The organism is Streptomyces eurythermus (assembly GCF_014649115.1).
Taxonomy (GTDB): domain Bacteria; phylum Actinomycetota; class Actinomycetes; order Streptomycetales; family Streptomycetaceae; genus Streptomyces; species Streptomyces eurythermus.
Genome location: NZ_BMSK01000003.1, coordinates 335241 through 392099, shown reverse-complemented (window position 1 = coordinate 392099; position 56859 = coordinate 335241). Strand labels below are relative to the sequence as shown.

Here is a 56859-nt window from a genome sequence, read left to right as displayed (position 1 = left end):
GGGAGACCGCCGCGACCGCCTGGTGCGGCAGGGCGAACGGCATGACGAAGCCGTCGTTGTAGTCGGTGTGCTCGCCGATCAGGTTGACCCGGCCCGGCGCCGCCCAGACGCCCTCCGGGCCCGCCCCGTACAGCTCCGCGAAGCGGTCCGCGACCTGCTGTGCCCCCACTAGTGCTCCCTCGTGATGCTCTGCGCGAACTCCCACGCGTCCGCGACGATGCCCGCGAGATCCGCGCGGGTCGGGTTCCAGCCCAGCTTCTCGCGGGCGGTGTCCGCGGCGGCGACCAGGACCGCCGGGTCGCCTCCGCGGCGCCCCGCGGTCACCTCGGGGACCGGGTGGCCGGTGACCTCGCGGACGGTCTCGATGACCTCGCGCACGGAGAAGCCGTTGCCGTTGCCGAGGTTGCAGATCAGGTGCTCGCCGGGGGCGGCGGCGCCCAGGGCCAGCAGGTGGGCCTCGGCCAGGTCCGCCACGTGGATGTAGTCGCGCACGCAGGTGCCGTCGGGGGTCGGGTAGTCGTCGCCGTAGACCGAGATGGCCTCGCGGCGGCCCTGGGCGACCTGGAGGACCAGCGGGATCAGGTGCGACTCGGGGTCGTGGCGCTCGCCGTACGCGCCGTAGGCGCCGGCCACGTTGAAGTAGCGCAGGGAGACCGCGGCCAGGCCGTGGGCGTGCGCCTCGCCGGTGATCATGTGGTCGACGGCGAGCTTGGAGGCGCCGTAGGGGCTGGTGGGCCGCGTCGGGGCGGTCTCCCGGATGGGGGTCTGCTCGGGCTCGCCGTAGGTCGCCGCGGTGGAGGAGAACACCAGCTTGCGCACGCCGGCCTCGCGCATCGCGGCGAGCAGCGCCATGCTGCCGCCGACGTTGTTGTCCCAGTACTTCTCCGGCTTCAGCACCGACTCTCCGACCTGCGAGAACGCCGCGAAGTGCAGCACGCCGTCGAAGGAGGCATCGAGCCACTTGGCGGCGTCGCGGATGTCGCCCTCGACGAAGGCGGCCCCGGCGGGCACCCCGGCGCGGAAGCCGGTGGAGAGGTTGTCGAGGACGGTGACCTCGTGCCCGGCCTCCAGCAGGTGCTGGGCCACGACACTGCCGACATATCCGGCGCCACCCGTCACCAGGTACTTCATGAACTCGCTACCTCTCGCAGTCGCTCGGCCGCGCGCTCCGGCGGCACGTCGTTGATGAACACGCTCATGCCGGACTCGGAACCCGCGAGAAACTTCAGTTTGCCGGAAGTGCGGCGGATGGTGAAAAGCTCGAGGTGGAGCGCGAAGTCGTCGCGCGTCACACCGTCGAACTCCTCCAGCGTGCCGAACGGCGCCTGGTGCCAGGCGGCGATGTACGGCGTCGGGGGCTCACCCTCGCCGAAGATCCGGTCGAACCGCCTCAAGAGTTCCAGATACACCTGGGGGAACTCTGTGCGGGCCGCCTCGTCCAGCGCGAGCAGGTCGGGCACCCGGCGCCTGGGGTACAGGTGGACCTCGTACGGCCAGTGGGCCGCGTACGGCACGAACGCCACCCAGTGTTCACCCTCCAGGACGACCCGCTCGTCGGCCAGTTCGCGTTCCAGGACCGCGTCGAACAGGTTCTCCCCGCCGGTGGCCTCCTTGTGCGCGGCGAGCGAGCGGAGCATCAGCGCCGTGCGCGGGGTGGTGAAGGGGTAGGCGTAGATCTGCCCGTGCGGGTGGCCCAGGGTCACGCCGATCTCGGCGCCGCGGTTCTCGAAGCAGAACACCTGCTCCACGGAGGGCAGATGGGACAGCTCGGCGGTGCGGTCCGTCCACGCGTCCAGCACCAGGCGGGCCTGCTCCGGGGTGAGGTCGGCGAAGGAGGCGTCGTGGTCGGGGGTGAAGCAGACGACCTCGCAGCGGCCGGAGTCGCCGGCGAGGGAGGGGAAGCGGTTCTCGAAGACCACCACGTCGTACGAGGAGTCCGGGATCTCACTGAGCCGGTCGCCGCGCGTGGGGCACAGGGGGCACTCGTCGGCCGGCGGGTGGTAGGTGCGGCCCTGGCGGTGCGAGGCGACGGCGACGGCGTCGCCGAGCAACGGGTCGCGGCGGATCTCGGACGTGGTGACCGTACGGTCCAGGGGACGCCGGTCGGCCGCGTCGCGCACGGTGTCGTCCCGAAGGTCGTAGTAGATCAGCTCACGACCGTCGGCAAGCCGGGTCGGGGTCTTCTTCACGCCGGACTCCTCCACACCCTCACTCCATCACTCAACACAATCAAACATAACAGACCACAACTCGACACCCTCGCGCTCGATCACAATCAAACAAAGAACACCAGTCAAAGTGTTCAAATAACGAACACGGCGGCGTAGGTTCCGCTTGGATCAGTTCGCGCAACGAAGCGAGTGCTCATGCAAACCCCCACATACGCCCCCACCTCCCTGGCGGCGGAGCTACGGCTCCCCACCAACTGGCTGGACTACACGATCCTGGCGATCTACTTCGTCGTCGTCCTCGGCATCGGTCTCGCCGCCCGCCGCTCCGTCAGGACCAGCCTCGACTTCTTCCTCTCCGGACGCTCGCTGCCCGCCTGGATCACCGGCCTCGCCTTCATCTCGGCGAACCTGGCGGCCACCGAGATCCTGGGCATGGCGGCCAACAGCGCCCAGTACGGCGCCTACACCGTCCACTGGTACTGGATCGGCGCCATCCCCGCCATGGTCTTCCTCGGCCTGGTGATGATGCCCTTCTACTACGGCAGCAAGGTCCGCTCGGTCCCCGAGTTCCTGCTGCTGCGCTTCGACAAGGCCGCCCACCTGCTCAGCTCCGCCCTCTTCGCGTTCGCCGCGGTGCTGATCGCCGGCGTCAACCTCTACGCCCTCGCGCTCGTCGTCGAGGCCCTGCTCGGCTGGCCGCAGTGGGTCGCCATCGTCGTCGCCGGCGCCCTGGTGCTCGGTTACATCACCCTGGGCGGCCTGTCCTCGGCGATCTACAACGAGGTGCTCCAGTTCTTCGTGATCCTCGCCGCGCTCATCCCCATCACCGTGCTCGGCCTGAAGAAGGTCGGCGGCTGGGACGGACTGACCGACAAGCTCACCGCGCGGCACGGCGCCGACTTCACCACGGCCTGGGGCGGCACCGGCATCGGCGAGGCCAACCCGCTCGGCGCCAACTGGCTCACCATCGTCCTCGGCCTCGGCTTCGTGCTCTCCTTCGGCTACTGGACGACCAACTTCGCGGAGGTGCAGCGCGCCCTGTCCGCGAAGAACCTCTCCGCCGGGCAGCGCACCCCGCTCATCGCCGCCTTCCCGAAGATCTTCATCGTCTTCCTGGTGATGATCCCCGGCCTGGTAGCCGCCGCGCTCGTGCCGAACATCGGCAGCAAGCAGTCCGGGCTCGAGTACAACGACGCCATCCCCTACCTGATGCAGGAGCTGCTGCCCAACGGCGTGCTCGGCATCGCCGTCACCGGTCTGCTGGCGGCCTTCATGGCGGGCATGGCGGCGAACGTGTCGTCGTTCAACACGGTGTTCACCAACGACATCTGGGCCAAGTACGTGGTGCGCGGCCGCGAGGACGAGTACTACGTGCGGTTCGGCCGGCTGATCACCGTGATCGGCGTCTGCGCCTCCGTCGGCACGGCGTTCCTGGCGTCCTCGTTCTCGAACATCATGAGCTACCTGCAGACGCTGTTCTCCTTCTTCAACGTGCCGATGTTCGTCGTCTTCATCGTCGGCATGTTCTGGAAGCGCGCGTCCGCCAAGTCCGGCTTCTGGGGCCTGCTCGCCGGCACCACCGCGGCGATGATCAACTACTTCGTCTTCTACAAGAAGGGCGTCATCTCCATCCCCTCCGACCAGGGCGCCAACTTCGTCTCCGCGATCGCGGGGTTCGTCGCCGGCGCGGTCGTGATGATCGCGGTGTCCCTGTTCACCAAGCCGAAGCCGGCGGAGGAGCTCCAGGGCCTGGTCTACGGCACCCGCTCCCCCGGCATGTCCGAGCCGCCCGCCGAGGGCGACGACGCGTGGTACCGCAAGCCGGCCCTGCTGGGCTGGGGCGCGGTCGTCCTGGCCGCCGCCTGCTACATCCCGTTCTCGTTCTGACGCGGGAGGATCGAGGAAACCATGACCGAGCGTCCTGAGCACCGACCGGAGCACTACACCGAGCACGACGTCCAGCGGGAGGTCTCCGAGCTGGAGACCAAGTCCGCGACGGCGGCCCGCATCTTCGATCTGCGCCGCATCATCGGCGGACTGTTCGTGGTCTACGGCGTCATCGTCACCCTCACCGGGATCACCGACTCCCAGGCCGCGATCGACAAGGCCGAGGGCGTCAACATCAACCTGTGGACCGGGATCGGCATGCTGCTGCTGGGGATCTTCTTCCTGGCGTGGCTGAAACTCCGGCCCACGGTGCTGCCGCCGGAGGACGACCGGACGGAGTAGCGCGCCCCTCCGGGACGCCTAGGCCGGGCCCGTGTATCGACGTGGCCCGGCCCGTTCCAGCAGGCCCGTGCGGGCGGCCAGGGCCGCCGCCTCCAGGCGGGAGCCGACACCCAGTTTCATCAGGACCCGCTGGACATGGGTGCGGGCCGTGCTGGGGGCGATGCCCATGCCCGCGGCGATCAGCCGGGTGTCCTCGCCGTCGGCCACCCGGATCAGCACCTCCACCTCGCGCGGCGTCAGCATCTCCAGCAGCCGCTGGGCCTCGTCATCGGGCTGCGCGGCCGGGTTCAGCAGCTCCCCGAACGCGCCCTGGAGCAGCTGCGGGGCGACGGCCGCCTCCCCGGCGCGGGCCTTCGTCATGGCCCGCTCGACGCCCTCGATCCGCTCGTCGTGCCGTACGTACCCCGACGCGCCCGCCGCGAAGGCCGCCGCGATGCCGCGCGGCGACGGCACCGGGCCGAGCACCACCACCGCCACCTGCGGACGCTCCCGCTTGATCTTGACCACCGGGTCGAAGGCGCCCGGCTCGGCCGGTGCCGCCGTACCCAGCAGGCACACCTCGGGCGCCCGCGCGATCACCAGGTCCGCCGCGCCCGCGGCCGGCGCCGCCGCGGCGACCACCCGGTGCCCGCGCAGCTTGAGCGCCGACGCCAGCGCCTCCGCGAGCAGGCGATGGTCGTCGACGACCACGAGCCGCACTCCCATTGAGCAACCCCCCAGTCCCCCCGGCACCCCCCGCGCTTCATGCCCCCGGAAGCTACACGCTTGTTCGACGTCGCGCTGCCCCTCCAGAAGAGAAGTGCCCCGGATCGATGAAATCCGGGGCACCACTGGGCAGTTCACTCGTTCGGGCGAGTCCGGCGACGGGGCCGGCGGCCGGTCAGCCGTCCGTGCCGAACGCCATCACCAGGTACTCCTGGTCGTACGTCCGGTCGCGCTTGTGGGCGAACTGGGCCGACATGTACAGGCGGCCCTTGCCGAAGAGCACCTCGGCGTACTCGGGCAGCAGGCTGGTCTCCGCCGTGTGCACGCTGCGCTCGGCGGGGTTCTCCAGCAGCTTGGTCACCTTGAAGGTGCCGCCGTCGATGCTGACGACCTGGCCGCCCTTGTTGTACGGCGGCGCGTTGTAGGCCAGCAGGTTGCCGCCGTCCATGCGCAGCGGGGAGAGCGTGTAGCCGTCGCCGGCCTCGGCGCGCTGCCCGGTCGGCTTGCCGGTGCGCAGGTCGAAGGCGACGATCTCGTTCGTCCTGCTGTACTGGGCCTGGCCGTCGTGCGGCTCGGTCATCAGGTACAGCCTGCCGTTGCCGGCGACGACCTGGTTGCAGCCCTCGACGCGGGTGATGCCGTCGCAGCGGCCGCCGTAGGTGTCGCTGGGCGCGGCGATCCGGGCGAGCAGCGCGCCGGTCCTGCCGTCGATGGAGAAGTAGTCCGAGACACCGCTGCCGTCGCCCGCGGCGTCGCCGACGTCGGCGGCGACCACGAGGGGGTCGGTGGAGACGACGGACGCGTACTCGACGCCGTCGGGCATCGTGTACTCGGAGATCACCTTGCCGGTCTTCGGGTCGATGTTCTGGATGTGCAGCTTCCGGCTGCTGGACACGCCGCACTTGCGCACCGCGACCAGCCGGGCGCCGCCGCCGTATCCGTCGTCGGCGCAGGAGTCGCCCGCCTTGGGCTGCCACAGCGCCTTGCCGGAGTCGATGTCGAACGCGGCACCGCCGTCGGTGCTGCCGACCGCGACCGTGTGCTGGGCGACCGTCACATTCTCGAAGGTGACCGGGTAGTCACCGGATTTGGCCGACTTCGTCCACAGCCGCTTGCCCGCGGCGAGGTCGATCGCGGCGACCTGGCTGCACCCCTCGGAGGAGCCCTTCGCGGGCATCTTCGGCTGGAAGGTGACCGCCGTCCGGCCGTCGTCGTTCACATGGTCGCTGGCCGCGCAGATCGGGCCGGGCAGCTTGACCGTCCACAGCCGGGTGCCCCGGACCGGGTCGTAGCCGGTGATCTCCGCGATGCCGCTCTTGGCGTACACCGTGTCGGTCAGCCAGGAGCCGGAGGTGACGACCGTGTCGTCCGTCGTGGGGAGCGGCACCTTGAACAGCACCTTGGCGGCCGGGTCGGCCGGCGCCTTCTCCTTGCCGCCGCCCCCGCTCACCGGGCCGCCGGAGCCGCCGCCCGCGGAGCCGGTCTGGCCGGCGGAGGAGACGGGGTCGTGGGAGTGGCTGTCGTCCCCGGCGGACCCGGCGTACCAGATGCCGCCGCCGACGATCAGCGCGATGGCGGCGACCGCCGCCACCACGATGAACAGGGTGGTGTTCCGCCGGCCGCCGCCCGGCACCGGCCGGGGCGTCATCGGCGCGGTCGGCGGCTGCCCCGGGCCCGGATAGCCGTAGCCCGGCTGGGTGCCCGGCACGGGTGGGGCGGGCTGGGCGTAGGGGTTGTGCGGCTGGGGGGCGTAGCCGGCGGGCGGCTGAACCCCGTACGCCGGGGGCTGGGCCGGCGGGGCCGGCGGCTGCTGGGCGTACGGGTTCGGCTGCGCGCCGGGCGGGCCGTAACCGGGCCCCGACGGGGGCGGCGGATAGCCGTACCCCGGCTGCGGGGGCGGCGGCGGATAGCCGTAGCCCGGCTGCGGGGGCTGGTGGGGCGGTGGCGGCTGGGTCATGGCGACGGGTACCTCGGTGACGCTCTGCGGACGGACGGCGAGAAAGGGACGCGGGAAGGCGGGAGCCGGCGCCCGGCTCAGTCGCCGAAGGCCATGATCAGCTTCTCCTTGGAGTCGTCGTCGCCGGACAGCCGACCCGAGGAGATGAACAGCCGCCCGCCGGACCAGTCCAGGACCCCGTCGTAGAAGGTGTTCTCGACACCGGCGGCGCCCCGCGGGTTGCGCAGCAGCGCGGTCGTGCCGTGGGAGGACCCGGCCGTCGGCACCGACACCACCTGGCCGCCGCTGTCGTACGACGGCTGCACATACGCGATGAGCTTGCCGCCCTCGGTCTTCACCGGGTACATCGGCCGGTCGCCCGGGGACTTCACCCGCCACTTCTCCTTGCCGTCGGCGAGGCCCACGGCCACGATCTCGTTGGCGCTGACGGTGGCGTCGGTGGGCAGGTAGAGCGTGTCGCCGTCGACCGCGACGCCCTGGCAGCCCTGCAGCTCTCGCTCCAGGATCGCCCAGCCGCAGCGGGGGGCGAACTTTTCGTCCACCGCGACCTGCGAACGGACCTTGCCGTCGTCGGCGATGACGGAGATGTTCCAGGTCTTCTTCTCGCGGTTGGTCAGATAGACCACGAGGGGGTCGACCGAGTAGGTACGGCTGACCTCCCAGCCCTTCTTGAGCTTCTGCGTCCAGCGCACGGTGCCGTTCGCCGGGTCCAGCTCCTGGAGCTCCTCGTGCTCGTCGGAGCCGCCGACGCCGCAGGAGGACACCTGGATCAGCCGGTCGGTGCCGCCCGCGTAGGCGGCCGGGAAGCAGGCCGAGCCGTACCGCTTCTTGTCGTACAGCTTCTTGCCGCTGTCGATGTCGTACGCCGTGCCCGACTGCGAGCGGCCCACCATCAGCGTCCTGCCGCTGACCGTCAGCTCGATGGTGAGGGCGCTGTCGAACAGGCCGCCGTCGGCGACCTCGCCGCTCCAGCCCTTCTCGCCGGTGCGCAGGTCGAGCTGCTGGAGCTGGTTGCACTTGGCGTGCTCGCCGCCACCGCTCATGTACGCCACGACGATCTTGTCGTCGGCCGACTTGTGCGGGGTGACCGCGCAGATCTTCTGCGGGAAGGAGACCGGTCCCCAGGCGGCGCGGCCGTCCGCGGCGCCGAAGGCGAAGACCTGCTTGTAGGCCGCCTTCACCGCGGTGTCGCCGGCGATCCACATGCCGGGCGCGTCGGCGCCGGACGCGGGGGCGTCGGGGGGCGGCGCGTACCAGAGGACCTTGGCCTCGCCGGGGCCGCGTCCGTCGTTGAGGTGGTCGGGGTCCGCGCCGCCGGAGGTCGTCGGCGAGGCGGTGGCGGAGTGCCCGGGGCCGTCGCTGCCCTGGGCGACGGGCTTCTTGCCGCCGCCCTTGTCATCACCGCCGGCGGTGACCGCGAACACCGTGCCGCCGATGACGAGCAGTGCGGCGACCGCGGACCCGACGACCAGCGCCGTCTTCTTCTTCGAGGCCGGCCCGCCGGCCGGGGCGCCGGGTATGCCGGGCGCGGCCCCGGGCATGCCCGGGTACGGCGGCTGCGGCGGCTGTCCGTAACCGGGCTGCGGGGCGCCGTACGGGCCCGGCTGCTGCGGCGCCTGCTGCGGGTACCCGTAGGGGCCCTGCTGCGGCTGGCCGTAGGGGCCCGGGGCGTTGCCGTACGGGCCCGGCTGCGGGTAGCCGTAGCCCGGCGGGGGCTGCGGGGGCGCGACGGGGGGCTGGGGCGCGCCGAAGCCGCCCTGCGCCGGAGGTGCCTGCGGGGGCGGAGGGGCGCCGAAGCCGCCCTGGGCGGGCGGGGGTTGGGGCGCGCCGAAACCGCCCGGCTGCGGCGGCTGCTCCTGTGGTGCTCCTGGTGCTCCGAACCCGCTCTGCGGCGGCTGGTCGGGCGGCTGGGTCATCAGCGCTCTTCCCCCTCGTTCACTGATTTTTAGCCACGCCCCGAAGCACGCGACGGACGGCTCTGGGCCGTTTATCAGACGGTTTTCAGACGGCTCTTTCTATCACCCGGCGGTGACAGCACAGGGGGCCGTGCCCTCCCCGGTTCCCAAGGGAGGACCGGCCCGTGACGCCGTCGTTACGCGTCTTCACGCCCCCTTCACCCGGCGCACGCGCCCCCTCCGCGCGCCGGGTCGAGGGTCAGGCGTCCTCCGCCAGTTCCAGCCAGCGCAGCTCCAGTTCCTCCCGCTCCCCGGCGAGGTCCCGCAGCTGGGCGTCCAGTTCGGCCACCTTCGCGAAGTCGGTGGCGTTGTCGGCGATCTGCGCGTGCAGCTTCGACTCCTTCTCGGAGATCTTGTCCAACTGGCGCTCGATCTTCTGGAGTTCCTTCTTCGCGGCGCGCTGGTCGGCGGCGCTCTTCTCCGCGGTGACCGGCTTGGGCGCCGCGGCGGCGGTCCGCTCGGCGACCTCCTCCTCCATGCGCCGGCGCCGCTCGAGGTACTCGTCGATGCCGCGCGGCAGCATCCGCAGGGTGCCGTCGCCGAGCAGCGCGAACACCCGGTCCGTCGTCCGCTCCACGAAGAACCGGTCGTGGGAGATGACGATCATCGAGCCGGGCCAGCCGTCGAGGACGTCCTCCAGCTGGGTCAGGGTCTCGATGTCGAGGTCGTTGGTGGGCTCGTCCAGGAAGAGGACGTTGGGCTCGTCCATGAGCAGCCGCAGCAGCTGGAGCCGCCGCCGCTCGCCGCCGGAGAGGTCCCCGACCGGCGTCCACTGCTTCTCCTTGCCGAAGCCGAACGTCTCGCACAGCTGCCCGGCCGTCATCTCGCGCCCCTTGCCGAGGTCGACGCGCTCCCGGACCGCCTGCACGGCCTCCAGCACCCGCCAGGTGGGGTCGAGTTCGGCGACCTCCTGGGAGAGGTAGGCCAGCTTGACCGTCCTGCCGACGGTGATCCGGCCCCCGGCGGGCTGCTCCTCGCCGTCGGTGCGGGCGGCGGCGGCCATGGCGCGCAGCAGCGAGGTCTTCCCGGCGCCGTTGACGCCGACCAGGCCGATCCGGTCGCCGGGCCCGAGCTGCCAGGTGACGTGCTTGAGCAGGACCTTCGGCCCGGCCTGGAGGGTGATGTCCTCCAGGTCGAAGACCGTCTTGCCGAGCCGGGAGGAGGCGAACTTCATCAGCTCGCTGCTGTCCCGGGGCGGCGGCACGTCCGCGATCAGCTCGTTGGCGGCCTCCACCCGGAAGCGCGGCTTGGAGGTCCGCGCGGGCGCGCCGCGCCGCAGCCAGGCCAGCTCCTTGCGGATCAGGTTCTGCCGCTTGGCCTCCTCGGTGGCGGCGATCCGCTCGCGCTCGGCGCGCGCGAAGACGTAGTCCGAGTAGCCGCCCTCGTACTCGTACACGTCACCGCGCTGCACATCCCACATGCGGGTGCAGACCTGGTCCAGGAACCAGCGGTCGTGGGTGACGCACACCAGCGCCGAGCGCCGGTTGCGCAGGTGCTCGGCGAGCCAGGCGATGCCCTCGACGTCGAGGTGGTTGGTGGGCTCGTCCAGGACGATCAGGTCCTGTTCCTCGATGAGCAGCTTGGCCAGCGCGATCCGGCGCCGCTCACCGCCGGAGAGCGGTCCGATGACGGTGTCCAGCCCCTTGGGGAAGCCCGGCAGGTCCAGCCCGCCGAACAGTCCGGTCAGCACGTCCCTGACCTTGGCGTTGCCGGCCCACTCGTGGTCGGCCATGTCGCCGATCACCTCGTGGCGGACGGTGGCGGCGGGGTCGAGGGAGTCGTGCTGGGTGAGCACGCCGAGCCGCAGCCCGCCGGCGTGCGTGACCCTTCCGGTATCGGCCTCCTCCAGCTTGGCGAGCATCCGGATGAGGGTGGTCTTCCCGTCGCCGTTGCGTCCGACGACCCCGATCCGGTCCCCTTCCGACACGCCGAGCGAGACGCCGTCCAGCAGGGCACGGGTGCCGTAGACCTTGCTGACGTTCTCGACATTGACCAGGTTGACGGCCATTTCACTCCTGTGCGCGGGGCGGTATCGACATGCGGCTCCACCGTGTGGGTCAGCCTTCTAGCGTAGGGCTTCGGGGGTGAGGGGCGGGGCGCGAGGGGGTTGTCACTCTTTGTGATGACGTGATCGGGATTGGGCCGCTACGGTGGAGGGCAGGCACCAGGATCTTGTCCATGGGAGGAACCATGACAGCCCAGCCTGCTGAGCAGTCGGGGTGGCGAATGCCCCCGCTGGACGGCTACACCATCGACGACCTGCTCACCCTGCCGGATCTCCCGCCGCACACCGAGCTGATCGACGGGAGCCTGGTCCTCGTGAGCCCGCAGCGCTACTTCCACTCCGCCGCGATCGACCTGCTGGTGACCGGCCTGCGCAGCACCGTACCGTCCGACCTGAAGGTGGCACGCGAGATGACGGTGGTACTGGACAGACGTAACGGGCCTGAGCCGGACATCTCCGTGATCAAGGCGGAGGCCAGGAAGGGGCTGAGGCAGACGTACTTCGAGGGGAAGGATGTCGTCCTCGCCATCGAGGTTGTCTCCCCGGAGTCCGAGGCCCGCGACCGGCTCACGAAGACGCACAAGTATGCCGCAGCGGGTATCCGCTACTACTGGCTGGTCGAGATGACCGAGCCGGAAGAGCATCCCGCCGTCGAGATCTTCGAGCTGTCGGAGGCCACGGGCACGTACCGGTCGATCGGCACCTACCGGGACCGCGTCAAGGTCGACAAGCCCTACCCCATCGACATCGACCTGACCGCCATCGACAACCTCTGAACCTCAGAGAACCGTCGCCCCCGCCACCGGCCCCGCCGCCACCCGTACCGCCCCGCACGTCCCCGACGCCCGCAGGGCCTCGGCCACCTTCTCCGCCGCCCCGGCGTCCCGCGCGAGGAACGCCGTCGTAGGGCCGGACCCGGAGACCAGCGCGGCCAGCGCCCCCGCGTCGCGCCCCGCGGCCAGCGTGTCCGCCAGTTCCGGGAAGAGGGACAGCGCCGCCGGCTGGAGGTCGTTGGAGACGGTCGCGGCCAGCGCGTCCGGGTCGCCCTTCGCCAGCGCCGCCAGCAGGTCCGCCGACGCCACCGGCTCCGGGATCCGACGGCCCTCGGCCAGCCGGTCGAACTCGCGGAACACCGCCGGGGTGGACAGCCCGCGCCCGGCCATCGCGAACACCCAGTGGAAGGTGCCGCCGGCCTCCAGGGCGGTCAGCCGCTCACCGCGCCCGACGCCGAGCGCCGCCCCGCCGACCAGGCTGAACGGCACATCGCTGCCCAGCTCGGCGCAGATCTCCAGGAGTTCCTCGCGCGAGGCGCCCGTACCCCACAGCGTGTCGCAGGCGAGCAGCGCGGCCGCGCCGTCCGCGCTGCCGCCCGCCATGCCGCCGGCGACCGGGATGTCCTTGGCGATGTGGAGGTGCACGTTCGGCTCGATGCCCCGGCGTCCGGCGAGGGCGATCGCCGCGCGCGCGGCGAGGTTGGTGCGGTCCAGGGGGACCTGGCCGGCGTCCGGGCCCTCGCAGGTGATCCGCAGCTGCGCCGCCGGGGTCGCCGTCACCTCGTCGTAGAGGCCGACGGCGAGGAAGACGTTGGCGAGGTCGTGGAACCCGTCGGGGCGGGCGGCGCCCACCGCGAGCTGGACGTTGACCTTCGCCGGGACGCGTACCGTGACGCTCACTTGCCGCTCTCCTTGTGTTCGGCGATCCGCGCGAACTCCTCGACCGTCAGCGACTCCCCGCGTGCCTGCGGCGAGACCCCGGCCGCGACCAGGGCCGCCTCGGCCGCCGCCGCGGAGCCGGCCCAGCCGGCGAGCGCGGCCCGCAGGGTCTTGCGGCGCTGCGCGAACGCCGCGTCGACCACCGCGAAGACCTCCCGCTTGGAGGCGGTCGTCCTGATCGGCTCGGTCCGCCGGACCAGGGACACCAGTCCGCTGTCGACGTTCGGCGCCGGCCAGAACACGTTCCGGCCGATGGCCCCGGCCCGCTTGACCTCGGCGTACCAGTTGGCCTTCACGGACGGCACGCCGTACACCTTGTTCCCGGGCGCGGCGGCGAGCCGGTCGGCGACCTCGGACTGCACCATCACCAGCGTCCGCTCGATACTCGGGAAGGTGTCGAGCATGTGCAGCAGCACCGGCACGGCCACGTTGTACGGCAGGTTCGCCACCAGGGCCGTCGGCGCGGGGCCGGGCAGCTCGGTGACGTGCATCGCGTCGGAGTGGACCAGCGCGAACCGGTCGGCGCGGCCGGGCATGCGCGCGGCGATGGTCGTGGGCAGGGCCGCGGCCAGGACGTCGTCGATCTCGACGGCGGTGACCCGGTCGGCGACCTCCAGCAGCGCGAGGGTGAGCGAGCCGAGCCCGGGGCCGACCTCCACCACCACGTCGTCGGGGCGGACCTCGGCGGTGCGGACGATCCGGCGGACGGTGTTGGCGTCGATCACGAAGTTCTGGCCGCGCTGCTTGGTGGGGCGGACACCGAGCGCTGCCGCGAGCTCACGGATGTCGGCCGGGCCGAGGAGGGCGTCGGGGGTGGGGCTGGTCACGGGACAAGGGTACGGGGGTGCGGGGGGCCGGGGTGCCGGGGGAGGCGCGAGCGGCGGGCCGGGGGGCTACCCCCGCAGCCTCGCGCCGCAGTGCGGCCACGGGCTCGCGCCCCGCCGCACGTACAGCTTCTTCGCGCGGTACGTCTGTTCCTCCGGGGAGGCGTCCTGGGGGCGGCCCCTGCCGCCGAGGCTGTGCCAGGTGCGGGTGTCGAACTGGTAGAGGCCGCCGTAGGTGCCCGAGGGGTCGACGGCGTCCGGGCGGGCGCCGGACTCGCAGACGGCGAGGGCGTGCCAGTCGAGGGGGCCGGTGTCGTGCACGGAGGCGGGCCGCGGCCGGGTGCCGACCTTCACCACCTGGGTGCGGGGCGCGCGCACCAGCTCGGTGCTCTCCGGGCGCGGGCGCTGCCGGACCCCGTTGACGGTGCGCACGTAGTAGACGGTGCGGCGCAGTCCGGGCCGGCCGGGCTGGGTGACGACCTCGGTGCCCTGGAAGAGCGCGGGGTCGGTGATCCGTACGGCCGGGAACGGGATCGGCTCCTCGTGAACCTCGCGCCGGCCGGTCACCCGCAGCACGGTCACGGTCTGTCCGTCGCGCGGGAAGCTGTCCCCCGGGACGGAGAGGGTGTCCTGGCCGCGCAGGGTGATCCCGGCCTCCTCGACCACCTCCCGGACGGTGGCCGCGTTGGTGCGGACGGTCCGGGTCCGGCCGTCGGCCATGACGGTGACGGCCCGCTCGGTGCGCACGTCGAGCGCGAGCCCGGCGCGTGAGATGCGCCGGGAGCGGGAGGCCGACAGATAGGCGCCCTCGGCACGCACCCCCAGCTGCTCCAGCGCGCCGGCCACGGTGTGCGCCGTCGTCCACACCTGCTGCCGGCGGCCGTCCAGGGTGAGCCGCAGGGGGCGGCCGTAGCGCACCGCGACCTCGTCGCCGCTGGTGAGTTCCGTGCCGGGGGCGGGCGCGACCATGTCGTGCGCTCCCACCCGTACGCCCTCCTCGGCGAGCAGCTCGCCCACGTCGTCGGCGAAGGTGTGCAGGGTGCGCCGGTTGCCGTCGACGCTCAGCTCGATCGCCTTGTCCTTGGCGACGAAGGCGGTGGTGCCGCCGGCGAGGAAGGCCACGACGAGCGCCTGCGGCAGCAGACGGCGCACGGCGGATTCGGGGCGCTCCCCACCGCGGACCCTGCGCCGGCGCGCGGCCCGCCCGTCCGGTTCCCCGCCGTCGCCGTCCACCGGGAGGTCTGCCGAGCCGTGGTCGCGGTGCTCGCGTGCCTCCTCCGCCGGCGGCGCGCCCGCGCCCTGCCGTGGCAGCACCGGCTCGCCCGCCCGCGCGTGCGCCGCCGGCTCCGCGTCGTACCGGCCCGGCAGCGCGCCGCCGGGTTCGCCGGGCGGTGCGGCGCCAAGGCCGTACGCCTCATACGTCTCGTACTGCGACTTGCTCACGGCCGACACGCTCCAGAGGGCCAGAGGGGTCCGGATCGGGCCCCCAGAACCTAGCGGAGCGCCGGTCACTCTCCAAAGCGGCGCGACTACGTACGGTCGTCACCCGCGGGTGGGGGTGACCGTCAGTAGTCGAAGGCGCGGGCGGTGTTCGCGGCCAGGGCCGTCGCCAGCGTGTCCTCGTCGGTGCCGCGTACGGCGGCCATCGCGCGGACCGTGACCGGAACGAGATACGGCGCGTTCGGCCGTCCGCGGTACGGCGCCGGGGTGAGGAACGGCGCGTCGGTCTCCACCAGGACCAGCTCCAGCGGGGCGACGGCGAGGGCGTCCCGCAGGTTCTGGGCGTTCTTGAAGGTGACGTTGCCGGCGAAGGACATGAAGTAGCCCTCGCGGGCGCAGATCCCGGCCATCTCGGCGTCGCCGGAGTAGCAGTGGAAGACGGTGCGCTCGGGAGCGCCCTCCTCCTTCAGGATCCGCAGCACGTCGGCGTGGGCGTCGCGGTCGTGGATGACGAGCGCCTTGCCGTGCCGCTTGGCGATCTCGATGTGGGCCCGGAAGGACCGTTCCTGGGCGGCCTTGCCCTCGGGGCCGGTGCGGAAGTAGTCCAGGCCCGTCTCGCCGACGCCCTTGACGTGCGGCAGCGCGGCCAGCCGGTCGATCTCCGCGAGGGCCTCGTCCAGCGCCGCGTCCCCGCCCGCCACCCGGGCCCCCTGCCGGGACCAGCCGTCGGGATCCCCGTGCACGATGCGCGGCGCCTCGTTGGGGTGCAGGGCGACGGCGGCGTGGACGCTGTCGTGCGCGGCGGCGGTCTCGGCCGCCCACCGCGAGCCCTTGATGTCGCAGCCGACCTGGACGACCGTCGTGACACCCACCGAGGCGGCCTTCGCCAGGCCCTCCTCGACCGTGCCGGACTGCATGTCGAGGTGGGTGTGGGAGTCGGCGACGGGCACCCGCAGGGGTACCGGAAGCGGCGGCGCGGCGTTCTTGTCGTCGCCCTTGGAGCTGTGGCCGGCGTTCGAAGGCATGCCCCGATCCTACGAAAGGGGCATGCCCCGGCCGGCCGGTGCTCCGCTCAGCCGGCCTTGCGGTGGAACGGGTGCAGCAGGTCGGACAGGTGCCAGTGGTGCGGCCGCCCGGCCCGCCCCGGCACCCGCTCCACCTCGACCGGGCCCGCCGCCGGCACCCGGTGGGGCTGCCCGTCGGCCGCCGCGCGCACCGAGGCCACCTGGCCCGCGCGCATGATCCGCACGAGGTGACCGTCACAGTTCCGGCAGACCGGCCGGCTCAGCGGCGACGGCACCACCCGGCCGTCGGCCACGTACCGCACGACCCGCTCCCCCTCGGCGTTCGTGCGGTGCTCGATCACGTACGACTGCTCCCAGCCGTGCCCGCAGCGCATGCAGGCGAAGGCGTACGACTCGTGAACGACGTCGGTGGCCGAATCGGCGTCGGTGGCCGAACCGCGGAGACCGGTCTGCCCTGCTATGTCACTCATGCCAGCTCCTTCTTGCCCGGGTGCGTCCCTGTTGGACGGGTGCGTCCCACCGCCCAGTGGACGCCTCCCGTGGCGCGAAAGCATCCGACCTGCCGAGTGTTGGCCCCGATTTGGCCACGGCTTGCCCGAGCGTGCCGATTGGGACGACTGGGCTTTGCCATCGAGGCCGGCCTTTTGCCGGCGTATGGGGGGCGCGCCCCTTCAGTCACTCACCGGCCCGCTTGGCGGCCACCACGGCGTCGAAGACCACCCGCTTCGGCAGCCCCGCCTCCACCGCCACCGCCGCGATCGCCTCCTTGCGCCGCTCCCCGGCCTCCTCCCGCACCCGGACCCGGCGCACCAGCTCCTGCGCGTCCAGCTCCTCCGGCCCGGTCTCCGGCGCGCCCTCGACCACGACGGTGATCTCCCCGCGCACACCCTCCGCGGCCCACCGCGCCAGCTCGGCCAGCGGCCCGCGCCGCACCTCCTCGTACGTCTTGGTCAGCTCGCGGCAGACGGCGGCCCGCCGGTCCGCGCCGAAGACCTCGGCCATCGCGGCGAGGGTGTCGTCGAGCCGGTGCGGGGCCTCGAAGTAGACGAGGGTGCGCCGCTCGGCCGCCACCTCGCGCAGCCGGGACAGCCGCTCGCCGGCCTTGCGCGGCAGGAAGCCCTCGAAGCAGAACCGGTCCACGGGCAGCCCGGACAGGGCGAGCGCGGTGAGCACGGCGGACGGGCCGGGCACGGCGGTGACCCGGACGTCCCGCTCCACGGCGGCGGCGACCAGCCGGTAGCCGGGGTCGGAGACGGACGGCATGCCCGCGTCGGTCACCAGCAGCACGCGCGCCCCGCCGAGCAGCTCGGTGACCAGCTCGGGGGTGCGGGCGGCCTCGTTGCCCTCGAAGTAGGAGACCACGCGGCCCTTGGGGGTGACGCCCAGCGCCTGGGTGAGCCGGCGCAGCCGCCGGGTGTCCTCGGCGGCGACCACGTCGGCCGCGGCCAGCTCCTCGGCCAGCCGGGGCGGCGCGTCCGCGATGTCGCCGATGGGGGTACCTGCCAGGACAAGGGTTCCAGTCACGCCCCCATCCTCCCAGGGCCCGCGCCGGAGGAGGAAAACGCGCACCCGACGACCGGTACCGCACATGCGCGGGACTCCCACAGGACGGTTCCCTACGATGGCGCGGTGACCAGTACCGCGTCCTCCATGGACCTCCGGCAGGGCCAGGCACCGCACGAGGGGCGGCCGTCGTGGCAGCGGCGGCTGCGCCGATTCGGTTACGCGCCGGGCAAGGACGCGCCGGCCGGCGACGTACGCGACCGGCTGGTGCCGCCGTACGCGCAGCCGAGCCCCCGGCTGTGGCGGGTGCTGGGCGCCTCGCCGGTCCTGGCCGAGCGGCTGACCCGCTGGTCGGGCTGGGGCGGGCCGCTGCTGGTGACGCTGCTCGCGGGCCTGACGCGGTTCTGGAACCTGGGCAGTCCGCGGGCGGTGATATTCGACGAGACGTACTACGCCAAGGACGCCTGGGCGCTCGTCCACCGCGGTTTCGAGGTCAGCTGGGACCAGTACGGCAAGAACGCCAACGACATGGTGCTCCAGCAGCACGGCGGCCTGGCGGTGCCGACCGACGCGGCGTACGTCGTGCACCCGCCGGTCGGCAAGTACGTGATCGGGCTCGGGGAGCTGCTGTTCGGGTTCGACCCGTTCGGCTGGCGGTTCATGACGGCGCTGCTCGGGACGCTGAGCGTGCTGCTGCTGTGCCGGATCGGGCGCCGGATGTTCCGCTCGACGTTCCTGGGCTGTCTGGCGGGCGCGCTGATGGCGGTGGACGGGCTGCACTTCGTGATGAGCCGGACGTCCCTGCTGGACGGCGTGCTGATGTTCTTCGTGGTGGCCGCGTTCGGCGCCCTGGTGGTCGACCGGGACCGGGCCCGGGAGCGGCTGGCCGCCGCGCTGCCGGCCGGGCCGGACGGCCGGGTCCGGCCGGACGCGTCCGTCGCCGACACCTTCCGGTTCGGCTGGCGCCCGTGGCGCTGGACGGCGGGCGTGCTGCTGGGCCTGGCCGTGGGCACCAAGTGGAACGGCCTGTACGTCCTGGCGGCGTTCTGTGTGATGACGGTCCTGTGGGACGTCGGCACCCGCAAGGTGGCCGGCGCCCGTCACCCGTACCTCGCGGTCCTCAAGTACGACACCGGTGCCGCGTTCGTGGCGACGATCCCGGTGGCGCTGGTGGTCTACGTGGCCTCCTGGACCGGCTGGATCCTCTCCCCCACCGACGGCACGGGCGGCTACTACCGCGACTGGGCGGCCACCGACGGCAGGGGTGGCACCTGGTCGTTCCTGCCGGACTGGCTGCGCAGCCTGTGGCACTACGAGCACGAGGTGTACAAGTTCCACGTCGGCCTGGACCAGCCGCACACGTACCAGTCCAACCCGTGGAGCTGGATCGTGCTGGGCCGCCCGGTGTCGTACTTCTACGAGTCCCCCGGCCCCGGCACCGACGGCTGCCCGGCGGACGCCGGGGAGAAGTGCGCCCGGGAGGTGCTGGCGATCGGCACACCGCTGCTGTGGTGGGCAGCCTGCTTCGCGATCGCCTACGTGCTGTGGCGCTGGGCGCTGCGCCGCGACTGGCGGGCCGGTGCCATCGCCTGCGGGATCGCGGCCGGCTATCTGCCGTGGTTCCTGTACCAGGAGCGGACGATCTTCCTCTTCTACGCGGTCGTCTTCCTGCCGTTCCTGTGCCTGGCGGTGGCGATGATGACCGGCGCGATCATCGGCCCGCCACGCTCCAGCGACACCCGCCGGGTGATCGGCGCGACGGCGGCGGGCGTCCTGGTCCTGCTGATCGCCTGGAACTTCATCTACTTCTGGCCCCTGTACACGGGCACCGCCATCCCGATCGACTCGTGGCGGTCGCGGATGTGGCTGGATACGTGGGTTTAGCCGAGCGGTGCCGCGCGGGCCCGGTCTGCGGCAGAATGCGGGGCGAGTGCGGCGCGGGGGGCCGGGGGGTCCGGCGCGCTGTCGGTGACAACAGCCCTGGGGGAGCAGTTGCTGCACGGCGGGCCCATCCCGATTCCGGGCCATCTGAAACTGCCCTCGGGGCGCCAGCGGGTCCTTCGGCGGCTGCGCCGCACCTGGCGGTCGCGCAAGGCGCTGAAGGGCGTCACCCAGTGGATCCTGGACTGGGGACTGCCGATGGCCGTCTGCCTCGGCGCGCTGTACTTCTTCGCGGTACGGGCGGAGAGCCCCAGCGAGGTGTACCGGGCGTTCACCCTGATCGACCCGCCCCGGCACGTGCTGCTGTGGCTGGCGTCGCTGGTGGGCTGGCTCCTCGTGCCCGCGATCATCGGTGGGTTCGCGGGTCATGTGATCGCCGAGCGGATCAGCCGGGCGAAGTCGATCTCGACGCACACCCTCTTCCGGCAGCGCAAGCTGCGCCAGCGGCTGCGCCCGCCCGGCCTCATCGACGACCTGTCCGGCTACTTCCACGGGGCCGTCGCGCAGCAGGACTTCGTCGACGCCTGGGTGCGGGTGGCGCACCGCAACGACTGGGTCAGGGCCCAGGACCACTGGGAGGTCTTCGTGCGGGACACCATGTCGACCCAGCAGTACGCTCATCTCGACCGCCACGAGTGCCTGCGCCAGGTGCAGAGCGCGGCCCGGATGGTGCTGCGCGTCACGGCACGGAGCTGCGGGCTCTGCCTCGTCTGTGAAAGGAGGCGGTGAGCGGTGCGTTCCGACGACGCGGTGGAGATCATGCGGGCGTCGCTGGCCCTGGCCTTCCCGACGGCCAGCGCCGAAGGCCTGACGAGAGCGGCCGAGACACTGATCCGCTGGGGTTCGGAGGACGTCGAGGACCACCTGGACCAGGAACTGATCGCCCGGATGCTGCTCGACCTGCTGCGGGTCGCCGGGGTGGCACCCCGCGATTTCCGGCCCGTGGACGAGGACTGGGACGGGGACGCCCTGCGGGAGACGGCGGCCCGGTACCGCACCTGGTCGCACTCCGACGGCATGGCCCCGCTGCCGTTCCTGCCGCGGCCTCCGGACGAGCCCCGGGGCCGCCGCGATCCAGGCGGCCCCTTCATACCCGACGACCCCGACGACCCCTTCGGGCCGGGCCGGCGCTGACCGAGTCACGGTTCGAACAACTCCCGCCCCAAGCGCACCGCAACCGCTTACAGTGCTCCCGCACAGTGAGTTGAACATGTTCAACAGGCTGAACGGGAGGGGGAACCGCGCCATGCGCAACGGGGTCAAGGCGGCCGTGGTGGGCGGAGTGTGCGTCACGCTGCTGAGCGGCGCCGGCTACGGGCTCTACAACTTCGCGTCCGCGATGAGCGGTGACAGCGGCACGGCGGCCGGCGTGGCGCCCCCGCGCACCGGACCGCCCAGCGGCCCGGAGGTGAAGGAGACCACCAAGGCGTTCTTCGCCGCCTGGGAGAAGGGGGACGCGGCGACCGCGGCCTCCTACACGAACTATCCGGAGTCCGCCGAGGCGCTGCTGACGGCCTACGGCCAGGACGCGCACATAGGCAGGGTGCGGATCACACCGGGCACGCCCGTCGGCGACACGGTGCCCTTCGGCGTGACCGCGACGGTGTCCTACGACGGCACCTCCAAGCCGCTGTCCTACCGCGGCACGCTCACCGTCGTACGCGGCGTCACCTCGCACCGGGCGCTGGTCGACTGGCGGCCCTCCGTGGTCCACCCGCGGCTGCGCCAGGGCGACACGCTGACCACCGGGGAGTCGTCCGCCCCTCAGATCGAGGCCGTGGACCGCACCGGGAAGGTGCTGGACCGGGAGAAGTACCCCTCGCTCGGCCACCTGCTGGACGAGCTGCGCGGCCGGTACGGCGACAGGACCGGCGGCAGGCCCTCGGTGGAGCTGGTGATCCGGCACCAGGCCACCCCGGACGGCAGCCAGGCCGCGGACACCCCGCTGGTCACCCTGGCCAAGGGCAGACCGGGCCGGCTTCCCACCACGCTCAGCGCGAGCGTCCAGGCGGCGGCCGAGGCGGTCGTGATGAAGTACCCGGAGTCCTCCGTGGCGGCCGTCAAGCCGAGCACCGGCGAGATCCTCGCCGTCGCCAACAACCGCACGGACGGCTTCGACGCGGCCCTCCTCGGCGAACGCGCCCCCGGCTCCACCATGAAGATCGTCAGCGCGGCGACCCTCATCGACAACGGCCTGACCACGGCGGACGGCCCGGCGCCCTGCCCGCCCTCGGCCGTCTGGCAGAGCCAGACCTTCCAGAACCTCAAGGGCCTGGCGCCCGACGAGCACGCCACCCTCGCCGACAGCTTCGCCCGCTCCTGCAACACGGCCTTCGTGAAGTTCGCCGACGAGGTGAGGCCCGACTCCCTCACCCGGGAGGCCGAGGACCGGTTCGGGCTGGGCCGCGACGACTGGCAGGCCGGCGTGCCCACCTTCGACGGCCGGGTCCCCGCCACCGGCGGCCCGGACACCGCCGCAAGCCTGATCGGCCAGGGCCAGGTGCAGATGAGCCCGCTGAACATGGCCTCCGTGACGGCGACCGCGATGACCGGCGCCTTCCGCCAGCCGGTGATCGTGCCGCTGAGCCTGGACGGCCGCGAACCGGCACGCGCGCGCGGCCTCGCGCCGGGCACCGTCCGGCAGCTGCGCGCGATGATGAACCGCACCGCGCGCTCCGGCACCGCGGCCGGGGTGATGGCCGGGCTCAGCGGGGACGTCGGCGCGAAGACCGGCTCCGCCGAGACCGACGGCGCGGCCCGCTCGGACAGCTGGTTCACCGGGTACCGGGGCGATGTCGCCGCGGCGGCCATGGTCCAGGACGGCGGGCACGGCGTCGACGCCGCCGGGCCGATTGTCGCAACCGTGCTACGGAACGCCGATTGAGATCACCCGTGAAGACGGGGACCTTAAGGTGAAAGCCGTCGTTGGGAGTGTGAGGGCTTAGGAGAGCCTGGGAAGCGCGCGGAGGAACTGAGGCTGTGGGCAAGAGAAGGCGCGTCGCCGAGCGACGGAAGACCCGTCCCGCCGTGCTCGGCGGGATGCTCGCCGTGGTCGTCGGCGGCGCCGGGGTCGGCCTCTACGCGCTCTACGACGGCGGGGCCGCGGCCGACGAGGGCACCGCGGCCACGGCCGCCCGCGAGAACGTGAAGACCGGTCCGCTCACCGCCGCCGAGGTCCGCACGGCCACCACCCGCTTCCTCACCGCCTGGCAGCACGGCAGGACCGCCGAGGCCGCCGCCGCCACCGACGACCCCGCGGCGGCGGCCCCGCTGCTCACCGGCTACGCCAAGGACGCCCACCTGGAGAACGTCACCCTCACCCCCAAGCCGGCCAAGGGCGCCACGGTGCCCTTCGACGTCCGCGCCACCCTCGCCTACAAGGGCGTCAGCAAGCCGCTGGCCTACGGCAGCTCGCTCACCGTCGTACGCCGCCCGGGTGACGGCGAGCCGCGGGTCGACTGGCACGCGGCCGTCGTCCACCCGGAGCTGCGGGACGGCGACCGGCTGGTGACCGGCGCCTCCGGCACCCCGCCGGTCAAGGCGCTGGACCGCGACGGCGGCGAGATCACCACCGCCCGGTACCCGTCGCTGGGCACGGTGCTGGACGGGCTGCGGGAGAAGTACGGCAAGACCGCCGGCGGCACGGCGGGCGTCGAGCTGCGCGTGGTGCGCGGCAAGGAGTCCAAGGCCGCCAAGCTGTCCGACAAGACGCTGGCGGAGCTGAGCGAGGGCACCCCGGGCACGGTGCGGACGACGCTCAGCCCGGCGCTCCAGGCGGCGGCCGAGCGGCAGGTGGACAAGCGGGCGAAGGCCTCGGTGGTCGTGCTGCGGCCCTCCACCGGCGAGATCCTCGCGGTCGCCAACAGCGGGCACGGCTTCAACACCGCCTTCCAGGGCTCCCTCGCCCCCGGCTCCACCATGAAGATCATCACGTCGTCGCTGCTCATCGACAAGGGCCTGGCCTCGGCGGACAAGCAGCACCCCTGCCCGAAGACGGTCACCTACGGCGGCTGGAAGTTCCACAACGACGACGACTTCGAGATCAAGGGCGGCACGTTCAAGGCGAGCTTCGCCCGCTCCTGCAACACCGCCTTCATCAGCCAGGCGGAGAAGCTGGACAACGACGACCTGACCAAGCAGGCCCAGCAGGTCTTCGGGCTGTCGATGGACAACTGGGCGATCGGCGTGCCCAGCGTCGACGGCTCGGTGCCGGTGCAGTCGGCGGCGCAGATGGCGGCCGAGCTGATCGGGCAGGGCGGGGTGCGGATGAACCCGCTGAACATGGCGTCGGTCGCGGCCACCGTGAAGGCGGGCTCCTTCCACCAGCCGTACCTGGTCTCCCCGTCCGTCGACCACCGGACGCTGGCCACCGCCGCGCGCACCCTGTCCCCGAAGACCCTCTCCCAGCTGCGCGAGCTGATGCGGTACACGGCCGCCTCCGGCACGGCGGCGGAGGCGATGGCGGGGCTCGGCCCGGACTACGGCGCGAAGACCGGCTCGGCGGAGGTCGACGGCCAGAAGAAGCCGAACGGCTGGTTCACCGCCTACCGGGGCGACCTCGCCGCCGCGGGCGTGGTCCAGGCGGGCGGCCACGGGGGCGACACGGCCGGTCCCATCGTGGCGTCGCTGCTGAAGCTCGGGGGCTGATCAGCCGCGGACCGGCTCGGCGGTGTAGGTGCGGCGCAGGAACCGCAGCAGGGTCTTGGAGTCGAACTGCACGACGTCCACGCCGTGGTCGCCGTGGAACTCCACGACGGCCTGGACCCGCCCGCAGGGCCACACCCGGACGTCGCCGGTCCCGGCCGGCGCACGCAGTCCCCGTTCGAGCAGCGCGCGGGAGAAGGTCCACTCGTGGGGTCCGGGCAGTCCGATGCGGACGGAGCGGGGATCGCGGTCGGGGTCGTAGCGCAGCACGACGGGCACGGCCCCCGGGTCCTCCTCGTCCGTGACGATATGAGCGCGTGCGTACTGTTCGACCACAGACATCGGACCGCCCTTTCACGCACCGTGACCTATGTGAAAGCTGTTCTTCCGCTTCCATCCAGAGTGGCACATTTTCCGGTTCGCGCCCCGATGGGAGACGAGACTTTGTCTCTCTTGCAAGAGGTTCGCAACAAGGGCCTAAAATCGTCGGGTGCATGTACCTGACGGATTCATAGACGCCCCGACCTCCGCGGTCACCGGAGTGGTCGCCGCCGGCGCCCTCGCGGTGAGCCTGCGCGGCGCCCGCCGCGAGCTGGACGAGCGCACCGCACCGCTGGCCGGTCTGGTCGCGGCGTTCATCTTCGCCGTACAGATGCTCAACTTCCCCGTCGCCGCCGGGACCAGCGGGCACCTGCTCGGCGGGGCCCTCGCGGCGATACTCGTCGGACCGTACACGGCCGTGCTGTGCGTGTCGGTGGTGCTCCTGATGCAGGGCGTGCTGTTCGCCGACGGCGGGCTGACCGCGCTCGGCGTGAACATCACCGACATGGCGCTGGTCACCACCGTCGTGTCGTACGCCGTCTTCCGCGGCCTGCTCGCCGTGCTGCCCCGCAAGCGGCGCTCGGTGACCGTGGCCTCCTTCGTCGCCGCGCTGGTCTCCGTGCCCGCGGCCGCGGTCGCCTTCACCCTGATCTACGCGGTCGGCGGCACCGCGGACGTCCCCATCGGCAAGGTCGCCACCGCGATGGTCGGTGTCCATGTGCTCATCGGCATCGGCGAGGCCGTCATCACCGCGCTGACGGTCGGTGCCGTCATCGCCGTCCGCCCCGACCTGGTGCACGGCGCGCGCGGTCTGCGCCAGCGGCTCCAGCTGCGGGTGAACGGCGCCCTGGTGGACGCCCCCGCGGCCGAGCCCGCCGCCCCGGTGCCCGCCGCGGCCCGCACCTCGCGGCGCACGCTGTGGGTGACCGGCCTGGTCACCTCCCTGGTCCTGGCCGGCTTCGTCAGCTTCTACGCCTCCGCGAACCCCGACGGCCTGGAGAAGGTCGCGCACGACAAGGGGATCGACAAGAAGGAGAAGGAGCACGCCGCCGCCGACTCACCGCTGGCCGACTACGGCGTGAAGGACATCTCCGACGCCCGGCTCTCCGGCGGTCTCGCCGGCGTCATCGGCGTCGGCGTCACCGTCGTCGCGGGCAGCGCGGTGTTCTGGGCGCTGCGCCGGCGGCGCACCGACGACGCCTCCCCCGTGAACACGGGCGTCTGACATGGGGGCTGGACACGCGCACCGGCTGTACCGGCACGGGCACTCGCCCGTGCACGGGCTGCCGCCGCACACCAAGCTCGCCGCCGCGTTCCTGTTCGTGGTGGTCGTGGTGTCCACCCCGCGCGAGGCGATGTGGGCGTTCGCGGTGTACGCCGTGCTGCTCGCGTCCGTCGCGTACCACGCGCGCGTGCCCGCCGGTTTCCTGCTGCGGCGGCTGCTGATCGAGGTGCCGTTCGTGGCGTTCGCGGTGCTCATGCCGTTCGTCGCCGAGGGCGAGCGGGTGCACGTCCTCGGGCTCTCGCTCAGCGTGAACGGGCTGTGGGGCGCCTGGAACGTGCTCGCCAAGGGCACCCTCGGCGTCGCCGCCTCCGTGCTGCTGGCCGCCACCACCGAGCTGCGCGAACTCCTGCTCGGCCTGCAACGGCTGAAGCTGCCGCCGCTGCTCGTGCAGATCGCCTCCTTCATGATCCGCTACGGCGACGTCATCACCGACGAGATGCGCCGGATGCGGATCGCCCGGGAGTCGCGCGGCTTCGAGGCGAAGGGCGTGCGGCACTGGGGCGTGCTCGCCAAGTCCGCCGGCGCGCTGTTCATCCGCTCCTACGAACGCGGGGAGCGGGTCCACCTGGCCATGGTGAGCCGGGGGTACGCCGGGTCGATGCCGGTCATCGACGAGGTGACCGCCTCCGGCGCCCAGTGGCGGCACGCCCTCACCCTCCCCTGTGCCGCCCTCGTCGTCTGTCTGCTGGGATGGTTCCTGTGACTGCTTCTCTGGAGGTCTCCGGCCTCGCCTTCGCCTACCCGGACGGACACCAGGCCCTGTTCGGCGTGGACTTCTCCCTCGCGCGCGGCGAGCGGGTCGCCCTGCTCGGCCCCAACGGCGCCGGCAAGACCACCCTGGTCCTGCACCTCAACGGCATCCTGAGCGGCGGCACGGGCACGGTGACCGTGGCCGGGCTGCCGGTCGGCAGGCAGCACATGGCCGCGATCCGGCAGAAGGTCGGCATCGTCTTCCAGGACCCGGACGACCAGCTGTTCATGCCGACCGTGCGGGAGGACGTGGCGTTCGGCCCGGCCGCCGCCGGGATCAAGGGGGCCGCGCTCCAGGAGCGGGTGGACACCGCGCTGGAGCGGGTCGGCATGCGGGACTTCGCCGACCGGCCGCCGCACCACCTGTCCTTCGGGCAGCGCCGCCGGGTCGCGGTGGCCACCGTGCTCGCGATGGAACCGGAGATCCTGGTCCTGGACGAGCCGTCGTCCAACCTCGACCCGGCCTCCCGCCGCGAGCTCGCCGACATCCTGCGCTCGCTGGACGTGACGGTCCTCATGGTCACGCACGACCTGCCGTACGCGCTGGAGCTGTGCCCCCGCTCCCTGATCCTCAGCGACGGCGTGATCGCGGCGGACGGCCCGACCGGCGAACTGCTCTCCGACGAGGAGCTGATGCGGGCGCACCGGCTGGAGCTGCCGTTCGGCTTCGACCCGAAGTCCGTGACCATGGGCGCGTGACCTCCGCCCCACCCCCGGCTACGTCGACGTAACGATTCCGCCGGGCCGGTCCCACCGAGGAATCGCAGGCGTGCGCGCCCTGTTGCACCCACTGTCGCAGGCGATCGGGAAGGGATGGCGAACGTGCAGAACGCGGCCGTGAACGGCACAGTGGCCGAGGGCTTCGAGCCGGTCAGGGAGGCGTTCGCCGAGAACTTCGCGCGGCTCGGCGAGCGCGGCGCGGCCGTCGCGGTCTACCGCGACGGACACCGCGTGGTGAACCTGTGGGCCGGCACCCGGGACATCGACGGCACGGCGCCCTGGGAGCCCGGCACCGCCCAGATCGTGCGCTCGGCCACCAAGGGCGTGGCCGCCGCCGCCCTGCTGCTCCTGCACCAGCGCGGCGAACTGGACCTGGACGCCCCCGTCGGCGCGTACTGGCCGGAGTTCAAGGCGGCCGGCAAGGACCGGACCCGGGTGTGGCACCTGCTCGCGCACCGGGCGGGCGTACCCGTGCTGGACCGTCCGCTGACCCCCGCCGAGGCCGTCGACCCCGATCTCGGCGCCGCGGCCGTGGCCGCCCAGGCGCCGGTGTGGGAGCCGGGCACGGAGCACGGCTACCACGCCCAGACCTACAGCTGGCTCACCGGCGAACTGCTGCGCCGGGTCACCGGCCGCCCGGTGGGCGAGTGGGTGGCCGAGGAGATGGCGGGGCCCGTCGGCGCGGACCTGTGGCTCGGGCTGCCGGAGGCGGAGCGGGCCCGCGCGGGCCGGGTCGGCCGGGCGGAGACGCCCGAGACGGCGGGCGGTCTGAAGACCCGCCCCAAGCGCGCGGTGGCCGAGGCCTACGCCGACCCGGACTCCCTCACCCGCCGCGCGTTCGCCGCGATCACCCCGCTGCCGGACGAGAACGACCCCGGCTACCGCGCCGCCGCCCTGCCCGCCTCCAACGGCATCGCCACGGCCGACGGACTGGCCCGCTTCTACGCCGCGCTGACCGGCGAGGTGGACGGCGGCACCCGCCTGTTCACCCCGGACACCATGGAGCTGGCCCGCACCGAGCGGTCCGCCGGGCCGGACCGGGTGCTGGTCGTCGGCACCCGCTTCGGACTCGGCTACATGCTGCACGGCACCGCGTCGCCGCTGCTCTCCCCCGGTTCCTTCGGCCACCCCGGCCGCGGCGGGGCCCTCGCCTTCGCCGATCCGGAGTCCGGCATCGCCTTCGGCTATGTCACCAACGGCTTCCGCGCGAGCGTGACGGCGGACCCTAGGGCGCAGGCGCTGGTACGGGCCGTGCGCACGGCGCTCGCCTGATCCACGGCCGCGCCCGGCGCACGCCGGGCGCGGATCACACGTGGATCGGGTGGGAGGTCCGCCCGGACGCCGAGTCGATCTCCTCGTGCGCCTTGCTCAGCAGTTGCATGGCCAGGTCGTTCAGCGCGCGGGCGCCGGCGATCTCCTCGCCGACCCGGGGCTGGTTGGGGTCGACCTGGTGCCTGCTGGCCCGGCCGTGCGCCCGTACCTCGCTGCCGTCGGGCAGCCGCACCAGGGCCGCCGCGCGCGTGTGCAGGTCGTCCTCCTCCTTGAACTCCAGCTCGACGTGCCAACCGACAGTGGTGTGCGTCATCGCGACCACCTCCGAGAATCGCTGCTTCCAGGGTGCGCCCTGTCACCCCGGCCCGCCATGCCGGCGGTGTCAGGCGGTGCGTTCGCGCACGTCCGCGACGGTGGCGCCGGCGTGCACGACGAGGTCCTTCGGCGCCACGGGGAAGACGGTGTGCGGCGTACCGGCCGCCGCCCACACCACGTCGTGCTCCAGCAGCGCGCGGTCGGCGAGGACCCGGGTGCGGGTGCGGTGCCCGAAGGGCGGCACACCGCCGATGGCGTACCCGGTGGTCTCCCGCACCACCCGGGCGTCGGCCCGGCCGACCTTCCCCGCGCCCAGTTCCTCCCGCACCCGCTCCACGTCCACCCGCGAGGCCCCGTCCATCAGCACCAGCACCGGCTCCCCGTCGGCGGCGAAGACCAGGGACTTGCAGATCTGGCTCAGCCCGCACCCGATCGCGGCGGCGGCCTCGGCCGCGGTCCGGGTGGCCTCCGGGAAGCGGCGGGTGCGCGCGAGGACGTCCTCCAGCCCGAGCGCCCGCAGCGCTTCGGCGAACCGGGGGTGGGCTCCGGAGTCTTCGGCGTTGGCGTCTGTCGTCGTCATGCGGGGCACGCTACGACACACCCGGCCGCCGCTCACGGTCATTTCGGTCCCCGGAACCGGATGTGACCCTGGTCCGTCGTCATGATTGTCTGGCTGCGCGACAGAACACCATCCGCGCAAAGGAACGAACACAGCAAGAGGCCTGGTGGCCGTGTCGGCGACCGGGCGACGGGGGATACACGTGAGCGAACGCAAAGCCGTACACGGGGACGACAAGCTGCCCGAACCGGGACAGTCGAAGCTGCCGCTGTCCCCGGACGAGGTCAAGCGGCACGGCGTCCTGCCGGGCTTCGAGGGCCACTACACGGCACCGCCCGCCGGCAGCACCGCCGACCCGCTGGACCGGCCGCAGTTGCGTCCGGACCCGCCCGGCATCATCAAGCCGCCGGCGGCCCCGGGCGGCCCGCCGGACCTGAAGATCGCACCGGGCGTGCTCAAGAAGGCCGCCGGCCAGGTGGACGACATCCACGACGCCTTCTACAAGCCGGCGGCCTCACTGGAGGAGCCGGCGCTGACGGCGGTGCGCGCGCTGGGGGTGCTCGAGTCCGCACTGGCGATCCAGCTCGCCCACCGGCAGTGGGAACGGCAGGCCGGCACGGTGACGGCGTGGTTGGCGCACATCTCCGAGAGCCTGCGATCGAGCGACGGGACCTACACCAAGACCGACGTCGCCGTCGGGCAGACGTCGAACCAGGTGCGCATCCGTTCGGCACTGGAGGGCTACTGATGTCCGGCACTTTCTTCCAGGATCTGCTGGCCGCGGACCTGTCGACCCTGGACGACCTCGCGGACCGCTGGGAAAGCGTCCACCGCGACATCAAAGGTCTCGGCAAGCGCATGAACGACGAGGTCCTCAGCCCGCTGCGCGACAAGGGCTACTGGGAGGGGGTCGCGGCTCCGTACGCCTGGCGGATGATCGACGACGTCCAGCGTCAGCTGGAGAACGCCGCGAAGGTGGCGGACTCGGCGCGACGCGTGGTCGAGGACGCGGTGAGCGATCTGAAGTCCGCCCAGAAGGACCTCAAGGACGCCGTCCGGCGGATCACGGAGAAGGGTCTGTACGTCAACACGGACGGGACCGTGGCCGGCGACATCGTCGACGGCGCCTGCAAAGCCACGCTCACCGACGAGGAGCACAAGAGCATCGAGGCCGCGCAGCACGAGATGGCAGGACTGCTCCGGCGCGCCGTCACGGCCGACCGCAACCTCGCCTACAGCCTGACGTCGGACCTGGGCCTCGGCCAGTGGTTCAACGACGCCCCGAGGTTCACGGACATCGACTCCACGAAGAAGATCGGGGAGGACGAGTACAACGCGCTGAACCTCGCCATGAAGGGTGAGAACCCCTACCCGGCGTCCAGTTCGGACGACCCGTACTCGCTCGGCTGGGACTGGGTGACCGGTGACGGCTCCCGGCAGCGGACGTACCACAGCGGCGACGAGATGACCGAGCTGATCCGTTCCAGCGAGAGCATGCGGCAGCTCCGGCTGGACACGGTCGAGAAGTTCCGCGGCGACGGCCTGAGCGAGGGCAACGTGTCCTACTCGATCTCGGAGAGCGGCAAGCTGGGCGCGCTCAAGAAGCTCGTCACCACGGACCTGCCCGCCATCGTCACGGGGGACGAGGAGCACCTCGGCGAGGCGTTCACGGGCTCGTACAACCTGCACTACACGGTCAAGGGCGAGGACCCCGACGGCTCGCTGGTGGTCGAGTACAAGCTGCACAACGACACGAGCAACGCGTCGTTCCTGCACTACATCGGCTACTACGACTGGCTCGACAAGCTCAACCGTGAGGAAGGCGTCTTCTCGTCCGTGGGACAGGAGATCGTCTGGACCGAACGCATTCCGGCGAAGGGAAAGTAGTCCGGTGTCCCGAGTCCGCATGGCGGGGAGGCGTGCGCGCCTGCTGACGGCCGCCACCGTACTGGCCCTGCTGTCCCCCTTGGCCTCCTGCTCCTCCGCGTCGACGGCCGTGGAGGCGTGCATGGGGAAACAGGCCGTCTCCGCGACCACGGGGGAGCTGGAAGGCACCTACACGGGTGAGGCCCACGCCAAGGGCGTGAAGATCACTCTCAAGGCGTCGGACACCGGCACCGGTGGGACCGTCACCGTGCGCAACTGGCCGACCGGCGCCTGGTACAAGAGCGAACTCGGCGAGACATTCGACGGCTCCGGCACCTGGGACGTGGAGGGAGGTCACCAGCCCGGCGACCACGCGCAGGTCCACCTGTCCTTCACGGAACCGGAGCTCTTCCTGCGCGACTACACCGTCGACATGCTGTCCATCGCCAAGGACTCCCAGCGGATGTACCTCTACGAGGACTACGACCCCGACGTGTGCCCCACGTTCCGCCTGCGGCGCACCTGAGACCCCGGACAGTGAAGAGCCGGTGAGGGTGCGTCCCCGTCCCCACGGGCACCCTCACCGGCTGGTCAGCGGAGGCGGTACGTCAGGCGCGTACCAGTTCCCTCTCCTCCTCCGGGTCGGCGTGGGCGCGCAGGCCCTCGCCCTCCACGTCCACGTTGGGCAGCGCGCGGTCCAGCCACTTCGGCAGCCACCAGGCGCGCTTGCCGAGCAGCGCGAGGACCGCCGGGACGATGGCCATGCGGACGACGAACGCGTCGAAGAAGACGGCGATCGCGAGGCCGAAGCCGATCATCTTGACCATCGACTCGCTGGAGCCGATGAAGCCGGAGAACACGGCGATCATGATGACGGCGGCGGCGGTCACGACCCGGGCGCCGTACTTGAAGCCGGTCACCACGGCCTGGCCGGGCGTCTCGCCGTGGACGTACGCCTCCCGCATCCGGGTCACGAGGAACACCTCGTAGTCCATCGCGAGGCCGAAGACGACGCCCACCATGAAGATCGGCATCATCGACATGACCGGGCCGGTCTGCTCGACGCCCATCAGGCCGGACAGCCAGCCCCACTGGAAGACCGCGACGACGGCGCCGAGCGCGGCGAGCACCGACAGCAGGAAGCCGAGGGCCGCCTTCAGCGGGACCAGCACCGAGCGGAACACCACGATCAGCAGCAGGAACGCGAGACCCACCACCAGGGCCAGGTACGGCAGCAGCGCGTCGTTCAGCTTCTGCGAGACGTCGATGTTCATCGCCGTGGAGCCGGTGACGAGCACCGTGGCACCGGTGTCCCGGGTGATCTCCGCGCCCTTGTCACGGATGGCGTGCACCAGGTCCTCGGTGGTGACCGAGGAGGGCTTGGAGTGGGGCACGACGGTGATCGTCGCGGTGTCGCCGGCCTTGTTGGGCGCGGCCGGGGTGACCGTGACGACGTCCTTCAGGCCCTTGATCTCGGCGCCGACCTCGGCGAACGCGTCCTTGGGACGCGCGCTGTCCTTGGCGTCGACGACGACCATCAGCGGGCCGTTGAAACCGGGGCCGAAGCCTTCGGAGAGCAGGTCGTAGGCGCGGCGCTGGGTGGTGGAGACGGGCTGGGAGCCGTCGTCGGGCAGGCCCAGCTCCAGCGAGGCGGCCGGGAGCGCCGCCGCGCCGAGGCCGAGGACGCCGAGCACCAGCACGGCGACCGGGCGGCGCACGACGAACCGGGCCCAGCGGGTGCCCATGTTGGGGCGGCCGGGCCGCTTGGGCGTACGGCCGCCGCCGAGCAGCTTGCTCTTCTCCCCGGCCGGCTTGATCTTGCGGCCGGCGTAGCCGAGCAGCGCCGGGATCATCGTCAGGGCGATGAGGACGGCGATGGCGACCGTGCCCGCCGCCGCGACGCCCATCTTCGTCAGCATCGGGATGTTGACGACGGACAGGCCGACCAGGGCGATGACGACGGTCAGGCCGGCGAAGACCACCGCGGAGCCGGCCGTGCCGACGGCGCGGCCGGCGGCCTCCTCGCGCTCGCGGCCCTCGGCGAGTTCGGCGCGGTAGCGGGAGACGATGAACAGGGCGTAGTCGATGCCGACGGCGAGGCCGATCATCGTGGCCAGGGTGGAGGTGGTGGAGCCCAGGTCCAGGGCGGAGGCCAGCGCGGTGATCGAGGCGACGCCGATGCCGACGCCGATGATCGCGGTCAGCAGCGGCAGCCCGGCGGCGAGCAGCGAGCCGAAGGTGATGACGAGGACGACGGCGGCGATCGCGATGCCGATGATCTCGCTGGAGCCGGTCTCCGGCGTCGCGTTCAGCGCGTCACCGCCGATCTCGACGGTCAGCCCGGCGTCCCGCGCGTGCTGCGCGGCCTCCTTGAGGTCGTCCCGGGTGCTGTCCTCCAGCTCCATGCCGGAGACCTTGTACTTCACCGACGCGTACGCGACGGTGCCGTTCTTGCTGACGGCGTGCCCGGTGTAGGGGTCGGCGACGGAGGCGACCTCGGGGCCGCCGCCCAGTTCCTTGACGGTCTTCTCGACGGCCGCCTTGTTCCCGGCGTCCGTCATCTTCTCGCCGCTCGGGGCCTTGAAGACGACTCGGGCGGTGGCGCCGTCGGCGCTCATCCCGGGGAAGCGCTGTTCCAGCAGGTCGAAGGCCTTCTGGGCCTCGGTGCCGGGGATGGAGAAGGAGGTGGTGCCGGGGGCCGGCGCTGAGGCCGCGCCCACCCCGGCGAGGGTGAGCAGCGCGACCCATATCAGGGCGACGAAGTGCCGTCGCCGGAAGGCGAGGCGGCCGAGTTTGTAGAGGAATGTGGCCACTTAGGGCGTACTCCCGGTCAAGTCGTGGGTTCAGCTGGGCAGGGATGATCAGCCCGACGACGTGAGCGGTGACGTCAGGTGGTGGGCTTGCTGGGGAGGTGGGTGTCGCGTCGGTTTCAGACGCCGAGGGCGGGGAGGACCACGGCGTCGATGTACGAAAGGAGGAAGTCCTGTGTCGGCGGCTGTTCGTCGATCAGGGTGCGGGCGGCGAACGCGCCGATCATCATGTGGAGCACGAACCCGGTCGCGGGGTTGTCCGCACGGACCTCGCCCCGCTCGACCGCCCGCTGGAGCACCCGGCGCAGCTCGGCCAGCTCCGGCTCGATCAGGTGTTCCCTGAACGCCTGGAGCAGGTCCGGGTTGCCGTGCACCGCCATGGCCAGGCCCCGCATCAGCGCGGAGTTCTGCTCCATCTCGCAGTCGTCGGCGTGCAGGATGAGGGCGTGCAGGTCGCCCTTGAGCGATCCGGTGTCGACCTCCGCGACGCGGCCCGGCTTGCCGTGCCGGACGGCTTTCGCGACCAGTTCGGCCTTGCCGCCCCACTGGCGGTAGAGCGTGGCCTTGCTGGAGCGGGTGCGGGCGGCCACGGCGTCCATGGTGAGGGCGTCGTAGCCGACCTCCCGGAGCAGGTCGAGCACGGCCTCGTACAACTCGGCCTCGCGCTCGGGCGTGATCCGACTGCGGCGCGTCGTCGCGACGCCTTCGGTCATGCCACTCACCTCCGCTCCGGGGCTTCCGCCTTCGTATCACCGAAGATACCCCGGCCGCTCTGCGAAACGAAACGGTTTCGTACGTGTGCTGGGTCACGAAGGTGAAGAGCCCATAAGGGGACCCGGCCGGCGCGGGCGCCCCGGCCACGAGTTGCCGGGCCCGTACGCCCGGAAAAGCATGGGGAGGGTGAGCTATCTGCGCCTTCCCCACCTCAGCGGCGACCTGCTGTGCTTCGTGGCCGAGGACGACCTCTGGCTGACCCGCCTCGGCGCCCCGGAGCGCGCCTGGCGGCTCACCGCGGACCGCACCAAGGCCGGCCATCCGCGCTTCTCCCCCGACGGCCGCCACATCGCCTACACCTCCTGGCGCAGTCTCGTCCCCGAGATCCACCTCGTCGACGTGGACGGCGGCGGGCCCGCACGCCGGCTGACGTACTGGGGCAGCGTCGACACCCAGGTCTGCGGCTGGACCCCGGACGGCGGCATCCTGGCCGTCGCCTCCCACGGCCAGCCCTTCTCCCACTTCACCTGGGCCTACAAGGTGCCGCCCGACGGCGACCCGGGCGGCCGGCTGCCCTGGGGACCGGTCTCCGACATCCAGGTCACCGGCCTCGGCGGCGAGCGCCGGACCCTGCTGCTCACCGGCACCCCGCCGCACGAACCGGCCTCCTGGAAGCGCTACCGCGGCGGCGCCACGGGCCGCCTGTGGCTGCACGGGCAGCGGCTGCTGGCGGACCTCGACGGCCATCTGTCCTGCCCCATGTTCGTCGCCGGCCGGATCGCCTTCCTCTCCGACCACGAGGGCGTCGGCAACCTCTACTCCTGCGCCCCCGACGGCACCGGCCTGCGCCGCCACACCGACCACGACGCCTTCTACGCCCGGCACGCCGCGAGCGACGGCAGCCGGGTGGTGTACCAGTGCGCGGGCGACCTGTGGCTGGTGGACGACCTCTCCCCCGGCGCCGGACCGCGCCGGCTCGACGTCCGGCTCACCGGACCGCGCACCGGCCGCCGCCCCTACCAGGTGCCGGCCGCGCAGCACGTCGACGGCATCTCCGTGGACGAGACCGGCCGGGCCAGCGCGGTCGTCGTCCGCGGCAGCCTGTACTGGCTCACCCACCGCGACGGCCCGGCCCGCACCCTCACCGAGACACCCGGCGTACGGGTCCGGCTGCCGGAGATGCTGGGGTCCACCGGGCAGGTCGCCTACGTCACCGACGCCGAGGGCGCGGACGCCGTCGAGATCGCCCAGCTCCCCCGCGCCACCGGCGACCGCGCCCCCCGCCGGCTGGCCTCCGGCGCCCTCGGCCGGGTCCTGGAACTGGCCTCCGACCCGCTGGGCGAACGGCTGGCGGTCGCCTCCCACGACGGACGGCTGCTGCTCATCGACGTGCCGGACGAGCCCGAAGAGGCGGCCGCCGAGGACACGGGCGCGGTCACCGAGCTGATCCGCTCCGTCAACGGGCCCGTCCGCGACCTCGCCTTCTCCCCGGACGGCGCCTGGCTCACCTGGTCGCACCCCGGCATCGGCCGCTCGCTCCGGCAGATCAAGCTGGCCCGCATCAAGGACCGGCTGATCGTGGACGTCACCAACGGCCGCTTCGAGGACGAGAACCCGGTCTTCACCCGCGACGGCCGCTATCTCGCCTTCCTGTCCTGGCGCGGCTTCGACCCGGTCTACGACGTGCACACCGGCGACCTGTCCTTCCCGCTCGGCTGCCGCCCCTACCTGGTCCCGCTGTCCTCGGCGACCCCCTCCCCCTTCGCGCTCAACCCGGAGGGCCGGCCGGCCGCCGGCGGGCTGGACCCGCTGGAGGACGAGGAGACCGGCGAGGCCGGCACGGTCACGGTCGAGGTGGAGGGGCTGGCGATGCGGGTCACCCCGTTCCCGGTGATCGCCTCCAAGTACTCCGGGCTGGCCCCGGTCGCGGGCGGCGGCCTGGTCTGGCTGCGCTGGCCGATCTCCGGCGCGCTCGGCGAGACCTTCGTCAACCCGGCCGACGTCAGCGGACGCCCGACCCTGGAGCACTTCACCCTCACCAAGGCGAAGAAGTCCGAACTGGTCGACCACCTGGACTGGTTCGCGGTCAGCGGCGACGGCACCCGGCTGGTCGTGGTGGACGAGGGAGACCTGCGGGCGGTGCCGTCGACCGAGGTGGGCGACGGTGACACGACCGTGTGGATCGACCTGCGCCGCATCCTGCACGAGGTGGACCCGCCCGCCGAGTGGCGCCAGGCGTACGACGAGGCGGGCCGGCTGATCCGCGCCTACTTCTGGGAGCCGGGCATGTGCGGCATCGACTGGGACGCGGTCCTCGACCAGTACCGCCCGCTGGTCGAACGCGTCGCCTCCCCCGACGAGTTCGCCGACCTGCTGCGCGAGGTCCTGGGCGAACTGGGCACCTCCCACGCCTATGTCACCGCCGCCCGCCGCAACGAGGGCCCGGCCCACTACCAGCGCTGGCAGGGCCTCCTCGGCGCCAACTTCGTCCGCCAGGACGGCCGTTGGCTGGTACGCCGGATCCTGGCCGGCGACTCCTCCGACTCCCGGGCCCGCTCCCCGCTGGCCGGCACGGGCATCCGCGAGGGCGCCGTCCTCACCCATGTCAACGGCCGCCCGGTGGACCCGGTGACCGGCCCCTACCCGCTGCTCGCCGGTTCCGGCGGTACGACCGTGGAGCTGACGTTCACCCCGGCGGACGGCGAGCCCGGCGGACCCCGGCGGGTCGCCGTGGTCCCGCTGGTCGACGAACGGCCCCTGCGCTACCAGGACTGGGTGGCCAAACGCCGGGACGTGGTGCGTGAGTTGAGCGACGGAAAGTGCGGCTATCTGCACATCCCCGACATGGGCGGCTCCGGCTGGGCCCAGTTCAACCGCGACCTGCGCCTGGAGATGTCCCGGCCGGCGCTGATCGTGGACGTGCGCGGCAACGCGGGCGGCCACATCAGCGAACTCGTGGTGGAGAAGCTGACCCGTACGATCCTGGGCTGGGACCTGACCCGGGACGCGCAACCGGTGTCGTACGCCTCCAACGCCCCGCGCGGGCCGGTGGTGGCCCTGGCCGACGAGGCGACCTCCTCGGACGGCGACATGATCACCGCCGCCTTCAAGCTGCTGGACCTCGGGCCGGTCGTCGGCCAGCGGACCTGGGGCGGAGTCGTCGGCATGACCGGGCGGCACCGCCTGGGCGACGGCACCGTCATCACCGTCCCGATGAACGCCGCCTGGTTCGACGCCTACGGCTGGTCCGTGGAGAACCACGGCGTCGCCCCCGACGTGGAGGTGCTGCGCACCCCCGTGGACTGGGCCGAGGGCCGCTACCCGGTGCTGGGCGAGGCCGTCCGGCTGGCCCTGGAACTGCTGGAGCGCCACCCGGCGGCGGTCCCCCCGGACTACAGCGGCGTACCCGACCGGACCCGCCCCAAGCTGCCCCCGCGGACGGCCGGGTAGACGGGGGCGTGGGGTGCCCTCCGGCGAAGGGCACCCCACGTCATGGGACCGGACTAGGCGTCGTAGTCCTGGTTGAACCGGTCCCGCACCTGCTGCTCCGTGTCCTCGATGTCACGGTGGTTCTGGGTGCCGCGCTGCGGCTGGCCCTGCCGGCCCTGACGGCCCTGCTGGATCCGCTCGCCGGCCTTCTCGCGGGTCTGCCCCGTCTTCTCCTGGGCCTTCTCCTTGGCCTGGCGGGACTTGTCCTGCATCTGGTCCTTCATACCCATGTGGGTTCACTCCCGTGGTGGGTGGGGGTTTGGCCCCTCGGTGGGGCCTCGACCAGATTCACACGGGCCAACACCCTCCGCATGTCGATCAGTTACGGTGTGTGGCGCGGGCCTCCTCGTCGGCCGCCCCACCTGCGCCGACGAGCCCGGAGGACATCCCCCGCAGCCGGGGCGCGAACCGCTTCATCTCCCGCTGCCCGACCGTCCCGATGAGCGCCGGCAGATAGCCGCGCACCCCCTGCATGCCGCGCAGCCACCACTGCCCGTACACATGCGCCGAGCGCCGCTCGATCCCGGCGACCAGCCGGTCCACCGCCGGACCCAGCGGGTAGGTCTTGTTCGACGGCCAGGGCAGCCGCTGCCGCAGCTCGCGCATCACGTCGTCCTGGTCGGCACCGCGCACCATGTCGGTGTCGGTCCACGACAGGTAGGCCACGCCGACCCGCACGCCCTGGTAGCCGACCTCGGCGCGCAGGCTGTGCGCGTACGCCTCCACGCCCGCCTTGGACGCGCAGTACGCCGTCATCATCGGCGCGGGGGTGAGCGCGGCCAGCGAGGCGATCTGCAGCAGATAGCCCCGGCTCTCCGCCAGCACCGGCAGGAAGGCGCGCGCGGTCACCGCCGACCCGATCAGGTTCACCTCGATCACCCGCCGCCAGGCCACCGGATCGGAGTCCGTGAACGGACCGCCGGTCGCCACACCGGCGTTGGCGACGACGATGTCGACCTTCCCGAAGCGCTCCTTCACCTCCCGCGCGACCCGGCTCATGGTCTCGTGGTCGGTGACGTCGGCGTACCAGTAGGCGCTGTCGTGGTGCAGCCGCCCGGAGACCTCCTTGAGCGCCTCCTCCTCCAGCCCGACCAGCGCCACCCGCGCCCCGCGCGCGGACAGTTTGCGCGCCAGCAGCTCACCGACGCCGCGCGCGGCTCCCGTGACGACCGCGACCTGCCCTTCGAGGCTCACCCTGCTCATGCGCCCTCCTTGATCCGCACGGGGGCGGCCCCCGTGACATACGTGCCGACGAGTTCGCGGATGCGGCCGGTCACCGTCTCCGGCGCCTCGACGGGGGTCATGTGGCCGACACCGGTCAGCTCGGTGACGCCGAGGGAGTGCGGCAGCGCGGCGGCCAGCGCGCGGGCGTGCACCGGGGGCGTGAGCCGGTCGGAGGTGCCGCACACCACCGCGGTGGGCACGGTCAACCGCCGTACGCCGTGGTCGAGATCGAGCGTGGCCAGCACCTTCGACCACGCGTGGCGCACCGCGCGCGGACAGGCGTGCACGATCCGCGCGCACGCCTCGACCCGGTCCGGGGCGCAACCGGCTCCCATGGTGGCGTACTTGAGGATGCTCCTGGCCACCGGCGTGACCGGTCCGAGCGGGGCGCGCGAGCCGAGGACGCGCCCGGTGAGCCAGGTGCGCACGCGCCCGGCCCGCAACGGCACCACGCGGGACTCGGCGACCAGCCGCGAACTGCCCGTGCTGCACAGCAGGACGGCGGCGGCGTGCTCCCGGAAGCCGGGGCGCCCGGCGGCGGCCATGACCGTCATGCCGCCCATGGAGTGACCGGCGATCACCGCCTTCTCCCCGGGCGCGAGGGTCGCCGCGAGCACCGCTTCCAGGTCGTCCGCGAGCGCCTCGGTGGTGCACACGGGACTGGCCGGACTGCGCCCGTGCCCCCGCTGGTCGTAGGCGATCACCCGGTGACCGGCGGCGACCAGGTCCCGTATCTGCGCCGCCCAGAACGCCGTCGAGCAGGTCCAGCCGTGGGCGAGCACGACGGCGGGCGCGCCCTCGGGGCCGTGCGCCTCGACGTGCAGCCGGGCGCCGTCGGCGGAGACGGCGGTCAGGGTGCGGGCGGGCTCGGGCGGGGCGCAGGCGCCGGGGGCGGCCGGGGTACGGCGGCTCACGCGAGGGCCTCGCTCTTGCGGCCCGCCACCGGCGCCGGCTTGCGGATCACCTCGTACTCCGCGAGGTCCACCCGCCGGGTCGCGCGCCGGAACTCGGTGGTCGTGCCGGGCCAGATGGTGGTGTTGCGGCCGCTCGGGTCCAGGTACCAGCTGGTGCAGCCGCCGGTGTTCCACACGGTCCGCTTCATCCGCTCCTGGACCCGCTCGTTCCAGGCGTCCACGGCGGCGGGCCGGGCGTCCAGGGCGGCCCGGCCGCCGAGGACGTCGAGCTGGCGCAGATAGTCGGCCAGGTAGTTCAGCTGGGACTCGATCATCAGGATCATCGAGGAGTTGCCCAGGCCGGTGTTGGGCCCGATGACCGTCATGAAGTTCGGGAACCCGGCCGCCGAGGCGCCGCGCAGCGCCCGCATGCCGTTCTTCCAGCTCTCCGCGAGCGTGGTCCCGTCCGCGCGGGCCACCCGCTCGGCGATGGGCATGTCGGTGACGTGGAAACCGGTGCCGAAGATGATCGCGTCGACCTCGGCCTCGGTGCCGTCGGCCGCCACGAGGGTGGAGCCGCGGATCTCGGTGAGCCCGCCGGCGACGACGTCCACGTTGGGCCGGGCGAGCGCCGGGTAGTACTCGCTGGACAGCAGGATCCGCTTGCAGCCGATGCGGTAGTCCGGGGTGAGCTTGGCGCGCAGGGCGGGATCCTTGATGGAGCGGGCCATGTTCCGCTTGGCGAGCTGTTCGACGAGCCCGAGTTCGTCGGGGTGCTTGGTGAACGCCTGCACCTGGAGTTCCCGGATGCCCCACAGCAGCCCGCGCCGGGCCTGCGCGGTGACGGGCAGCCGCCGGTGCAGCCAGCGTTCGGCCCCGCTGATGGCGCGGTCCACACGGGGCATCACCCACGGCGGGGTGCGCTGGAAGAGGGTGAGCCGGCCGACCTCCGGCTGGATGGCGGGCACGATCTGGATCGCGGAGGCGCCGGTGCCGACCATGGCGACCCGCTTGCCGCGCAGGTCGTAGTCGTGGTCCCAGCGGGCGGAGTGGAACACCTTCCCCGGGAAGGAGTCCAGGCCCGGGATCTCGGGGATCTTCGGGTCGGACAGCGGCCCGGTGGCGGAGACGACGACGTCGGCGCGCAGGGTGCCGCGGGTGGTCTCGATGGTCCACCACAGGTTGTCCTCGTCCCAGGTCATCAGCTTGACCTCGGAGTCGAACCGGATGTGCGGGCGCAGCCCGAACAGGTCGGTGACGTGCTCCAGGTAGGCGCGGATGTGCCGCTGCCCGGAGAAGGTGCGCGGCCAGTCGGGGTTGGGCGCGAAGGAGAAGGAGTACAGGTGCGAGGGCACGTCACAGGCGCACCCGGGGTAGCTGTTGTCCCGCCAGGTGCCGCCGACGCTGCCGGCCCGTTCCAGGACCACGAAGTCGGTGACTCCCTCCCGGCGCAGCCGCACGGCGGCCCCCAGCCCGCCGAACCCGGACCCGATCACCGCCACCCGTACATGCTCGTGCTCGGCCATCCCGAAGCCTCCACGCATCACCTAGGAACTGTGCCAGTGAACACTGGCGCAATGGGACTGTAGAGCAGCTCCGTACCGAGCGGTAGGGGGCGGGGAAGGGAAAGTTACCGGGGGTACACCTTAGGCTGCGGGCGTGGCAGAGGACGCAGAGCACAGGGAAGGCCCGCGCGAGTACCGCATGGAGGAGCTGGCCCGGCTGGCCGGCATCACCGTGCGCACCCTGCGCTTCTACCGCGAGCGGGGGCTGCTCGCGCCGCCCCGGCGCGAGGGGCGCATCGCCTGGTACGACGACCATCACCTGGCCCGGCTGCGCACCATCGCGGCCCTGCTGGAGCGCGGCCACACCCTCAGCGGTATAGCGGAACTCGCCGAGGCCCTGGACCAGGGCCGCGATGTCGCCGACCTGCTGGGCGTGGGCCCGCCCACCGAGGAGGAGCCGGTCCGCCTCACCCCCGAGGAACTCGCCGCCCGCTTCGAGGGCGAGGTCACACCGGAGAACCTGGCCGCCGCGATGGAGCTGGGCTATCTAGGCACCGACGGCGACGAGATCGTGCACATCAGCCGGCGGCTGCTGGACGTCTCCTCGGCGCTGGTGCGCGAGGGCATCCCGCTCGCCGAGGTGCTGGCCGCCGCCGCCCGCGTCCGCGAGCACGCCGAGGCGCTGGCCGACCTGTTCGCCGACGTGATCTCGCGCCACGCCCCCGAGGACGACCTGCGGCGGCTGCGCCCGCTGGCCCGCAGCGTGGTGGAGGCGGAACTCTCCCTGGCCCTGGACCGCCGGCTGAACAAGCGGGACTGAGGCGGCCCCGGGGCCCCTGGAGCCCGGGGCCCCTAGAGGTCGTAGACGACGGTCACCGGCGCGTGGTCCGACCAGCGTTCGGCGTGCGTGGCGGCCCGCTCCACGAACCCCTTGACCGCACGGCCGGCGAGCCCGGGGGTGGCCACGTGGTAGTCGATGCGCCAGCCGGAGTCGTTGTCGAAGGCCCGCCCGCGGTAGGACCACCAGCTGTACGGCCCCTCGGTGTCCGGGTGCAGCGCGCGCACCACGTCGACGTACCCGCCCTCCCCGGCGGCGAACACCCGGCCGAGCCAGTCCCGTTCCTCGGGCAGGAAGCCGGAGTTCTTGGTGTTGCCGCGCCAGTTCTTCAGGTCCGCCTCGCGGTGGGCGATGTTCCAGTCGCCGCAGACCAGCACCTCGCGCCCGTCGGCGGCGGCGCGCTCGCGCAGCTCCTGAAGGTGGACGAGGAACTCGGCCATGAAGCGGACCTTCTCGTCCTGCCGTTCGGTGCCGACCTCGCCGGAGGGCAGATAGAGGGAGGCGACGGTGACGCCGGGCAGCTCGGCCTCCACGTACCGGCCGCTGCCGTCGAACTCGGCGGAGCCGAAGCCGACCCGGACCCGGTCGGGCTCGCGCCGGGTGTAGAGGGAGACGCCCGCACGGCCCTTGGCGGCGGCCGGGGCGTGCACGACGTGCCAGCCGTCGGGCTGCCGGACCTCCTCGGGCAGCTGGTGCGGCTCGGCGCGCACCTCCTGGAGGCAGACGACGTCCGCGTCCGTCCCGGCGAGCCACTCCACGAAGCCCTTCTTGGCGGCGGCCCGCAGCCCGTTCACGTTCACGGTGGTCACAGTCAGCACCCCGGCACGATACCGGCACACTGGTCGGGGTCCGAAAACCCGGGACCACCACCGACTGCATAGAAGTACGATACCCAGCATGAATATACGCCGTGTCCGTTTCGATCACCCCGACGCCGTCAAGCTCAACGACGAGGTCCAGGCCGAGTACCACGTGCGCTACGGCGACGGGGGCGACGCCACGGTCCTGGCACCGGAGGACTTCGACCCGCCCCGGGGCGTGTTCCTGATCGCGTACGACGAGCGGGACCGCCCGGTGGCGACCGGCGGCTGGCGCAGCCAGGACCACAACGACGAGGGCAACCAGGACGGCGACGCCGAGCTGAAGCGCATGTTCGTCATCGAGGAGATGCGCGGCCGGGGCCTGGCCCGCCGCATCCTCGCGGCCCTGGAGGAGGACGCCCGCGCGGCCGGCCGGGTCCGCATGGTCCTGGAGACGGGCACCAAGCAGCCGGAGGCCATCGCCCTGTACGCCTCCAGCGGCTACGAGCCGTGCGCCAAGTTCGGCTACTACCGCCACCACGAGGAAAGCCGCTGCTACGCCAAGCGCCTGTGAGCCACGGCACCCTGGGCACCGGGGTGCCGGCCATCCGGCACCCTCGGCCCCCCGGAAACGACGAAGATCCCGCCGGTCGTGATGACCGACGGGATCTCATCGTGCAGTGGACCTGAGGGGATTTGAACCCCTGGCCCCCTCGATGCGAACGAGGTGCGCTACCGGACTGCGCCACAGGCCCTTGCAACGAGTGAAACTCTAGCATCCCGATCCGGGTGCTCGGAAATCCGCTCCCTGACTGGTCAGGGCGGGGGTGACCGAGGTCACTCGTTGGCGGCGCGGGGCCGGTCGCCGTCCTCGTACTGGTCGAACAGCGGCGTACGGCCGCGCTCCCGTGCCCGGCGGGCCGCGGCGGGGCCGGCGCCGCGCGAGCGGGTCCGCGGCTGCGGGCGGGCCTCCCCGCGGCCGTCCGCCGGCTTGTCCGCCGCGGCCGGCTCGGGGCGTTCGCCCGTCCCGTCCCGCGGCGCACGGCCCGCCTCCTGCCCCGGCACGACCGCGCTGGACCGCGCCGAGCTCCAGGTGTCGGGCGCCCCGAGGTCCACGTCGGAGGTGGCGCGCGGGGCGACGGGCGCGGTGACGTACGTCGGCAGGGGCACCGGCACCGGGTCCCAGCTCTCGCCGTGCCCGGGCCGCCGCTGCCGCTCGCGCTGCTGGTCGACCCACTCGGCGTGGTCGGTCTGCTCCACGAGCGCCCGCCGGTCGGCGGCGAGCGCGGACAGCTCCGCGTCGTCCGTGCCCGCGTCCTGGCCCGGGTCCGCCTCGCCGGCGCCGGTGTCCTCCTCCAGGGAGGCGCGGGTGCGCGGCCGGCGTTCCCGCAGACGCTGGGCGGCGGCCTCGGCGCGGCGGCGGTCCATCTGATAGGCGAAGCGGCGCCGTTCCTGCGCCCGCAGATAGGCGATGTAGGCGCTGAGCAGCACGGCCGGGACGCCGGGCGCCCACAGGAAGGCGAGGCCGCCGACGGCGGCGATGACCGTGCCGAGGGTGAAGGCGAGGAAGAGCATCACCGTGGTGCGCCGGCGGCGCGCGAGCACCTTCGAGCGCTGGGCGCGCGCGGCGGCCGTCTGCGCCGAGGACGCGCGCCGTGCCACCGGTTCACGCTGCGGGGTGGGCACGGAGGCGGGGTCGGGCGCGGGTGCGGGGGGCTCGTCGCGGGCCGGCCCGGCGTCCGCGACCGCCTCCGGCCCGTCGCCCAAGGGCTCGGCGTCCAGGCCCTCCTGACGGCGGGTCGGGGGCACGGCGAAGGCCCGGACGTCCACCGAGTCGGTGACGGCGTCCGGGTCGACGGCGTCCGGCTCCCCCTCCTGGGCGGAGCGCGCCCGCAGGTCCCTGGCGTACCGGCGCTCCATGCCCGCCCGTCCGGAAAGCAGCCGGATGGCGGTGCTGAAGCGTTCCGTCGGACGGGCCTCGTTCAGCTCGTCCTGCCTACGGAGCCACATCGGCACCAAGTAGGCGGCCCAGGCCCCGACAATGACTGCGTAGATGAGGCCGCTGCTGCTCACGCCTCACACGGTAGAGGGGTTTGCGTGAGGCCATCCGCCAATTGGGCCGGTGTGTCGCACGATCTGGCTGATATTTCCAGCATTTTTCGCGACGATGCGATTTTCAATAATCGAACATATTTTCAATTCATGGGCTCTCGGTGCGCTGAGCCCGCTGAGAGCGTGCCCGGTGCCACCGCGTGAGCAAACCGTCGGGCACCTCTTCCGCGGTGAGCGCGAAGACGAGATGGTCGCGCCAGGCGCCGTCGATGTGCAGATAGCGCGGCCGCAGCCCCTCCTCGCGGAATCCGAGTTTCTCCACCACGCGCCGGCTCGGCCGGTTCTCGGGGCGAATACAGACCTCGACGCGGTGCAGGCCGACGGTGCGGAAGCAGTGGTCCACCGCGAGCGCGACCGCCGTCGGCACCACCCCGCGCCCGGCCACCGCCTCGTCCACCCAGTACCCGATGTGCCCCGAGCACATCGAGCCCCAGGTGATCCCGGCGACCGTCAACTGCCCGGCCAGCCGCCCCTGGTACTCGATGACGAACGGCAGCATCCGGCCCGCTCCGGCCTCGGAGCGCAGGTGGCGGACCATCTGACGGTAGGTCGGCCGGTGCGCCACCGGACCGCTCGGCGCGGGCGGCGGGATGGTCGCCTCCCAGGGGCGCAGCCAGTCGCGGTTGCGCCGGTTCACCTCGCGCCAGGCCCGCTGGTCGCGCAGCTTTATCGGCCGGAGGACGACCTCGCCGTCCGCCAGCACGACGGGCCAGGAAGGGCTGTTCAGCTCGCACCCCCACTGCCGGGTCTGGGGTGGTCGCCGCCGCGGATCTGGTCGACGGCGTGCACCAGCAGCGGCTCCAGCACGGCCAGGCCGTCGCGCACCCCGCCGGTCGACCCGGGCAGGTTCACGATCAGCGTCCGGCCGGCCACGCCCGCCAGGCCCCGGGACAGCGCGGCGGTGGGCACCTTCTGGCGTCCGTGGGCCCGGATGGCCTCGGCGATGCCGGGCACCTCGTGGTCGAGCACCGCGCGGGTGGCCTCCGGGGTGCGGTCGGTGGGCGAGATGCCGGTGCCGCCGGTGGTGACCACGACGTCGTACCCGTCCGCCACGGCCGCCCGCAGGGCCTCCTCCACGGGGGCGCCGTCGGGGACGACCCGCGGCCCGGCCACGTCGAGACCGAGGCTCCTGAGGCCGTCGGCGACCAGCGGGCCGCCCTTGTCCGGGTAGACGCCGGCCGCGGCCCGGCTGGACGCGGTGATCACCAGGGCGCGGTAGCTCATGCCCGGCTCCAGTCGCCCGACTTGCCGCCCGTCTTCTCCTCCACGCGCACGTCCGTGATGACCGCCCCCTTGTCGACCGCCTTGACCATGTCGACCACGGTGAGCGCGGCGACCGTCACCGCCGTGAGGGCCTCCATCTCGACGCCCGTGCGGTCCGTGGTCTTCACGGTGGCCCGGATCTCCACGGCGTCGTCCGCGACCGACAGATCCAGTGTCACACCGGACACCGACAACGGGTGGCACAGCGGGATCAGATCCGGGGTCCGCTTGGCCCCCATGATCCCGGCGATGCGCGCGGTGGCCAGGGCGTCACCCTTGGGCATCCCCTCGCCGCGCAGCAGCTCGACCACGCGCGGTGAGACGAGGACCCGGCCGCTGGCGCGGGCGGTGCGCGCGGTCACGTCCTTCCCGGATACGTCGACCATGCGGGCCGCACCCGCCTCGTCGATGTGCGTCAGCCGTTCCTGCGTACTCATGCTGTGGCGCTCCCGGTCCGGGCCCGCGCGGTGCGGAGCGCGGGCCTGCTGTGCGCGCAACGGTACCGCCAAGCCGGACCGGACAGCGGACCAGGATCGTCCTGTGGACGGCACGCGCGCGTGCCTCAGCCGAGCAGCACGACCTCCACCTCGCCGCCCGGCTCCACGGACTCCGTGTCCTCGGGGACGACGATCAGCGCGTCGGCCTTGGCGAGCGCCGCGATCAGGTGGGAACCGGCTCCGCCCACGGGGGTGACCTCGCCGTCGGCGTACCGGCCGCGCAGGAACTGGCGGCGGCCCCGGGGCGAGCGCAGCGCCGCGTCCGCCTTCAGCGTGGCCCGGGTGCGGGGCCGGTGGAGCCCGGTCAGGCCCATCAGGGCGCGGATGGCGGGACGGACGAACAGCTCGAAGGAGACGTACGACGACACCGGGTTGCCGGGCAGGGCCAGCAGCGGGGTGTGGTCGGGGCCGATGGTGCCGAAGCCCTGCGGCTTGCCGGGCTGCATGGCGAGCCTGCGGAACTCCACGCCGCCGCCCGCCTCGTCCTCGTCGCCGACGGAGGACAGCGCCTCCTTGACGACGTCGTAGGCGCCCACGCTGACCCCGCCGGTGGTCACCATCAGGTCGGCGCGGATGAGCTGGTCCTCGATGGTGGTGCGGAGCGTCTCGGCGTCGTCGGCGACCGCGCCCACCCGGTAGGCGATGGCGCCCGCGTCCCGCGCGGCGGCGGTGAGGGCGAAGCTGTTGGAGTCGTAGATCTGCCCGGGGGCCAGTTGCTCGCCGGGCTGGACGAGTTCGCTGCCGGTGGACAGCACGACCACGCGCGGGCGCGGGCGGACCCGGACCGTGCCACGGCCGATCGCGGCGAGCAGCGCGATCTGCGGCGCGCCGAGGACCGTACCGGCCTCGAGGGCGAGTTCGCCGGCCCGTACGTCGCTGCCCTCGGCCCGCACGTGCGCGCGTGCCTCGGCGGGCCGGTACACGTGCACCTGCCCCTCGGCGCCCTCGGGGGCCAGGCTGCGCGCCCGCATGCCGCTCGCCGGGCCCTCGCCGAGCCCGCCGTCGGTCCACTCGACGGGGACGACGGTCTCGGCGCCGGGCGGCAACGGGGCACCGGTCATGATGCGCGCGGCCTGCCCGGGGCCGACCCGCACCGGATCGGCGGCGCCGGCCGCGACGTCCCCGACGACCTCCAGGGCGGCCGGGAACTCCTCGCTGGCGCCGGCGACGTCCGCGACCCGCACCGCGTACCCGTCCATGGAACTGTTGTCGAACGGGGGCAGGGAGACCGGCACCGTGACGTTCTCCACCAGGACGCAGCCCTGGGCGTCGAGCAGTTGCAGCTCGATGGGCTCCAGGGGGCGGACGGTGGCGAGGATGTCGTCCAGGTGCTCGTCCACCGACCACAGGTCGTCCGGGCCGGCGGGACGGGGCGCGGCGCTGCTCAAGACTGCTGCATCTCCTCGGCTACGTAACTGCGGAGCCAGGTCCGGAAGTCCGGGCCCAGGTCCTCACGTTCGCACGCGAGTCTGACAATGGCACGCAGATAGTCGCCGCGGTCGCCGGTGTCGTAACGGCGGCCCTCGAAGACGACGCCGTGCACGGGGCCGCCGACCTTCTCGTCCTGGGCGAGCTGCTGGAGGGCGTCGGTGAGCTGGATCTCGCCGCCGCGGCCCGGCTCGGTCTCGCGCAGGATGCCGAAGATGCCCGGGTCGAGGACGTAGCGGCCGATGATCGCGTAGCGGGACGGGGCGTCCGCCGGGTCCGGCTTCTCCACCAGTCCCGTGACCTTCACCACGTCGCCGTCGGCGGTGGCCTCCACGGCGGCGCAGCCGTAGAGGTGGATCTGCTCGGGGGCGACCTCCATGAGCGCGACGACGCTGCCGCCGTGCTGCTCCTGGACCTCGATCATGCGCCGCAGCAGCGGGTCGCGGGGGTCGATCAGGTCGTCACCGAGGAGCACGGCGAAGGGTTCGTGGCCGACGTGCGGGGCGGCGCACAGCACGGCGTGACCGAGTCCCCTGGGGTCGCCCTGGCGGACGTAGTGCATGGTGGCCAGGTCGCTGGACTCCTGCACCTTCGCGAGCCGCTCGGCGTCGCCCTTCTTCTCCAGCGCGGATTCCAGCTCGTAGTTGCGGTCGAAGTGGTCCTCCAGCGGGCGCTTGTTGCGCCCGGTGATCATGAGGACGTCGTCGAGCCCCGCCGACACGGCCTCCTCGACCACGTACTGGATCGCCGGCTTGTCTACGACGGGCAGCATCTCCTTGGGAGTGGCCTTGGTCGCCGGCAGGAACCGGGTACCGAGGCCGGCTGCGGGAATGACAGCCTTGCTGATCCTGGGGTGGGACTGAGTCATGCCCGCCACAATATCCGGTGCCTTTGTGCGGAAACTGTGGCTCGGGCGACTAACCGCTCATATGAGCGGCATGACGAGAGGTGCGAGGACGGCCGGTGGAACACGACGGGTCTTCGGGTGATCCCGGCAAGCGCGCGCTGCGCCGGGAGTTGCTCGGCGCGAGGAGCGGACTGACGGCGGCGGGCATCCGCGAGGCGGGCCGCGAGCTGGCCGAGCGCGCCCTGGAGCTGCCCGAGCTGGCCGCGGGGCGGACGGTGGCGGCGTACGTCTCGGTGGGCGGCGAACCGGCCACCCTCCCGCTGCTGGAGGCGTTGCGCGCGCGAGGGGTGCGCGTGCTGCTCCCCGCGCTGCTGCCCGACAACGACCTGGACTGGGGCGAGTACACCGGTCCGGACTCACTCGAACAAATCCGGCACAGCGGGAAGATGGCGCTTTTCGAACCTTCCGGTACGCGCCTCGGCCCGGACGCCGTGACGGGCGCGGACGTCGTCCTGCTGCCCGGTCTCGCGGTGGACGCGCGCGGGATGCGCCTGGGGCGCGGCGGCGGCTCCTACGACCGGGTGCTGGCCCGGCTGGAGCGCGCGGGCGCGCACCCCCTGCTCGTGGTGCTGCTCTACGACACGGAGGTCGTCGCCCGCGTCCCGGCCGAGGCGCACGACCGGCCGGTGCACGCCGTGGTGACGCCGTCGGGCGTGCGCCGCTTCCCGGGCGGCTGACCCGAGAACCCGCCGTGGGTGACGGAAACGGCCCTCCACGCGCGCGTGGAGGGCCGTTTTCAGCGGGGTGCCGTCTAGGTCACGGCTCGAGGACGAGGGTGTCGCTCGTGCTCTTGTCCACCGCCTTGCCCGAGAACGACCAGGGCAGCAGCTCGCCCTCGGCCCACTTGCCGGTCTGGTCGGTGTAGTGCGCGTTGAACGCGTGCCCGGAGGCGCCGGCCAGGTTGATCCACTTCGACTTGTCCAGGTCGGCGAGGTTGACGACCATCCGCATGGACGGCACCCAGACCACGTCGTAGCCGCCGGCCGCGTTCCAGCCGGTCGCGTTCACCGCGGCCTCGCCGCCGCTGAGCTTCCAGGGGCCGCGGTTCAGCAGGAGCTGCAGGGCCTTGGGGCCCTCGGTGCCGAGCGTCTGGTTCTTCAGGAACAGCCGGTGCAGCCGGCCCCAGCTCCAGGTGTCGATGTCCTTGCCGAGCTTGGCGGTCAGCTCCCAGCGGGCGTCGATCATGGCCCGGGCGAAGAGCTGGTCGCGGTTGGCCGCGCCGGGGCGGGTGCCCGACTTGGGCGCCTTCCACCAGTCGCTGTCCGGCTTGTCCATCAGGGTGCGCACGACCTCGAACCAGCGGTCGCCGCCGTCCGGCTGCGCCTGGTCGGCGTCGCGCTGACCGCACTCGCGCACCTTGGTGTCGTCGTCCACCGGGCCGGTGCTGTCGATCTTGTCGACCCACAGGCACTGTCCCTTGACCCGCAGCTCCTTGGGCATCTTGTTGCCGAAGGCCAGCTTGAGGACGTTGCGCCAGACGGCGTTGAAGTACGCCGCCGCCGCCGAGTCGGCGTCCTGGGTGTAGTCCCAGCCCTCCAGGAGCTTCTGCGCCTGACGGACCTCCGGGTCGGACAGGTTGATCTTCAGCAGCTTGGGCACCAGGAGCTTGGCGATCTCGCTGCTGTTGTCCAGCTGCATCTGCCGCATGTCGTCGGTGGAGATCTTGCCGCCGCCCTTGATCTTGGACTCGATCAGGTCGGTGATGCGCTGGCTGCGGGTGCCGTAGCCCCAGTCGGTGGTCAGCGTGTACGGGTACTTCTCCGGGTCGACCACGGCCTGGTTGGCGGTGACGATGTAGCCGCGCTCGGGGTCGTACTCGTAGGGCAGTTCGTCCTGCTTGACGAAGCCGGTCCAGCGGTACTGGGGGTCCCAGCCCGGTGCCGGGAGGGCGCCGGTGTCCTTCTGGGAGCGGGTGGGGATCCGGCCGGGCAGCGTGTAGCCGATGTGGTTGTCCGTGCTGGCGTAGACCAGGTTCTGCGAGGGGACGTCGAACTGGGCCGCCGCCGCGCGGAACTCGCTCCAGTCGGACGCCTTGTCCAGCGCGAACACGGCGTCCATGGTGGTGCCCGGGTCGAGCGCGGTCCACCGCAGCGCGATGCCGTAGCCGTCGCCGCGGTCGGGCGCGGCGGTGTTCACGGTGGCCTTCTTGCCGACCTGGACGAGTTCGTCGTCACGGTCGGACAGCAGCGGCATCCCGTCCTGGGTCTGGCGGACGACGATCGTCTTGGACTTGCCGCCGGCGACCTTGATCGTCTCCTCGCGGGTCTTGAACGGGCGGACCTTGCCGTCGTAGAGGTAGCCGTTCGCGCTGACCTTCTCCAGGTAGAGGTCGGTGACGTCGACACCGGAGTTGGTCAGGCCCCAGGCGATCTCGGCGTTGTGGCCGATGACCACACCGGGCATGCCGGCGAAGGTGTAGCCCGAGACGTCGTACTGGCACTTGTCGGAGACGCTCCGGCAGTGCAGGCCCATCTGGTACCAGACGGACGGCAGGGACGCCGACAGGTGCGGGTCGTTGGCGAGCAGCGGCTTGCCGGTGATGGTGTGCTTCCCGGCGACCACCCAGGAGTTGGAGCCGATGCCCTGGCCGTTCACGCCGACGGCCGTGGGCAGGTCGTCCAGGACCTCGGTGAGGCCCCCCAGCTGGCCGCTGAGCGTGGATCCGCCGCCGGTGGCGGTGCCGGTGCCGGAGGTGCCCGCCGTGCCCTGGGAGGAGCCGGTGAGACCGCCGGTGGCGCCGGTCGCGCCCGTGGTGCCGGTCGCGCCCGTAGTACCCGTAGTACCCGTAGTACCCGTAGTACCGGTCGTGCCCGTGCTGCCCGTCGTGCCCGTGGTACCCGTCGTACCCGTGCTGCCGGAGGTGCCCGTGGCGCCGCTCTGCTCGAAGGCCTGGGTCAGTTCGTCGTACTGGCCCTCCTGCACGATCGGCTTGTTGCGGCCGGCCGGGTAGGCCGGGTACAGGTCCTGGATCTGCTGGGGGCCGAGGCGGCTGGTCATCAGGGCGCGGTCGATCTCGTCGCGCATGTTGCCGCGCAGGTCCCAGGCCATCGCCTTCAGCCACGCCACGGAGTCGACCGGGGTCCACTTCTGCGGCTTGTAGTCGTTGGTGAGGCCCAGGGCCGCGTACTCCAGGGAGATGTCCTTGCCGTTCTTGCCCTGGAGGTAGGCGTTGACGCCCTTGGCATAGGCCTGGAGGTACTTCTTCGTGGCGGGCGACAGCTTGGTCTCGTACTCCTGCTCGGCGATCCGGTCCCAGCCGAGGGTGCGCAGGAACTCGTCGTTCTCGACCTGGCTCTTGCCGAACATCTCCGACAGGCGCCCGGAGGTCATGTGCCGGCGCACGTCCATCTCGTAGAACCGGTCCTGCGCCTGGACGTAGCCCTGCGCCATGAACAGGTCCGCGTCCGAGGAGGCGTAGATCTGCGGGATGCCGTAGCCGTCCCGCTTCACGTCGACCGGGCCGGACAGGCCGTCGAGCCGGAGCGTGCCGGTGGTCTGCGGGAAGGAGGCGCGGACGGTGCTGATCGTCCAGTACGCCCCGTAGGCGATGCCTCCGATGACGGCCAGGACCAGCACCAGCACGATCAGTCGGGCTTTGCGCCCCTTCTTCCTGCCGGACTTGACGGACGTGGCACCCGTGGTGGCGGTGTCACCCGTTGTGGCGGTGGTGTTGGGGGGCATCGCTGTCCTTGCTGTCCTAACGCGAGCGGCAGGTCGGGCTGTGACTTTGAATGAGCGCTGGAGCAACCATAGGCGCAGGGCCCCGTCCCGCTTGACGCGGAGTCGGGAACCAGCGCGCACGAGCGTTCGATCTTGCCCTGCCGAACGTCAAGAAAGCGTCAAGAGTTAGGTAAGGTAACGAAGTAACCGGAGGCATCAGCCCCGGGTACGGAGGCACCGGCCGCCATACGAGGGAGGAACGCCCGCTGACTGTTCACCACCTCAACCAGCTCCTGCTCGTCTGCTCCGCCGTCCTGCTCGTCGCCGTCGCGGCCGTCCGGATCTCCTCCCGCAGCGGGCTCCCCAGCCTGCTCGTCTACCTCGGCATCGGCGTCCTCATGGGCCAGGACGGCATCGGCGGCATCCACTTCGACAGCGCCGAGGTGACCCAGGTCATGGGATACGCGGCCCTGGTCGTGATCCTGGCCGAGGGCGGCCTGGGCACGAAGTGGAAGGAGGTCCGGCCGGTCCTGTCCTCCGCCTCCGTGCTGGCCACGGTGGGGGTCGCGATCAGCGTCGGGGTCACCGCGGCGGGCGCCCACTACCTGGTGGGGCTGGAGTGGCGGCAGGCGCTCATCATCGGCGCGGTGGTGTCGTCGACGGACGCGGCGGCGGTCTTCTCGGTGCTGCGCAGGATTCCGCTCCCCGCGCGCGTGACGGGCACGCTGGAGGCGGAGTCCGGCTTCAACGACGCCCCGGTGGTCATCCTCGTCGTCGCCTTCTCCACGGCCGGCCCGGTCGAGCACTGGTACCTGCTGCTCGGCGAGATCGTCCTGGAGCTGGCCATCGGTGCGGCCATCGGGCTCGCCGTCGGCTGGTTCGGGTCCTGGGGCCTGAGGCACGTGGCGCTGCCGGCGTCCGGTCTCTACCCGATCGCCGTGCTCGCGATCGCCGTCTCCGCCTACGCCGCCGGCGCCCTGGCGCACGGCAGCGGCTTCCTCGCCGTCTACCTGGCCTCGATGATGCTCGGCAACGCCCGCCTGCCGCACTGGCCGGCCACCCGCGGCTTCGCCGAGGGGCTCGGCTGGATCGCCCAGATCGGCATGTTCGTCGTCCTCGGCCTGCTGGTCACCCCGCACGAGCTGGGCGACGACGTCCTGCCCGCCGTGGTCATCGGGCTGGTCCTGACCATGGTGGCCCGCCCGCTGAGCGTGGTGGGCAGCCTGGCGCCGTTCCGGGTGCCGTGGCGGGAGCAGGCCCTGATGTCGTGGGCGGGGCTGCGCGGCGCCGTGCCCATCATCCTGGCCACCATCCCCATGGTGAACGGCGTCGACGCCAGCCGGCGCATCTTCAACATCGTCTTCGTCCTGGTCGTCGTCTACACCCTGGTCCAGGGGCCGACCCTGCCCTGGCTGGCACGCCTGCTGCGGCTCGGCGAGCAGGGCGAGGCGTCCGACCTCGGCATCGAGTCGGCGCCCCTGGAGCGGCTGCGCGGGCATCTGCTGTCCGTCACCATCCCCGAGGGATCGCGGATGCACGGCGTGGAGATCAGCGAGCTGCGGCTGCCGCCGGGCGCGGCCGTCACCCTGGTCGTCCGCGAAGAAGAATCGTTTGTCCCGCTACCCACGACAGTGCTGCGGCGCGGTGACGAGCTGCTGGTCGTCGCCACCGACCCGGTCCGTGACGCGGCGGAACGGCGCCTGCGCGCGGTCGCCCACGGCGGCAAGCTGGCGGGGTGGCTGGGGACGAACGGCTCGCGGTGAGGGGCTCGTCTCTTGGCGTCCGCCTCCCGTGGAAACCCAGGTGGCCGGCCGGATGGTGCTCGTTTTCACAGTCGCGCAAGCGGTGATCCCTGTACGATTGGGGCGCACCCTGATCGAACCAACTCTGCCTGACGCAGAGCTGGCGCGACCGTATGGCGGCCGGGTCGCCCCCACCTGAGCGGGCACCGGCATCTACCGCAGTCCGCGCAAGAGGACAGCTCTCGGCGCGCGGCCCGCACGGGGCCCGCGCGCTACCAGGCGGCAGAAAGGCACGGGCCGTGGGATCCACGGTCACCACCACCGAACCGGAGAAGACCTCGCCGGCGTCCTCCCGCCCCGGATACGGACAGCTGCTGCGCACCCGCGGCGCCTGGACGTTCCTGCTGCCCGGCTTCGCGGCGCGCCAGCCGTTCGCGATGCTCACCCTCTCCATCGTGCTGCTCGTCCAGCACACCACCGGCTCGTACGGCGCCGCGGGCGCCGTCGCCGCGGTCACCGGCGTCGCCATGGCGCTGTTCGCGCCCTACAGCGGCCGGCTGGCCGACCGCCACGGCCAGCGCGCGGTCCTGGTGCCCGGCGTGCTGGTGCACACGGTCTCCGGCCTGTCCCTGACGGCGCTCGCGCTGGCGCACGCCCCGCTGTGGGCACTGTTCGTCGCGGCCGTCCCGACCGGCGCCTCGGTGCCCCAGGTCGGCCCCATGGTGCGGGCGCGCTGGGGGGTCAAGCTCCAGGGCTCGCCCCTGATGACCACCGCGGCGGCCTTCGAGTCGGTCACGGACGAGCTGACCTTCGTCTTCGGCCCCCTGCTGGCGACCGCGCTGTGCACCGCCGTGGCGCCGGCCGCCGGCCTGATCACGGAGGGCGCGCTGACCCTCGTCGGCGGTCTCCTCTTCGCCGCCCAGAAGAGCACCCAGCCCTCGGTGTCCCAGGAGAGCGGGCACGCGCGCGTGCGGCACGCCTCGGCCCTGGGCGTCCCGGGCGTGCGCGTGCTGATCGTGACCTTCCTGGGCATCGGGTCGGTCTTCGGCGGCATGCAGGTCTCGCTCGCGGCCTTCACGGAGTCGATCGGCGAGCCCGGCCTGAACGGCGTCCTGTACGGCGTCTTCGCCGCCGGGAACATGCTGTCCGGCATCGTCTGCGGCGCGATCGCCTGGAAGGCCGCGCCCCAGAAGCGCCTGCTGATCGGCTACGCGGCGCTCGCGGTCGCGGCGTCGGCGCTGTGGACGGCGCACTCCGTGGCGCTGCTCGCCGCGCTCGGCCTGCTGGTCGGCATGTGCATCGCCCCGTCCCTGATCACCGGCTACACGCTGGTCGACGGCCTGGTCCCGGCCGGCGCCCGCACCGAGGCCTTCACCTGGCTGACCGGCGCGGTCGCACTCGGCCAGGCCGCCGCCGTGACGGTCGCCGGACAGCTCGAGGACCGGCTGTGGGACGGCGCCGGGTTCCTGGTGCCCATGGGCGGCACCGTGCTCGCGCTGATCACCCTCGTGGCCCTGCGCTCCCGGCTGGCCACGCCGGACCGGAACCGTACCGTGGCACGTGGCGTGGGTCACCGCTCCCCGGTAGCGGTGGACTGATCCCCGGGAATACGTCACTATGGACCGTCGTTAGCACTCATTGAGTGAGAGTGCCAGGAGGAAGACAGTGCCGACCTACCAGTACCAGTGCACCGAGTGCGGCGAGGGCCTTGAGGCGGTGCAGAAGTTCACCGACGATGCCCTGACCGAGTGCCCCAGCTGCAAGGGGCGCCTGAAGAA

General features: G+C 72.4%; 52 protein-coding genes and 1 tRNA gene (2 of these 53 running past the window's edge). 22 read left to right on the top strand and 31 right to left on the bottom strand.

Features of this window, described 5'->3' with window-relative positions; all coding sequences use genetic code 11:
* The 3 genes in view from galK to galT are tightly spaced (each overlapping or abutting the next) and all read right to left on the bottom strand, a layout consistent with a single transcriptional unit that may run on beyond the window.
* A protein-coding gene (gene galK / locus IE251_RS07275) for a galactokinase (RefSeq protein WP_189752055.1) crosses the window boundary here: on the bottom strand, nucleotides 1–169 show its start. 986 nt of this gene lie to the left of the window's left edge; only the first 169 of its 1155 coding nucleotides appear in the window; the start codon lies at nucleotides 167–169; the stop codon falls past the left edge of the window.
* Entirely contained in the window at nucleotides 169–1131 is a 963-nt protein-coding gene (gene galE, locus IE251_RS07270; RefSeq protein WP_189752054.1) for a UDP-glucose 4-epimerase GalE, read from the bottom strand. Before galE ends, galK begins: the two co-directional genes overlap by 1 nt.
* On the bottom strand, nucleotides 1128–2189 hold the full coding sequence (galT, locus tag IE251_RS07265; protein WP_189752053.1) for a galactose-1-phosphate uridylyltransferase: 1062 nt from the start codon (nucleotides 2187–2189) through the stop codon (nucleotides 1128–1130). Before galT ends, galE begins: the two co-directional genes overlap by 4 nt.
* Before the next feature lie 177 nt (nucleotides 2190–2366).
* Here galT and IE251_RS07260 point away from each other — a divergent pair, with 177 nt between their 5' ends.
* Together IE251_RS07260 and IE251_RS07255 are read left to right on the top strand one after the other, a co-directional pair.
* Nucleotides 2367–4058, top strand: coding sequence for a sodium:solute symporter family protein (locus IE251_RS07260; RefSeq protein ID WP_189752052.1), 1692 nt, complete (start codon nucleotides 2367–2369; stop codon nucleotides 4056–4058).
* Between the two features lie 21 nt (nucleotides 4059–4079).
* Nucleotides 4080–4400 (top strand): hypothetical protein, encoded by a 321-nt coding sequence (locus IE251_RS07255; RefSeq protein WP_189752051.1) that lies wholly within the window; start codon nucleotides 4080–4082, stop codon nucleotides 4398–4400.
* 18 nt (nucleotides 4401–4418) lie between these two features.
* Here IE251_RS07255 and IE251_RS07250 read toward each other — a convergent pair whose 3' ends face one another.
* From IE251_RS07250 to IE251_RS07235, 4 genes are all read right to left on the bottom strand, one after another.
* On the bottom strand, nucleotides 4419–5105 hold the full coding sequence (locus IE251_RS07250) for a helix-turn-helix transcriptional regulator (protein WP_189752050.1): 687 nt from the start codon (nucleotides 5103–5105) through the stop codon (nucleotides 4419–4421).
* 175 nt (nucleotides 5106–5280) lie between these two features.
* Nucleotides 5281–7062 (bottom strand): outer membrane protein assembly factor BamB family protein, encoded by a 1782-nt coding sequence (locus tag IE251_RS07245; RefSeq protein WP_189752049.1) that lies wholly within the window; start codon nucleotides 7060–7062, stop codon nucleotides 5281–5283.
* Nucleotides 7063–7139: 77 nt separating this feature from the next.
* The gene (locus IE251_RS07240) at nucleotides 7140–8978 is read right to left on the bottom strand and encodes an outer membrane protein assembly factor BamB family protein (protein ID WP_189752048.1); all 1839 of its coding nucleotides are present in this window, start codon (nucleotides 8976–8978) and stop codon (nucleotides 7140–7142) included.
* A gap of 238 nt (nucleotides 8979–9216) precedes the next feature.
* A complete protein-coding gene (locus IE251_RS07235) occupies nucleotides 9217–11025 on the bottom strand; it encodes an ABC-F family ATP-binding cassette domain-containing protein (protein WP_189752047.1) in 1809 nt (602 codons plus the stop codon).
* Nucleotides 11026–11207: 182 nt separating this feature from the next.
* Between IE251_RS07235 and IE251_RS07230 the strand changes: the two genes are divergently transcribed.
* A complete protein-coding gene (locus IE251_RS07230) occupies nucleotides 11208–11798 on the top strand; it encodes a Uma2 family endonuclease (RefSeq protein ID WP_189752046.1) in 591 nt (196 codons plus the stop codon).
* 3 nt (nucleotides 11799–11801) lie between these two features.
* Here IE251_RS07230 and IE251_RS07225 read toward each other — a convergent pair whose 3' ends face one another.
* The 6 genes from IE251_RS07225 to rsmI form a co-directional block, all read right to left on the bottom strand.
* Nucleotides 11802–12695, bottom strand: coding sequence for a 4-(cytidine 5'-diphospho)-2-C-methyl-D-erythritol kinase (locus IE251_RS07225; protein ID WP_189752045.1), 894 nt, complete (start codon nucleotides 12693–12695; stop codon nucleotides 11802–11804).
* Nucleotides 12692–13561, bottom strand: a complete 870-nt coding sequence (gene rsmA / locus IE251_RS07220; protein ID WP_189752044.1) for a 16S rRNA (adenine(1518)-N(6)/adenine(1519)-N(6))-dimethyltransferase RsmA — start codon at nucleotides 13559–13561, stop codon at nucleotides 12692–12694. The genes IE251_RS07225 and rsmA overlap by 4 nt, the downstream gene beginning before the upstream one ends.
* Before the next feature lie 66 nt (nucleotides 13562–13627).
* On the bottom strand, nucleotides 13628–15001 hold the full coding sequence (locus IE251_RS07215; RefSeq protein WP_189752043.1) for a resuscitation-promoting factor: 1374 nt from the start codon (nucleotides 14999–15001) through the stop codon (nucleotides 13628–13630).
* A 122-nt stretch (nucleotides 15002–15123) separates the two neighbouring features.
* Nucleotides 15124–16023 carry a TatD family hydrolase gene (locus IE251_RS07210; RefSeq protein ID WP_189752042.1) on the bottom strand — a complete coding sequence of 300 codons (900 nt, stop codon included), beginning with the start codon at nucleotides 16021–16023 and terminating at the stop codon, nucleotides 15124–15126.
* 47 nt (nucleotides 16024–16070) lie between these two features.
* The gene (locus IE251_RS07205; protein WP_189752041.1) at nucleotides 16071–16493 is read right to left on the bottom strand and encodes a hypothetical protein; all 423 of its coding nucleotides are present in this window, start codon (nucleotides 16491–16493) and stop codon (nucleotides 16071–16073) included.
* A gap of 205 nt (nucleotides 16494–16698) precedes the next feature.
* Nucleotides 16699–17547, bottom strand: coding sequence for a 16S rRNA (cytidine(1402)-2'-O)-methyltransferase (rsmI, locus tag IE251_RS07200; protein ID WP_030779031.1), 849 nt, complete (start codon nucleotides 17545–17547; stop codon nucleotides 16699–16701).
* A 105-nt stretch (nucleotides 17548–17652) separates the two neighbouring features.
* On the opposite strand from rsmI, the gene IE251_RS07195 reads away from it, so the two are divergent.
* The 5 genes from IE251_RS07195 to IE251_RS07175 all read left to right on the top strand — a co-directional run bounded on the left by IE251_RS07195 (nucleotide 17653) and on the right by IE251_RS07175 (nucleotide 24114).
* Entirely contained in the window at nucleotides 17653–19410 is a 1758-nt protein-coding gene (locus tag IE251_RS07195) for a dolichyl-phosphate-mannose--protein mannosyltransferase (RefSeq protein ID WP_189752040.1), read from the top strand.
* 84 nt (nucleotides 19411–19494) lie between these two features.
* Nucleotides 19495–20196, top strand: coding sequence for a DUF6313 family protein (locus IE251_RS07190; RefSeq protein ID WP_229896643.1), 702 nt, complete (start codon nucleotides 19495–19497; stop codon nucleotides 20194–20196).
* Between the two features lie 3 nt (nucleotides 20197–20199).
* A complete protein-coding gene (locus tag IE251_RS07185; protein ID WP_189752039.1) occupies nucleotides 20200–20601 on the top strand; it encodes a hypothetical protein in 402 nt (133 codons plus the stop codon).
* A 112-nt stretch (nucleotides 20602–20713) separates the two neighbouring features.
* Entirely contained in the window at nucleotides 20714–22351 is a 1638-nt protein-coding gene (locus IE251_RS07180) for a penicillin-binding transpeptidase domain-containing protein (RefSeq protein ID WP_189752038.1), read from the top strand.
* 95 nt (nucleotides 22352–22446) lie between these two features.
* Nucleotides 22447–24114: a penicillin-binding transpeptidase domain-containing protein gene (locus tag IE251_RS07175; RefSeq protein WP_189752037.1), complete on the top strand. Its 1668-nt coding sequence runs from the start codon at nucleotides 22447–22449 to the stop codon at nucleotides 24112–24114.
* Here IE251_RS07175 and IE251_RS07170 read toward each other — a convergent pair whose 3' ends face one another.
* On the bottom strand, nucleotides 24115–24453 hold the full coding sequence (locus IE251_RS07170; protein ID WP_030779036.1) for an SsgA family sporulation/cell division regulator: 339 nt from the start codon (nucleotides 24451–24453) through the stop codon (nucleotides 24115–24117).
* A 148-nt stretch (nucleotides 24454–24601) separates the two neighbouring features.
* Between IE251_RS07170 and IE251_RS07165 the strand changes: the two genes are divergently transcribed.
* From IE251_RS07165 to IE251_RS07150, 4 genes are all read left to right on the top strand, one after another.
* The gene (locus IE251_RS07165) at nucleotides 24602–25657 is read left to right on the top strand and encodes an energy-coupling factor ABC transporter permease (RefSeq protein ID WP_189752036.1); all 1056 of its coding nucleotides are present in this window, start codon (nucleotides 24602–24604) and stop codon (nucleotides 25655–25657) included.
* A 1-nt stretch (nucleotide 25658) separates the two neighbouring features.
* Complete coding sequence (gene cbiQ, locus IE251_RS07160; protein WP_189752035.1) at nucleotides 25659–26420, top strand: cobalt ECF transporter T component CbiQ; 762 nt, start codon at nucleotides 25659–25661, stop codon at nucleotides 26418–26420.
* Nucleotides 26408–27166, top strand: a complete 759-nt coding sequence (locus IE251_RS07155) for an energy-coupling factor ABC transporter ATP-binding protein (RefSeq protein WP_189752034.1) — start codon at nucleotides 26408–26410, stop codon at nucleotides 27164–27166. Before cbiQ ends, IE251_RS07155 begins: the two co-directional genes overlap by 13 nt.
* A gap of 114 nt (nucleotides 27167–27280) precedes the next feature.
* Nucleotides 27281–28459 (top strand): serine hydrolase domain-containing protein, encoded by a 1179-nt coding sequence (locus IE251_RS07150; RefSeq protein ID WP_189752033.1) that lies wholly within the window; start codon nucleotides 27281–27283, stop codon nucleotides 28457–28459.
* A 34-nt stretch (nucleotides 28460–28493) separates the two neighbouring features.
* On the opposite strand, the gene IE251_RS07145 is transcribed toward IE251_RS07150, so the two are convergent.
* Together IE251_RS07145 and IE251_RS07140 are read right to left on the bottom strand one after the other, a co-directional pair.
* Nucleotides 28494–28772, bottom strand: a complete 279-nt coding sequence (locus IE251_RS07145; protein WP_189752032.1) for a DUF1876 domain-containing protein — start codon at nucleotides 28770–28772, stop codon at nucleotides 28494–28496.
* A gap of 69 nt (nucleotides 28773–28841) precedes the next feature.
* Nucleotides 28842–29354, bottom strand: a complete 513-nt coding sequence (locus IE251_RS07140) for a YbaK/EbsC family protein (protein WP_189752031.1) — start codon at nucleotides 29352–29354, stop codon at nucleotides 28842–28844.
* A 181-nt stretch (nucleotides 29355–29535) separates the two neighbouring features.
* Here IE251_RS07140 and IE251_RS07135 point away from each other — a divergent pair, with 181 nt between their 5' ends.
* From IE251_RS07135 to IE251_RS07125, 3 genes are read left to right on the top strand one after another with little or no spacing between them, the layout of a single operon-like run.
* Nucleotides 29536–30081, top strand: coding sequence for a hypothetical protein (locus tag IE251_RS07135; protein ID WP_189752030.1), 546 nt, complete (start codon nucleotides 29536–29538; stop codon nucleotides 30079–30081).
* Complete coding sequence (locus IE251_RS07130) at nucleotides 30081–31220, top strand: hypothetical protein (protein WP_189752029.1); 1140 nt, start codon at nucleotides 30081–30083, stop codon at nucleotides 31218–31220. The genes IE251_RS07135 and IE251_RS07130 overlap by 1 nt, the downstream gene beginning before the upstream one ends.
* 4 nt (nucleotides 31221–31224) lie before the next feature.
* Nucleotides 31225–31725: a hypothetical protein gene (locus IE251_RS07125; RefSeq protein WP_189752028.1), complete on the top strand. Its 501-nt coding sequence runs from the start codon at nucleotides 31225–31227 to the stop codon at nucleotides 31723–31725.
* An 82-nt stretch (nucleotides 31726–31807) separates the two neighbouring features.
* On the opposite strand, the gene IE251_RS07120 is transcribed toward IE251_RS07125, so the two are convergent.
* Both IE251_RS07120 and IE251_RS07115 read right to left on the bottom strand, forming a co-directional pair.
* Nucleotides 31808–34012 (bottom strand): MMPL family transporter, encoded by a 2205-nt coding sequence (locus tag IE251_RS07120; protein WP_189752027.1) that lies wholly within the window; start codon nucleotides 34010–34012, stop codon nucleotides 31808–31810.
* Nucleotides 34013–34128: 116 nt separating this feature from the next.
* Nucleotides 34129–34722 (bottom strand): TetR/AcrR family transcriptional regulator, encoded by a 594-nt coding sequence (locus tag IE251_RS07115; RefSeq protein WP_189752026.1) that lies wholly within the window; start codon nucleotides 34720–34722, stop codon nucleotides 34129–34131.
* Between the two features lie 187 nt (nucleotides 34723–34909).
* Between IE251_RS07115 and IE251_RS07110 the strand changes: the two genes are divergently transcribed.
* Entirely contained in the window at nucleotides 34910–38173 is a 3264-nt protein-coding gene (locus tag IE251_RS07110) for a S41 family peptidase (protein ID WP_189752025.1), read from the top strand.
* Between the two features lie 53 nt (nucleotides 38174–38226).
* On the opposite strand, the gene IE251_RS07105 is transcribed toward IE251_RS07110, so the two are convergent.
* The 4 genes from IE251_RS07105 to IE251_RS07090 all read right to left on the bottom strand — a co-directional run bounded on the left by IE251_RS07105 (nucleotide 38227) and on the right by IE251_RS07090 (nucleotide 41855).
* Nucleotides 38227–38442, bottom strand: a complete 216-nt coding sequence (locus IE251_RS07105) for a hypothetical protein (protein WP_189752024.1) — start codon at nucleotides 38440–38442, stop codon at nucleotides 38227–38229.
* An 88-nt stretch (nucleotides 38443–38530) separates the two neighbouring features.
* The gene (locus IE251_RS07100; protein ID WP_189752023.1) at nucleotides 38531–39415 is read right to left on the bottom strand and encodes an SDR family oxidoreductase; all 885 of its coding nucleotides are present in this window, start codon (nucleotides 39413–39415) and stop codon (nucleotides 38531–38533) included.
* Complete coding sequence (locus tag IE251_RS07095; protein ID WP_189752022.1) at nucleotides 39412–40350, bottom strand: alpha/beta fold hydrolase; 939 nt, start codon at nucleotides 40348–40350, stop codon at nucleotides 39412–39414. Before IE251_RS07095 ends, IE251_RS07100 begins: the two co-directional genes overlap by 4 nt.
* Nucleotides 40347–41855: a flavin-containing monooxygenase gene (locus tag IE251_RS07090; RefSeq protein ID WP_189752021.1), complete on the bottom strand. Its 1509-nt coding sequence runs from the start codon at nucleotides 41853–41855 to the stop codon at nucleotides 40347–40349. The genes IE251_RS07095 and IE251_RS07090 overlap by 4 nt, the downstream gene beginning before the upstream one ends.
* A gap of 178 nt (nucleotides 41856–42033) precedes the next feature.
* Between IE251_RS07090 and IE251_RS07085 the strand changes: the two genes are divergently transcribed.
* Nucleotides 42034–42654, top strand: a complete 621-nt coding sequence (locus tag IE251_RS07085; RefSeq protein WP_030779089.1) for a MerR family transcriptional regulator — start codon at nucleotides 42034–42036, stop codon at nucleotides 42652–42654.
* A gap of 32 nt (nucleotides 42655–42686) precedes the next feature.
* Here IE251_RS07085 and IE251_RS07080 read toward each other — a convergent pair whose 3' ends face one another.
* Nucleotides 42687–43490: an exodeoxyribonuclease III gene (locus IE251_RS07080; RefSeq protein ID WP_189752020.1), complete on the bottom strand. Its 804-nt coding sequence runs from the start codon at nucleotides 43488–43490 to the stop codon at nucleotides 42687–42689.
* 79 nt (nucleotides 43491–43569) lie between these two features.
* On the opposite strand from IE251_RS07080, the gene IE251_RS07075 reads away from it, so the two are divergent.
* Nucleotides 43570–44046 (top strand): GNAT family N-acetyltransferase, encoded by a 477-nt coding sequence (locus tag IE251_RS07075; protein WP_189752019.1) that lies wholly within the window; start codon nucleotides 43570–43572, stop codon nucleotides 44044–44046.
* Nucleotides 44047–44153: 107 nt separating this feature from the next.
* Here the strand turns inward: IE251_RS07075 and IE251_RS07070 are convergent.
* From IE251_RS07070 to galU, 7 genes are all read right to left on the bottom strand, one after another.
* A tRNA-Ala gene (locus tag IE251_RS07070) sits at nucleotides 44154–44227 on the bottom strand.
* An 82-nt stretch (nucleotides 44228–44309) separates the two neighbouring features.
* Complete coding sequence (sepX, locus tag IE251_RS07065) at nucleotides 44310–45545, bottom strand: divisome protein SepX/GlpR (protein ID WP_189752018.1); 1236 nt, start codon at nucleotides 45543–45545, stop codon at nucleotides 44310–44312.
* Nucleotides 45546–45672: 127 nt separating this feature from the next.
* A complete protein-coding gene (locus tag IE251_RS07060) occupies nucleotides 45673–46287 on the bottom strand; it encodes a GNAT family N-acetyltransferase (RefSeq protein ID WP_030779101.1) in 615 nt (204 codons plus the stop codon).
* Between the two features lie 20 nt (nucleotides 46288–46307).
* Complete coding sequence (locus IE251_RS07055; protein ID WP_189752017.1) at nucleotides 46308–46808, bottom strand: MogA/MoaB family molybdenum cofactor biosynthesis protein; 501 nt, start codon at nucleotides 46806–46808, stop codon at nucleotides 46308–46310.
* Nucleotides 46805–47284 (bottom strand): cyclic pyranopterin monophosphate synthase MoaC, encoded by a 480-nt coding sequence (gene moaC / locus IE251_RS07050; protein WP_189752016.1) that lies wholly within the window; start codon nucleotides 47282–47284, stop codon nucleotides 46805–46807. Before moaC ends, IE251_RS07055 begins: the two co-directional genes overlap by 4 nt.
* Nucleotides 47285–47409: 125 nt before the next feature.
* Nucleotides 47410–48732, bottom strand: a complete 1323-nt coding sequence (gene glp, locus IE251_RS07045) for a molybdotransferase-like divisome protein Glp (RefSeq protein WP_189752015.1) — start codon at nucleotides 48730–48732, stop codon at nucleotides 47410–47412.
* Nucleotides 48729–49640 carry a UTP--glucose-1-phosphate uridylyltransferase GalU gene (gene galU, locus IE251_RS07040; RefSeq protein WP_189752014.1) on the bottom strand — a complete coding sequence of 304 codons (912 nt, stop codon included), beginning with the start codon at nucleotides 49638–49640 and terminating at the stop codon, nucleotides 48729–48731. The genes glp and galU overlap by 4 nt, the downstream gene beginning before the upstream one ends.
* 170 nt (nucleotides 49641–49810) lie before the next feature.
* On the opposite strand from galU, the gene IE251_RS07035 reads away from it, so the two are divergent.
* On the top strand, nucleotides 49811–50356 hold the full coding sequence (locus tag IE251_RS07035; protein ID WP_234471360.1) for a 5-formyltetrahydrofolate cyclo-ligase: 546 nt from the start codon (nucleotides 49811–49813) through the stop codon (nucleotides 50354–50356).
* A 79-nt stretch (nucleotides 50357–50435) separates the two neighbouring features.
* Here IE251_RS07035 and IE251_RS07030 read toward each other — a convergent pair whose 3' ends face one another.
* Nucleotides 50436–53360, bottom strand: a complete 2925-nt coding sequence (locus tag IE251_RS07030) for a penicillin acylase family protein (RefSeq protein WP_189752012.1) — start codon at nucleotides 53358–53360, stop codon at nucleotides 50436–50438.
* A gap of 194 nt (nucleotides 53361–53554) precedes the next feature.
* Between IE251_RS07030 and IE251_RS07025 the strand changes: the two genes are divergently transcribed.
* From IE251_RS07025 to IE251_RS07015, 3 genes are all read left to right on the top strand, one after another.
* Nucleotides 53555–55102, top strand: a complete 1548-nt coding sequence (locus IE251_RS07025; RefSeq protein ID WP_229896655.1) for a potassium/proton antiporter — start codon at nucleotides 53555–53557, stop codon at nucleotides 55100–55102.
* A 278-nt stretch (nucleotides 55103–55380) separates the two neighbouring features.
* Nucleotides 55381–56679 carry an MFS transporter gene (locus tag IE251_RS07020; RefSeq protein WP_189752011.1) on the top strand — a complete coding sequence of 433 codons (1299 nt, stop codon included), beginning with the start codon at nucleotides 55381–55383 and terminating at the stop codon, nucleotides 56677–56679.
* Between the two features lie 67 nt (nucleotides 56680–56746).
* On the top strand, nucleotides 56747–56859 hold the beginning of the coding sequence (locus tag IE251_RS07015; RefSeq protein ID WP_078637431.1) for an FmdB family zinc ribbon protein. The gene runs 202 nt beyond the window's last position; 113 of the gene's 315 nt are visible here — the first part of the coding sequence; it begins with the start codon at nucleotides 56747–56749; the stop codon falls past the right edge of the window.

Excerpts from the sequence above, each read along its gene's own strand:
- galE (WP_189752054.1), bottom strand. The coding sequence starts at position 1,131 with ATGAAGTACCTGGTGACGGGTGGCGCCGGATATGTCGGCAGTGTCGTG.
- IE251_RS07260 (WP_189752052.1), top strand. The coding sequence starts at position 2,367 with ATGCAAACCCCCACATACGCCCCCACCTCCCTGGCGGCGGAGCTACGG.
- IE251_RS07255 (WP_189752051.1), top strand. The coding sequence starts at position 4,080 with ATGACCGAGCGTCCTGAGCACCGACCGGAGCACTACACCGAGCACGAC.
- IE251_RS07250 (WP_189752050.1), bottom strand. The coding sequence starts at position 5,105 with ATGGGAGTGCGGCTCGTGGTCGTCGACGACCATCGCCTGCTCGCGGAG.
- IE251_RS07245 (WP_189752049.1), bottom strand. The coding sequence starts at position 7,062 with ATGACCCAGCCGCCACCGCCCCACCAGCCCCCGCAGCCGGGCTACGGC.
- IE251_RS07240 (WP_189752048.1), bottom strand. The coding sequence starts at position 8,978 with ATGACCCAGCCGCCCGACCAGCCGCCGCAGAGCGGGTTCGGAGCACCA.
- IE251_RS07235 (WP_189752047.1), bottom strand. The coding sequence starts at position 11,025 with ATGGCCGTCAACCTGGTCAATGTCGAGAACGTCAGCAAGGTCTACGGC.
- IE251_RS07230 (WP_189752046.1), top strand. The coding sequence starts at position 11,208 with ATGACAGCCCAGCCTGCTGAGCAGTCGGGGTGGCGAATGCCCCCGCTG.
- IE251_RS07210 (WP_189752042.1), bottom strand. The coding sequence starts at position 16,023 with ATGCCTTCGAACGCCGGCCACAGCTCCAAGGGCGACGACAAGAACGCC.
- IE251_RS07205 (WP_189752041.1), bottom strand. The coding sequence starts at position 16,493 with ATGAGTGACATAGCAGGGCAGACCGGTCTCCGCGGTTCGGCCACCGAC.
- IE251_RS07180 (WP_189752038.1), top strand. The coding sequence starts at position 20,714 with ATGCGCAACGGGGTCAAGGCGGCCGTGGTGGGCGGAGTGTGCGTCACG.
- IE251_RS07170 (WP_030779036.1), bottom strand. The coding sequence starts at position 24,453 with ATGTCTGTGGTCGAACAGTACGCACGCGCTCATATCGTCACGGACGAG.
- cbiQ (WP_189752035.1), top strand. The coding sequence starts at position 25,659 with ATGGGGGCTGGACACGCGCACCGGCTGTACCGGCACGGGCACTCGCCC.
- IE251_RS07155 (WP_189752034.1), top strand. The coding sequence starts at position 26,408 with ATGGTTCCTGTGACTGCTTCTCTGGAGGTCTCCGGCCTCGCCTTCGCC.
- IE251_RS07150 (WP_189752033.1), top strand. The coding sequence starts at position 27,281 with ATGGCGAACGTGCAGAACGCGGCCGTGAACGGCACAGTGGCCGAGGGC.
- IE251_RS07145 (WP_189752032.1), bottom strand. The coding sequence starts at position 28,772 with ATGACGCACACCACTGTCGGTTGGCACGTCGAGCTGGAGTTCAAGGAG.
- IE251_RS07140 (WP_189752031.1), bottom strand. The coding sequence starts at position 29,354 with ATGACGACGACAGACGCCAACGCCGAAGACTCCGGAGCCCACCCCCGG.
- IE251_RS07130 (WP_189752029.1), top strand. The coding sequence starts at position 30,081 with ATGTCCGGCACTTTCTTCCAGGATCTGCTGGCCGCGGACCTGTCGACC.
- IE251_RS07115 (WP_189752026.1), bottom strand. The coding sequence starts at position 34,722 with ATGACCGAAGGCGTCGCGACGACGCGCCGCAGTCGGATCACGCCCGAG.
- IE251_RS07105 (WP_189752024.1), bottom strand. The coding sequence starts at position 38,442 with ATGGGTATGAAGGACCAGATGCAGGACAAGTCCCGCCAGGCCAAGGAG.
- IE251_RS07100 (WP_189752023.1), bottom strand. The coding sequence starts at position 39,415 with ATGAGCAGGGTGAGCCTCGAAGGGCAGGTCGCGGTCGTCACGGGAGCC.
- IE251_RS07090 (WP_189752021.1), bottom strand. The coding sequence starts at position 41,855 with ATGGCCGAGCACGAGCATGTACGGGTGGCGGTGATCGGGTCCGGGTTC.
- IE251_RS07085 (WP_030779089.1), top strand. The coding sequence starts at position 42,034 with ATGGAGGAGCTGGCCCGGCTGGCCGGCATCACCGTGCGCACCCTGCGC.
- IE251_RS07075 (WP_189752019.1), top strand. The coding sequence starts at position 43,570 with ATGAATATACGCCGTGTCCGTTTCGATCACCCCGACGCCGTCAAGCTC.
- IE251_RS07055 (WP_189752017.1), bottom strand. The coding sequence starts at position 46,808 with ATGAGCTACCGCGCCCTGGTGATCACCGCGTCCAGCCGGGCCGCGGCC.
- moaC (WP_189752016.1), bottom strand. The coding sequence starts at position 47,284 with ATGAGTACGCAGGAACGGCTGACGCACATCGACGAGGCGGGTGCGGCC.
- galU (WP_189752014.1), bottom strand. The coding sequence starts at position 49,640 with ATGACTCAGTCCCACCCCAGGATCAGCAAGGCTGTCATTCCCGCAGCC.
- IE251_RS07030 (WP_189752012.1), bottom strand. The coding sequence starts at position 53,360 with ATGCCCCCCAACACCACCGCCACAACGGGTGACACCGCCACCACGGGT.